The following is a 43,518-nucleotide window of genomic DNA, read 5'->3' as shown; positions in this document are numbered from 1 at the left end:
GGTAGTTCAGTTGGTTAGAATACATGCCTGTCACGCATGGGGTCGCGGGTTCGAGTCCCGTCCGGACCGCAAAAAGCCTTGGAGATTTTTTCTTCAAGGCTTTTTTGTTTATGGTCTGTCTTCCAGTTAGCTTTACTTGTTCATGAAAATTATATTGTAATTGATTGAGTATTTTTGTTTGTATAATCCAATGGCTAATAGATGGAAAGTAATTCAAAAAAATATAGAGAAGGCTTTGAAAATTTTTAAAGGTAATTGCTGTTATTGTTGGGATTTATTTGATTTACTCCTTTACAACAACTCTGCTGACATCTTTTGATTTATGCCCATATTACTGTTTGAGTTGGTCAAGGTTGTTTATTATTCCCCTTAAGGATTTCTTTCAAATTGTTTTTTTCATTGTTGTAGCTACCGTAGGTGCATTTACTTATTTGAGTGCGAGTGAGACTTTGTTCACTCCAATTAGAACTGAAATATTCAAGTTGCAGGTTTACGAATTTGAAAAAATATTATTTTTTTTAAAAACAAGACTATTGTTGATTCAATTGTAGATTATGATTATTCGAACATGATTATTACTAACTATTATTTAGCCATGGTTGACTACTATGATAAAAAAGGTTTAGATGTAGGTAATCACGAGAAAAAAGTAAATGAGCTATTAACAAAAGCTGCAGGAATTCTAATTTATAATAGTGATAATGATTTATTTATAACCAGAAAATTTGAAGAAAAAATAGTCGATTTGAGTGAATATAGAAAAGTTTACAGAGGGGAGATTACTCAAGACTTCGAAGAAATGGAATGGAAAGATTATAGTGTAAATAAAATAATTTACACAGATAGATTTAGTGAAAAGCTTACAGAGTTAGAAGAATTAATTTTTTCACCAATCATTCCAAATGACTTGATTATGAAGCTTGGTGAATTTGAAAAAGAATTAACCAATAATGTTTTAATAATTCAAAACGAACTAAATAAGATAGTTAAATCTGAGAACTTTGAAAAGTTAGACTTTAATAAGCAATTATCTCATCATAGATACGATATTCTAAATAAATGCTTAGGTCAAAAGGAAGTGTTCGATCGTAAAATAATTAATGTTTTAGAATACATTAAGAGTTACTTGAGATCAGATAGCATTATGAGTAATAGTTGAAAGTTTGTTTGTGTATCGGGAGGTGCGCAAAAAAAACGAAAATAAAGTTTTATTAAAAAGGCAGGTCCGTTAACCGGGCTCACAACTGGAGCCCCACGGTGCCTGCCTAGTGAGAGTCTGGATGAATCAGTTAAATTTGAGAAAGGTCAAACGCATACTCATAACTGATTATCTTTTTTTCATCCTTATTTGCTTTCCATGCTTTTTCTAAATGGCTGATTTCAATAATATCATTTGTAGAAGTGTCTTTAAATGTTTCAGCTACTTTTTCTAAAACTGAAAGTTCTGCATCTGTAAATATTTCTTTGTTGAATTTTCTATCATTTCTGTTAATGAACTGCTCGCCATTACCATTTGGAAAAGCAATGTAACTTATGTCGATTATATTGTTATTTTCTAAATACTCAAATATGCTCTGAAAATTATTGGGTACAGGCCCCATATCTATTGCTCTGTATCTTACTCCACTAATTGAATAGCAACTTTGCTTATGCATTAAAAAGTCTGAATAAAACAATAGTTTATTCAGCTTAGTCTTGAATGGTTTAAGTTTCTCAGAGAAGTAAACTACCATTTCTGAAAACTTTTCAAAATCCGGGTTTCTGTAACCTGAATATATATCTGCTAAATGATCGCCAAGCAAATATTCTTTTAGGTTAAGCTTGAAAATATTTCGTTTTCTGTCCTCCTCTAATAATTGTGCTTTTTTAATGTATTTTTCTTTAGTTTTTTCATCTAATGTGCCACACAATTCTACCATTTCTATAAATGACTTTGGAGTATCTGCCATTTGAATTAACTTGGCGTTAGCTGTACTTGGCATTTCGTCTGCCTCATATTGACGGTAACTGTTTACTCCAAAACCTAATATTTCCGACATCTTAGCTGCTGATAATCCATACTTCTTTCGAATTCTGCTTATTTCATCAGGAAATGGAATATTGAACATGTCTCTATACTGGTTGTATAATTGATTCATGTTCACTTCATCTAATGATGTTGTGGTAAATTGTTCATTGCTGTCTTCGCATTTGTAATAATGAAAAATAACATCAAATGTTTCCTTTCTGAAATTCATTGATCTTTTTTCTTTGATCAACTTCATTTCTTTTCCTGTAATTGGGCTTTTCATAGTGTTTTATTTTAAAGGATAATTCATTTTGTGTTCTGCTATATGGAAAGAGATGCAGATAACTGGGCTGTTAAATGTCCCCATTGTAATTTTAATATAAACCTCCTTTTTCTTTACTTTTTTCCCGAAAATCCACATATCTGCACCGCCATACATTTTCTCTTCAAGTGGGCCTTGACTATAATCTTTGGTTTCTAGTTCTCCCAGAATGTTTTTTCTCTCTATGGGACGGAGTTCTAGTTCTACAAGGGTATTGGTATTTTTGCCTCTATCGTCACGAAAAAGTACATCCCAAATCCCCATTTTAGTCTTGAAGTCATTTAAAAAAATTTCTACTTCTGCTTTGGTACTCATGTAGTGATTTGTTAGTGCAAAAGTATGCTTGTTTTACTTTAAATGCAACTATAAAGTTGCTAAAGTAATTTTTGATTAAGATAAACACAACTTTAAAGTTGTTTGTAAGCCTAACTTTGAAAAGCTGGACATAGTTCATTTATGTTTTTCTAATCTTTATAAAAATCAGTAAATCAGTGTTATAAAAACTCCTCTATAGGTTGCGTAAAAGCTTCTGCCATTATGGAGCTTATGGGGCTTTGTTGTTTTTTGTGTCTCTTAAAGCATTTAAAATCTACCATTCCCACTTAGGTGTTTCTTTGATCCGCTTGGGTACCAATAGGCTAAACAGCGTATTTTCCAAACCTGAAAAAATGTAAGTAGTTGATTTTTAGCGTTGTATTTGTTATTCTAAAATTAATAGGTATAGCCTTTGTGAAAATCCGAAACCGTAGCCCCCTATAGCCGTAAACCCGACAGTGAAATTTATTGATTGAACTTGAGGAGACAGAAATACTATGAGGAAGCTTACAATTACAACAAAATTTACCAATCGCGATTCTATTGCACTTGAAAAATACCTGAGTGAACTTTCCAAAGAAACAGTTATTGAGCGTGATGAAGAAGAAGCGCTTGTTAAGCGAATAAGCGAAGGCGATTTGCTGGCAATGGAAACGCTTATAAAAGCCAATTTAAGATTTGTGGTTTCAGTAGCTAAACAATATGAAGGTTTTGGGTTAAGGTTGGAAGACCTGATAAGCGAAGGCAATATTGGCTTGATGAAAGCAGCAAAAAGATTTGATGGTACCAGGGGGATTAAATTTATCTCTTATGCCGTTTTTTGGATCAGGCAGTCCATTATGAAATCCATCAACGAGAATGCCCGGATTATCCGTTTGCCGCACAACCAGTTGACCCAGATCAACAAGATCAATAAGGCAATTTCCAAATTGGAACAGAATACTGAATATCAGGCAGATCCTGAAGATATAGCTCAGGAAATTGGAGTGAAAAGCTCAGATGTGCGTGACAGCCTTGCTTATGCAGGGAAAACACAATCAGCTGACAGCCCGGTAGGTGATCAGGAGGGAACTACCTTTATGGAGTTGATAAAAAATGAGAATTCTATTGTTCCGGATAGTGAAATGCTTATGAATTCAAAGAATGAGGAAATTCAAATGCTCTTAAGGCATTTGAGTCCAAGAGAAATAAAAATACTTACGCTTTCCTATGGATTAGGAGGAAGAGATGCTATGGACTTGAAAGATATTGCGGAAGAGATTGGTGTGGGAAGAGAAAGGGTAAGACAACTGAAGGTGAAAAGTTTGGCAAAGCTCAGGCGTATTTGTAAGCGCGAAAATGTCAGTGCTTTGTTTGCGGAAATGTAGTGTTTGGTTTTGTGCAGTGGGTTTGGTGATTTTCGCAGCCTTTGTCACTTTCAGTTAAAAAGGAGTCTGGTTTTGATCAGACTCCTTTTTTTATTTCACTTGCTTTGAAATAATTAATGTGATCTAAATTATTTACTTTGGTGTATATTTGTAGATGTAATTCATTTATATTTGTAAAATGAAGAAAAAATACCTCGATTTAATAGAGCAAACCTTTGATTTTCCGCAGGAAGAATTTGAAGTGAAAAATGGTGAATTGTCATTTCACGATATCCCTTTAATGGAATTGATCAAGCAATACGGAACGCCCTTAAAGATTACTTATCTGCCGCAAATCAGCGCCCAGATTCAAAAAGCAAAAAGACTTTTCAATGTGGCCATTGCCAAGGCCGATTACAAGGGCAAATACCATTATGCCTATTGTACCAAAAGCTCTCATTTCTCTTTTGTGCTGGAAGAAGTATTGAAAAATGATACGCACCTGGAAACCAGTTCAGCTTTTGACCTAAATATTATAGAAAGCTTGCTGGAGCAAAAACTCATTACCAAGCAGCATTACATCATTTGCAATGGTTTTAAAATGCCGCAATATCTCAGCAATATTGCGCAGTTTATCAATAATGGCTTTGAGAACCTCATTCCCATTTTAGACAATAAAAGTGAATTGTCAATTCTTGAAAAACAATTGTCAAAACCCTGTCCCATTGGTATTCGCATTGCTTCTGAGGAAGATCCTAAATTTGAATTCTACACCAGTCGATTGGGCATTGGCTACAAGGATATTGTGCCTTATTACAAAGAGCAAATCCAAAACAACAAGAAGTTTAAGCTTAAAATGCTGCACTTTTTCATCAATACAGGAATAGCCGACAATGCCTATTACTGGAATGAGTTGGCCAAATGCGTGCGCGTGTATTGCGAGTTGAAGAAAATTTGCCCTGATCTAACGGCACTGGATATTGGTGGTGGTTTTCCCATTAAGAACTCCCTCACTTTTGCCTATGATTACGAATATATGGCCGAGGAAATCATTGCGCAGATCAAGCAAATGTGTAATGAGCAAAACGTACAGGAGCCAGATATTTTTACCGAATTTGGTTCTTTTACCGTAGGAGAAAGCGGGGCTACGCTTTATTCCATTGTAGATCAGAAAAAACAAAACGACAGGGAGCAGTGGAACATGATCGACAGTTCTTTTATGACTACACTGCCCGATGCTTGGGCCATTGGGAAAAGGTTTGTTCTGCTTCCCGTAAACAACTGGGGGGAAGAATATCAGCGTGTATTTTTGGGCGGCCTGACCTGCGATAGCGATGATTACTACAATTCTGAGCAACATGCCAATGCCATTTATTTGCCCAAATTTGATCCTGAAAGAAAACAGTACATCGGCTTTTTCAATACAGGAGCCTATCAAGAATCGCTGGCCGGGTTTGGGGGCATTCAGCATTGTTTGATTCCCGCACCCAAGCATGTTGTAATTGACTTGGATGAGAATGGAGAGTATCGCACCAAGTTATTTGCCAAAGAACAGAGCTATAAATCCATGTTGAAGATTTTGGGCTATTAATTGAATATTGCCTATTTTAATTTCAAATGAATCCTTAAGAAAACAGAAACAAAGATGTCAAAACCTATTACCGAATTTATAGAAAAACACTATTTGCATTTTAATGCAGCCGCACTGGTGGATGCTGCAAAAGGCTATGAAAAACACCTGAACAATGGCGGGAAAATGTTGGTCTCATTGGCAGGTGCAATGAGTACGGCCGAGCTGGGCAAGTCGCTGGCAGAGATGATTCGTCAGGATAAAATCCAGATTATTTCCTGTACCGGTGCCAATTTGGAAGAGGATGTAATGAACCTGGTGGCGCATTCACACTACAAGCGCGTTCCTGATTATCGGGATTTGACGCCCAAACAAGAGCGAGAATTATTGGACAAAGGTTTGAACCGGGTAACCGATACTTGTATTCCCGAGGAAGAAGCTTTTAGAAGAATTGAGCATAAGATTGTGAAAAAATGGCAAAAGGCTGAGGCGGAAGGAAAACGCTTTTTTCCGCATGAATTTTTGTACCAGCTTTTGTTGGATGGGGATTTGGAAGAGTATTATGAAATTGACCCAAAAAACAGTTGGATGCTGGCTGCTGCCAAAAAGAACTTGCCAATAATTGTCCCTGGCTGGGAAGATTCCACGCTGGGCAATATTTTCGCAGCCCATTGTATGTTGGGCGATGTAAAGCCATCCACTATGAAATCGGGAATAGAATACATGATGTGGTTGGCCGATTGGTACACGGATAATTCTCAAGAGCCCGGAATCGGGTTTTTCCAGATAGGCGGGGGCATTGCAGGTGATTTTCCGATTTGTGTAGTCCCGATGATGTATCAGGATTTGGAAAGAACCGACACACCTTTTTGGAGTTATTTCTGTCAAATATCTGATTCTACCACCAGCTACGGTTCATACTCCGGGGCGGTACCAAATGAAAAAATCACTTGGGGAAAATTGGATGAAAACACACCCAAATACATTGTAGAATCAGATGCCACCATCGTTGCACCTTTGATTTTTGCATACTTGCTTGGTTGGTAAGGAAAATGTCAAATGTGGGATGTGGAATGTCAAATGTGGGATGTGGAATGTCAAATGTGAGATGTGAAATTTCAACTTTTTTTACATTTGACATCATCCATTTTCCATCATCCATTTGACATAATAAATGTTTGGCTGAGACTTGGGTAAGGAATTTGGTTTATAGATTGATGTATATTAAATTCGATATTTAACTAAAGCCTTGCTCATGAGAGAACAAATTTCCAAACGCTTTCTGGATTTTTGTGTTTGCATTTATCGGCAAGAAAAAATTTTGTGTAAATCATTCAGTGGAAAGCACGTTTACCAACAATTGTTTAGGGCGGGAACTTCAGCAGCGGCAAATTATGAAGAAGCGACATCAGCAGAAAGCAAAAAGGATTTTGTCCATAAAATGCAAGTTGTGTTAAAAGAAATACGAGAAGCCCATTTTTGGATACGTTTTGCAATAAAAGCCAAGATGCTTCCAGCAGAAAATGCTGATACTAAATACCTGTTTTCTGAGAGCAAAGAGCTGCTCAATATCATTGGGAAAGCAGTTTCGACAACTAAGAAAAACATGTCGTAGTATGTCAAATGTGAGATGTGTGATGTGGAATGGAAAATGTTAGATATGAGGGGGAAATTTCAACTTTTTTTACATTTGACATCATCCATTTTCCATCAACCATTTGACATAATAATCCATTTGCCATGATACATTTTCCATCACCCATTTGACATATTATGTGTTTAATCGCTTTAGCATACAAAGTCCATGAAAAATACCCCGTTCTTTTTGCGGCCAATCGCGATGAGTTCTACAAAAGGGAAACGCAGCAGATGCACTGGTGGGAAGATGGGATTTTAGCTGGAAGGGACTTGGAAGCAGGTGGTACTTGGTTTGCCTGCGATAAAAAAGGGCGGTGGGGAGCTGTAACGAATTACCGCAACCTGAAGCTGCACACAAATGATGCCCTGTCGCGGGGTAGATTGATTCCCGATTATCTGAATGGAACAGCGGATGCTGCAACATTTTTGGAAAACCTCAAACCACAATGCGAAAAATACAATCCGTTCAATCTCTTGCTTTTTGACCAAAATGGCTTGTATTACTTCAATAATATCGAAAAGCAAATACAAGAGCTAAAGCCCGGAATTCACACATTGAGCAATGCATTTCTCAATTCCGACTGGCCAAAGAGCAAAAAGGCGGCCATAAAATTTGAATCTCTTATTCAACAGGAAAAAACTGAGCCCGATTCTGTATTTAAAATGCTGCGCGATGAGCAACTGGCTGATAAAAGTGAACTGCCAGATACCGGTGTCGGAATGGAATGGGAGCAAGTACTTTCTTCAATGTTTATCAAAAGTCCCGACTATGGTACACGCTGCAGTACTTTTATGCGCATGGATAATGATCAGAATACAGAAGTTTGGGAACAGACCTATGTGCCCGATACGGATGAGGCACTTAAATATTTTAGTTTTTAGATAGGAAATAGCATTTTCAATTAGTATTCTTATTTTTAGGGCAAACAACAAAATATGAACACAATAGTACTGACTACCGATTTTTCTGAATTTGCACACAATGCCGGGAAATATGCATTGCACCTGGCTCAAAAAATAAAAGCAAATATTAGCCTGTTCCATGCTTATCATGTTCCGGTGATTGATCCTATGACACCGGCTGAGTATTTGAAAGAGTTGTCAGACAGTGTAAAAAAAGACGCTGAGGAAAAGCTTGCTGAGGAAAAGAACAAATTGAAATCCTATGCTAAAAAGATCGGTTATGAAACAGTAGAGATAAATACGGATTCTTCCTTTGGATTTGCGGTAGGTGAAATAATTGCTCATGTCAAAAAGCAAAACCCACGCTTGCTTGTAATGGGCACGCGGCATATGGGCGGACTTGAGAAAGCCATTTTCGGTAGCGTAAACCAGCCTATTTTGGAAAGGGCAGAAGTGCCTGTTTTATTGGTTCCTGGTGATGCGCAGTTTGAAGAAGAAGCACCTAAAATTTTGTACGCTACGGATTTTAAGGAAAAAGATACCGATGCTATCTCTACATTACTGGAATTTGCCGTTTTGCTTGGTAGTGAAGTCCACTGTGTGCACTTCGATCTGGATGGTTTTGTAAATATTGACCGGGCAGATATGGAGGAAATCGAAGCGCGATTCGAAGCCGAGAGAAAAGCCGGGCATATTGATTTTGAAATAGTCAGTGCAGATAACCTGGAAGAAGGCATGGACCAATACATCAAAGACCGGCAGATAGACCTGTTGGCTATGCTGACCAAAAAACGCAGCCTTTTCGAAAAGATATTGGAAAGCAGCAAAACCAAGGCTATGGCCAGCCGAACGGATATCCCCTTGATCGCTTTTCAGAGCGAGTAGTGGATTGAGTGTCTAAAGTAAGTTAAAGTTTGGAGTGCGCTAGAATGCCTACCCGCCTGTCCCAGTCGGGCAAGAAGTTTTTTGTTTTGTGCAGAGAACATTTTTTCCTTTTGAAATTCTTAATCTCAAAACCCTGTCAGGGTTTTTTTAGCCCTGACAGGGTTGGGGCAGTAAATGCGCATCAAATCAATTCAGACAATGACTTGGGCGTGTACAGGCTATCCGCTCTATCTTTTGGTCTATGGGCAAAGTGTTGCAAATGGACTTTGGAAAGAGCTTCCGCTGGTCGCTTTCCCAAAGCCCGCAACACTAATGCCCCTAGCCCAAAAGGATGCCGCTACTATCCCTCACGCAAGTTACGTTTTCAGTAGATGATTGTGTTGATGGAAAATATTTGGGTTGTCTTTTTGGTGATTTATGAAAAAGAGTAACTTTAAAATATAAAATCAACTAAAGGTTTACACATGCCAATGTTAGTTGTGTATGTTTATTAAGGGTAATCCTATTAACAAGTTGTACGCAATTTTGAGGAAAGATACTGCATAATATATACTAGAAATGGAAAACATAATATCAAGACTTAACAGTCAAAATATTGATTACGTTGAATTACCTGAAACGGACTTTGAGAAAATAAGAAATTTGTGGATTGAGAAATTTACAAAAGGATATAAAGCTCCGCATATTGATAGATATTTATGGCACATTTTCAGTTATAATTATGGATTGGCAATTGAAGGTGAAATAGCGGAGATTAAATATAAAAAACAGTACCCATGCGACTTATTGATATTTAATGAAAGATTTAATTTCTGCTTAAAAATAGAAAAGTCAGCAATCCCCGATATTCAAATAGATGATTTTATGGATGATATTTATATTGTTCATGCTAATTATCGTTGGACATATGTGATACCTCATGAGATAGATTCTATGGGGCCATATTTCAAAAAAATCATTGATTGATAATTAAGAAAGGATTAAATATCACCCCATGGTGCGTATTTTCAGCTGAACAAGTGTATAGATGCTTGCCAACACTAAATCTTGTCAGCAATACAATAACAATTAGAAGAATAACTTAATGACGAAAAATAATACCATAGTTTCAGAAATTAGCGCAATACAAGTAAAACTTTTATTTCTTCATTTTAAATCTGTGCGTATTAATGAAGATATTCAAAGGATTAATTCAATACCCTTTTCTAATCCAAAAAAACCGGAAGCAATCATAAAAAAGGGAGAGATTGCATATTGTTTAGTGGATATAATATCTTTGTTTGAAAGTTACAATTCATTGGTGAGCAATATTTATAGTTACAAGAACATATCTAAATATATAGAATCAAATTTAAAATCTAGATTAGGAAAAATTCAAAAAACAACAGCGAAATGGAAACATGTACGAAATAAAATTGGAGGTCATGTTGATATTGAACCAATTCAAGAATTTTGTGAAAACTATAATTATAAAGGCGTATTTATAAGTAATAATTTAGAAGCCGATTTTAAAGGAATATTGATATTACAAATGATTGAATCTGCTATTAATAGCACTTTGAATAAATCAAAACTTTTTGAAAATGAAGTGGTTTTAACAGAACAGCTAGATTTGGGAAGACTTATTGGCAAAATAAAACAAGATTGGGAACCTTGTTTAGATATGTTTGATGATGTTTTCAAATTACTATATAAAATTGGAAAAGGAGATAAATTAAAAGCAATAACTAATCAAGACATTGGAATAATAAAGTTTTAACTGCTAGCTTCCTAAGTTCGCCTCCGCTGTCGCAATTGTAAGCTGGCATTGTGCCTTGGCTTAGTCATCATACCTGCGCGCATTTGCAGTCCAGCTTGTGTATAGCGAATGCGTGCCAGGCCTGCCTCGATTCAAACCTTTCGTTTTTCATAGATGGAGATTCCAGATAAATTTTCTAAGGAAAATTTTCTGGAATGACGGCCATATTTGGGCTGTTTTCCCCTGAACCAAAGTCATACTATGACTATAATCAATAGACTCCTTAGTCATAGTATGACTTTGCTGAAAAATTACAAACCAGCGAAAACCATAAAAACCAGCGTTATCCGTGTTCTATTAGCCTAAATCCTTAATTTTGTGCCTCTATAAAAATTTGAGCATACATGGAAATCCCCAAAACATACAGCCCCAAAGACATTGAAGGAAAATGGTACAAATATTGGCAAGAGCGAGATTTTTTCTCCTCAAAGCCCGATGAGCGCGAGCCTTACACCATCGTGATTCCACCGCCCAATGTTACAGGAGTGCTGCACATGGGCCACATGCTCAACAATACCATTCAGGATGTACTGATCCGCAAGGCGCGTCTTCAAGGGAAAAATGCCTGTTGGGTGCCGGGAACAGATCACGCATCTATTGCTACAGAAGCAAAAGTGGTGGCCAAGCTCAAAGCCGAAGGCATCAACAAATGGGACATCAGCCGGGAGGAATTTCTCAAACACGCCTGGAAATGGACCGACAAACATGGTGGCATCATTCTGCAGCAATTGAAAAGATTGGGCGCTTCCTGCGACTGGAATCGCACAACATTTACCATGGATGAAACCCGCTACGAAAGCGTCATCAAGGTTTTTGTGGACCTTTACAACAAAGGAAAAATTTACAGAGGCTACCGCATGGTCAATTGGGATCCCGAGGCCAAAACCACCGTTTCGGATGAAGAGGTCATCCACAAGGATGTCAGCCAAAAGCTCTACTATTTGCAATACAAAGTGGTGGATTCAAAAGAAACCGTAACCATTGCCACCACCCGTCCCGAAACCATTTTGGGCGATACGGCAGTATGTATCAATCCGAATGACGAACGCTTTCAGCACCTGAAAGGCAAAAAGGTAATCGTGCCTATTGCCAATCGTGAAATCCCCATTATTGAGGACGATTATGTGGACATGGAATTCGGTACCGGCTGCCTGAAAGTTACGCCCGCCCACGATGTGAATGACAAGGAAATTGGCGATCGTCACCAATTGGAGATCATTGATATTTTGCATGAAGATGGTACGCTGAACCATCACGGATTGCACTATGCCGGACAGGATCGTTTTGTGGCTCGAAAAAATATCACAAAGGAACTAGGGGAAATCGGAGCGCTGAGCAAGGAAGAAGATTATCAAACCACAGTGGGAACCAGTGAGCGCACGGGTGCTGTGATTGAGCCGCGCCTTTCCGAGCAATGGTTTTTGGCCATGAAGGAAATCTCAGAACCCGCTCTGAAAGCCGTAATGGACGATGCGGTTCAGTTGATTCCGGGCAAATTCAAGAACACCTATCGCCATTGGATGGAAAATGTGCGCGATTGGAATATTTCGCGTCAATTGTATTGGGGACACCAAATTCCGGCCTGGTATTTTGGCGAGGGAAAAGAAGACTTTGTAGTGGCCGAAAATGAGCAGGATGCCCTAAAATTGGCACAGGAAAAAGCTGGCAATGCGACCCTGAAACTGGAAGATTTAAAACAAGATCCCGATGTTTTGGATACCTGGTTTTCCAGTTGGATTTGGCCATTGAGCGTTTTTGATGGCATTCGCAATCCCGATAATGAAGAGATCAATTATTACTACCCCACGCAAACATTGGTTACTGCGCCCGAAATCCTCTTTTTCTGGGTGGCGCGCATGATCATTGCCGGCTTTGAATACAAAAATGAAAAGCCATTCAGCGATGTGTATCTCACTGGAATTGTGCGCGATAAGCAAGGGCGTAAAATGTCAAAATCACTGGGCAATTCGCCAGACCCCATTGAGCTGATCGAAAAGCACGGAGCAGATGGCGTAAGAGTGGGCATGTTGCTGTGTTCCCCTGCCGGAAACGATTTGCCTTTTGACGAATCGCTATGTGAGCAGGGCAGGAATTTCTCCAATAAAATATGGAATGCACTGCGCTTGATCAAAGGTTTTGAAATCGATGATGCTATCGTAACACCTCAGACTTCTGAGATAGCCATGCAGTGGTTTGAGGAGCGACTGGCAGAGGTCTTGGTTCAGTTGGAAGATCAGTTCAGCCGCTTTAAATTGAGCGAGGCTTTAATGACTCTGTACAAATTGATATGGGATGATTTCTGTTCCTGGTATTTGGAAATGATCAAGCCCGATTATCAAAAGCCCATTGACCGAAAAACCTATGAGCAAAGCATTGTTTTCTTTGAACAATTGATGCAGTTGATCCATCCATTTATGCCATTTGTAAGCGAGGAAATTTGGCATTTGCTAAAAGAAGATAGGGCAGAAGAGGATTGCATTACCGTGAGTTCGTGGCCCGCAGTAAAAGCAAAAAACCCTGCAATATTGAGCGAGGCGGAAACGGCCAAGCAGGTGATTTCAAAAGTGCGTGAAATTCGCAATAAAAATGGTTTGAAGAAACGCGAATTGTTGGATGTATATGCGCAGGCAGAATCTGCTGAAGCCTATGATAATTTCAAACTGCTGATCGAAAGATTGGCCTTTATCAATCCCATCGAATGGGTAGAAGAAGAGAAAAGCGGTTTACAGGCTTTTGTTTTGAAATCCGACAAATTTTATGTGGATTCGGGACAGGAAGTTGATGCAGAAGCAGAACGTGAAAAAATTGAATCGGAGATAAAATACACGCGTGGTTTCTTGAAATCCGTAAAAGGCAAATTGAGCAATGCGCGCTTTGTAAACAATGCCCCCGATGCAGTAGTGGAAAAGGAAAAACAAAAACTGGCCGATGGCGAGGCAAAGTTGAAGGCCCTAGAGGAGAGTTTGGGCAATTTGTAATATTTGCTTAAGTGAAGCAAGCTTTTATTTCCGAAAGCTTAACTTTTCAAGTTCTTTAGCAATCTTTTTTGGGTCTTGGCGATTGTCTGTAAGAGTAATTATCTCAATATCGAGATTTTGAATTCTGTAATAGAAAGAAGTCTGTTTGCTTATTACATTTTTGAAAATTCCTTCAAGCTCAGTTTTCGGACAAGATTTAGGATTTGATTCTATTTTTTGAACATTTTTAGTAAATGTTGCCAAAAACTTTGCTTTGGAATTTATCCCAAATTCTTCTTCAATATAATTTAGAATTTTGACCAGTTTGAATTCAGCAACCGGAGATAAGTATGCTTTGTATTTACTCATGAAACTTTTTTCAAAAAGTCTTCATATGAAATTCTATCTCCTTGATCAAGCATTTTCAAAGCCAATTCAATCTCTTTTTTTTCATAGGGTGTAAGAGATACTCGCTCTTGTTTCGATTCTTTTTTCAAAAGATTGCTGATTTTTTTAATTATATCAGGGTTTTCAAGATTAAGAATCAACTTAGCCAGTTCTATTTTTGAAGATTGGATGTCCATAACTTGAAGATACAAAAAAAGAAATTTCACCGAAATAGGATGCTTGTTATCAAAGAAAAAAAAGAAACTGTCTGATGGATGGCGAGGCAAAGCTGAAGGCCCTAGAGGAGAGTTTGGGGAATTTGTAAAGCTTTGTTCGAATAGAACTTATTTCTTTTGGCTGAAATTTAATGGCTAAAGAAAAAATGTAGGGGCGCACGGCCGTGCGCCCCTACATTTTTTCCTGACCTTCACAGAAAGGAAATTTACAGATACTTTCCTTAATTTATTTTTCTACTTTCCTCATTTTTTACCACCTCAAAACCCTCATTATTAAAAGATTACGGTAATTTTTGTTAAAAATTACTTTTCGGGGGTTTTTCTGTTTTTTTATGCAACTTTTTCGCCTAAAATGAGTCTTTATTAATGAACACTATTTGATAAACTCATTTTAACTATTCGATGAACGAATTTTTTGTTGACATCCATATCCACCCAAATCTAAAGGCGTTTGGAAGCGATCATCCTAAGCCTACCGCAAATCTTTGGGAAAAAATAGAACACAAATACTCAGACAATCGTCTGATGCGATATATCCGCAGGGGTTCAGATATGCTCTACAAATATTCCCAGTCCAATTTTGATGCCTTGATGAAGGGAAACGTAAGGGTGGTGATGCTCTCCATTACCCCATTGGAAAAGGGCTTTCTGAAATTTAGAAATCTCCCTGGATTGGTTTTGAACAAGAAAAATCAATTAGATATCATGGAGCATGTAAGCGGCACGAGTCGCAATTATGTCAAGCATCAGCTCAGCAAAAAATACGATTATTACGATTCCTTTAAAAGGGAGCACAAATATATAGTAGATCAGCAAGGCAAAAGCCCCTGTGGCAAATATGCATTTGAAATTGCCAAAAATTACAAGCACCTACAGAAAATTGTAAAAGATCCCAACAAAATTGCAGTGATCCTTTCAATGGAGGGCGGCTATTCCTTTGGCGTGGGTACGGAAGAATCGGAAGCTAAATCTACCGAAGAACTGAAAAAACTATTGAGCAAGCGGGTAAAGGAAGTAAAGTCCTGGGAATATCCACCTTTTTCCATCAATGTTTGTCACCATTTTTGGAATCAATTGTGCGGGCATTCCAAGAGTCTCAAAGGCACTTCTGATCTCTTGGTCAATCAGAGCAAAGGAGTAAACAAAGGCATGACCGAGTTGGGGCGGCATTTTTTCAGGGAACTGCTTTCCAGGCACAATGGGCCGCGCATCAATATCGATACCAAGCACATGAGCGTTTCATCGCGCAGGGAATATTTTGGTTTTGTGCGCAATTACAATTACCTAAACCCCGATGATAAAATCCCACTGATATGTAGCCATACGGGAGTGAATGGGTACAAAGAGTTGGAAAATTCTGTCTGGAAAAACGATACGCCTCGAAAAGCAAAGAATTCCTATTTTCAAAATTGGAGCATCAATGTGAGCGATGAAGAAGCGCGCATTGTGCACGAATCGGATGGAATTATCGGGATGATATTGGACAAGACCGTATTGGGCGGTGGCGAATTCCACAAAAAATTACAAACAGCCAAAACAGAAGAACGCAAGCAGAAATTGATGCTGAAATTGCTTTGGCGCAGCATTTTCCAAATAGTATCGGCCTGTGATGCCAAAACTGCATGGGATATTATTGCCATTGGTTCCGATTACGATGGAGCCATTTCGCATTTAGACCCTTATTATAGTTCAGAGTGTTTTCCTCAGCTTAAAGAAGATTTGATAAGTTATTTGGAAGAGACTAAATTACATGAAGAACTTTGGCATGGGTACTCGCCCAAGCAATTGGTAGAGAAAATAATGACTAAAAATGCCCTTCGCTTTTACGAGAAATATTTTGTGTAAATAATGAAAATGAACCTGATCCTATGAAAACTGAAGAAAACCAGCAAAAATTATTATTTCCCAAAAACGGAAAAAACCCGGATGAAATCTACAAACTGCTGGACGATGCTGGCGATGCAGATGCCAATTGGCGCAATGGAAAGACCTTTAGCCTGGTATTTTACGGTGGCGATGAACTGAGCAAGGTTTCCCAAAAGGCATTTATGAAATACTATTATGAAAATGGGCTGAACCCCACGGTATTTCCTAGCTTGATGCGTTTTGAAAACGAGGTGGTTGCCATGTCGGCCGATTTGATGAATGGTGATTCGGATGTGGTGGGAAACATGACTTCAGGGGGGACCGAGAGTATTCTGTGTGCCGTGAAAGCTGCCAAGTATTATGCATTGAACAAGAATCCTGATATAAAGCCCGAAATAGTGGTGGCGCAAAGTATTCACCCGGCATTTGACAAAGCAGCGCATTATTTCGGAATTAAAATAAACCACATACCCGTGCGCAAAGACAAGCGCGCTGATGTGAAAGCAATGGAAGCGGCCATCAATAAAAACACCATATTAATTGTAGGTTCCGCCCCTTCTTATCCGCATGGCGTGATCGACCCGATAGAGGAATTGGCTGCCATAGCAAAAAAACACAATATTTTGATGCATGTAGATGCCTGTGTGGGCGGTTATATGTTGCCTTGGGTGGAGCGTTTGGGCTATGCCATCCCAAAATTCGATTTTCGTGTAGATGGCGTTACTTCAATGTCCATGGATTTGCACAAATACGGCTATACGGCCAAGGGCGCTTCCTGTGTTTTGTATAGAAATTCCGAAATCAGGAAAAACCAATATTTCGTTTATTCCGGTTGGAATGGCGGAATCTATGCCTCGCCTTCTATAGCCGGCACACGACCGGGAGGTACCATTGCTGCTGCATGGGCGGTGGTCAACTATTTGGGAGAAGATGGCTATATGCGCATTGCAAAAGAAGTGATGGAATCTGCCGAAAAAATAAAGAAAGCGGTAGATGCTATGGATGGAATTTATGTGATCAGTAATCCTGAAATGAGCTTGCTGGCCATCGGTTCTAATGATATTGATATGATAGAATTGGGAGACGAGCTGCAATTTAAAGGTTGGTATATCGATAAGCAGCAAAACCCAAGCAGCTTGCACTTGACCTTGTCCCAAGGAAATTTGGCCATTGTAGATGAATTTTTGGCAGATTTAAAAGAGGCATTGGCAAAAGCGAAAAAATTCAGTTTGAATAAAATTGCGACCAAGGCCGCTTCCGGATTTGCAAAAGGCGCAGCAAAAGTTTTGTCGGAAGATGCCATGAGCAAATTGACAACTATGCTGCAAAAAGCGGGCGGAAAAGGGCTGCCAAAGCGTTCTGCTCCCATGTATGGCTTGATGGGTTCGCTGCCAAACAAAGGCGATGTGGACGATTTAATCTTGAATATGTTGGATGGTCTGAATAAATTGGATTGATCGCGCAACATTTTTTTGATCGCTGCGTATTAAATAGGGACGACAATAATTTTTCATGATGAACAAGCCCTGGTTTCCTAAATCAGGGCTTTTTTTGTAACCCCTATTGTATTGGGCAGCGGAAAAATCGTGAAGGAATAAGCTGATAATGTATTGATTGTGGTTAAAAAATGCTAAAATTCAATTCTAGTAAAAGTTTTTGCAACAATTTTCAGCTTAAAGCGTATTTAATACTGACGACAACAATTTTTCATGATGATCAAGCCTCGACTTTAATAGAGTCGGGGCTTGTTTTTTTGTATCTTTCTTGCATTACTTAGCGCTCAAAGTTATATTCTCCTTAAATTTCAGGGGATTTAAATTAGTCCAATAAAGTCAATTTTCAAATGAACAAAAAAATAGAGGTGCTCTACGAAGACAATCATCTAATTGCGGTAAACAAACCTGCCGGATTATTGTCGCAGCCCAATGATGGAGATACTTCAGAATCCATAGCCGATCAGGTTAAGGAATATATCAGAAAGAAATACAAAAAACCTGGAGATGTTTTTCTGGGAACCATCCACCGGCTTGACAGGCCTGTTTCAGGTGTTTTGCTTTTTGCCAGAACCAGCAAAGGTCTGGCGCGCATGAATGAACTTTTTAAAAAACGGGAGGTAGATAAAACCTACTGGGCTATTGTAAAGGGAATTCCAGGAGAAACAGAAGGACAGCTCACGCATTTTTTATTGCGCAATGAAAAAAATAAAAGGACCCATGCGTTCAATAAGCAGAAAAACAATGCATTGGAATCGGTATTGGATTATAAACTGCTTAAAGTTATTTCCAAAAAAAGTTGGTTGGAAGTAAAGCCACATACCGGACGCTCACATCAAATCAGGGCGCAACTGAGTGCCATCGGAAATCCTGTTGTAGGAGATTTAAAATACGATTACAACAAAGCCAATCCCGACAAATCGATCTGTTTGCATGCCAGGAAACTTGAGTTTGTACACCCCATTAAAAAAGAAAAGATATCTATTACAGCACCCACCCCAAAATTGCCCATTTGGTTGGAGCTAAAAAAGGATTATTGAACACCATTAACAATTTTGAAGGCCTGCTCGTAAGTTCCAAAATGTACCTGTTTGAGTACTACAAAATTCGGGTTGCTTTCGAGCACATCGGTACATTCCAAAAGCCGCTCTAAAAGAAAGGAACTGGAGTTTACCTGCTCATAATTGGAGGGTATTTCATTCTGCGCAACAACAATATCAAGGTAATGATGCATCATGTAGAAGGTTTTTAGCTCCGCCCCCGATTCAACCGAGCAAGTAATGTCAGCAGGAGTACTGTGGTTTTGCTGACTTTGCAATATGTAATTTCCCAAAGAATGATTCCATTTTTGACCTTCGGTTTCCTGCGTATTAAATACGATCAAGCGCTCATTGTTATAAACCATTCTGCCCAAAACCGGCCATTTATTTCCTTCAGTATGGGTATATAAATATTCTGTGAGTTGTGTTTTTTCCAATGCATCTATCAATAAATCCACAGGGGCATCTCCATCAATAAAAAGCACCAAAACCTCATTGCTGTTTTCTTGCATAAAACTTTTGATTTCTTTTAAAACTGAGATCAGCTGCCATTTTTCTGTGGCTGTAGGGTAATCTTTTAAAACCAGGCTTAGATATGCTTCGTCATTATTGAACTGCGGATTGTCTTGTTCATAAACATTCAGCATTAAGCCCCTGACACCAGCTTGTAATTGTGCTGTAACAGAAATTTGTTGAGCGGCATTGCTTGGGCCTCCACATTGGCTGCAATTGTATGAATTATAACTTACAGGCAGCACAATGCTGCTAAATGTTTTTTCGCAAAGCTTAGGGTATCCGTTGCAAGCCTCATCTGCTCCAAGCGGATTGCTTTGGGCAAACTCATTGTTCTGCTCGTCCAAATTATTGCGTTCGCCTTTAAAATCGTCCTTTTTACAGGCTGTGAAAGTGATTGAAAAAAGCAAAGCACTAAAAAAGGCTTTTGTAAAAATATTTTCGATGTGCATGGTTTTGATTGAACACTAATAAGATAGCGATCATTCAATTATAGTTGCACAGTGTCAAAATATTCTTGTACCAGGTTGATCTATAATCGGTTGGAAAAAATAAAACGGCAAAAATGCAATGGTTTATCCAATAAATTTATCGTAAGTGTTCAAATGTTTTGCGCATCTCATATCCATTTTTGTTCATAAAAATGTGCTTTACTACACTTTTTCGTTCCTAAAAATGTTAAACTGTACACTTTTTCGTTCTTAAAAGTGTATTATTGTTGTTGAGAAAATGTTTAAAGGTATATGAAAAGAACAGTCTTAAAGAAATTAGAAAAGTGGAAAGTTTCGAAAAACAGAAAACCACTGATTCTGCAGGGGGCAAGACAAGTTGGTAAAACTTGGCTTATAAAGGAATTTGGTAATGCTGAATTTGATCAGGTTGTATATCTTAATTTTGAAAGCAGTGAGAGAATAAAAGATGTTTTTACTACTGATTTTAATATAGAACGAATTATTGCGGTTTTTGAAATTGAAACCAATGTGAAAATCGATCCCGATAACAGCTTAATAATATTGGATGAGGTGCAAGAGGCCGAAAAGGGATTGACTGCTTTGAAATATTTTTATGAGCAAGCCCCTCAATACTACATCATAGCAGCAGGTTCCTTACTTGGTGTTTCCTTGCAGAATAAGAATTCATTTCCGGTCGGAAAGGTGGATTTTTTAGAAATGTATCCAATGAGTTTCTTTGAATTTTTGGAGAATAACGATGAAGCTCAACTGCTCAAGGAATTGAAAAATAAAAATTGGTCTGTTTTACAAAGCTTTCACAATAAGCTGGTAGAACTCTTGAGGTTGTATTATTTCATTGGAGGCATGCCCGAGGCCGTACAGAGCTATATAAATGACAAGGATTTAGATGAAGTGCGGAGTATTCAAAAAAAAATAATTTTAGGTTATGAAAATGATTTTGCAAAGCATGCTCCTTATGAAATTGTGCCAAGAATCCGTTTGGTTTGGCAGTCGTTAATTGGACAACTTGCTAAAGAAAACAAGAAATTCATTTATGGGCAGATAAAAAAAGGCTCCAGGGTCAAGGATTTTGAATCAGCCATAAATTGGTTGGTCAACGCAGGGGTAGTTTTAAAAGTTAGTCGGGTAAATCAGCCAGCCATGCCCCTTAATGCCTATGCTGATTTTGATGCCTTTAAGTTATTTTTGGTAGATATTGGTTTGCTGAATGCCATGGCAAATTTGAATTCAAAAATATTGCTGGAAAAAAACAGGATTCTAAAAGAGTACAAAGGAGCATTAACCGAACAGTATGTCTGCCAGCAATTAATAACAGCTCACGAATTGTATTATTGGGTTGCTTCCAATGCTAAAGCCGAAATAGATTTTTTGGTCCAGCATGAAAATGAAATCATCCCAATAGAGGTAAAGGCCGAAGAAAACCTAAAATCAAAAAGCCTGAAATCGTATGTACAAAAATATACACCAGGCTCAGTTGTAAGAACATCTATGAATAAATACAGGCAGGAAGATTGGCTGACAAATTTACCTTTATATGCTATCGAAACAATAAACGACTTGTAAAATTAAATCCAATTACTCCTGCACCAAACTCGCCAGAAGTGTATTGAGGAAAGTTTGAATCAATGAAAAAGCTATGGCCCACCATATCGAATCTACTGTGAATTCATCGAGCATCCAATGTGCCAGCATAATCACAAAGCCATTGATAAAAAGTAGAAATATACCCAATGTAAAAACCGTAAGTGGAATGGTAAATACAACCAAGACAGGTTTCAAAAAAGTATTGAGCAATGCCAGGATCAGTGCAACGATTATAGCTGCTAAAAAACCGGTGACGTGGATGCCGGGCAGCAATAAGGCAGACAAATAGACGGCCACTGCTGAAATTAATAGTTTGATGATAAATGCCATGTGCTTTTGGTGTTTTGGGTTTGGAAATAATACATCTGAATGTACAAAATTTTAATGTCAAGTATCTATATTCATTTTCAAATCAATTAATCTTCATCCGGTATTTCCCACATATCGCCCCACAAGCTTTGTCCGCCATCCAGGTACACGGTTTGCCCGGTCATGAATTCTGAAAAAGGAGAAGCCATAAATAATGCCAGGTAAGCCACTTCCTGAATTTCGCCCAGGCGTTTCAAAGGGATTTTAGAACTAATGCCTTTCAGAAAATCAGGGGGATATTGTTCCAGGCCAGTGGATTGGATAATGCCAGGAGCAATGGCATTTACGCGGATTTTGTAGCGTGCCCATTCCACAGCCAGTGTTTTGCTGAGGTTATCTACCCCTGCACGAGCAGCACCGGTATGCGCCATGCCGGGAAATCCCCTGAAAATATTGGCGATAATATTGACGATTTTCCCTGATTTATTTGGAATAAAAAAGGCATTGGCAAATTGTTGGCTCATAAAAAAAGTACCGTTCAAATTGGTATTGATCACTGCATTCCATCCATTGGGGCTGATGCTTTCGGCAGGGGAGGGAAATTGCCCACCCGCATTGTTGATCAAAATATCTACCTGCCAATTTTTTTCTTTTATTTTATCGATTACGCCCTCTATAGCTTCTGGCTGGCGAATATCCAATTGAAAAGCGTGGCATTCTCCATAGGTTGAAAGTTCATCGCGGGTTTTATTCACTCTTTCTTGTTTCCTGGAGGCAATGATTACGCGTGCTCCGGAAATCAGGAATTGATGGGCTATGGATTTTCCAATGCCACTGCCGCCACCACTTACAAATACGGTTTTGCCCTTAAAAGTATCTTTTGAAAATATAGGGTTCATAGAAAAGTATGATAATGTTATTTATTTTAGTGGAAAAATAATGGAATTTTAGGGAATTCTGAAAATACAGCGCATTGTGTACAATAATAATCTGATTTAGGAATTCTATTTTATATGTATTGAATTAGCTTTTAAGCTTAGTAATAATCTATGTTTCAGAAACTTGGTAAATCATTGTGGTTTTTTGTTGGCGTATTGATGCTCTTAGGCTCCTGTGCAAAAGAGGAAAAGAAGGAAGTTTATGAGGATTTGATCCTTAAGGGAAACCCTGTTCCTTCATACAGTGGTGTGACGGGCTTGCAGATCAAAAACTATATCAATAAAACAAAAATTGACCTGTTAGGTGAACAGCCCACAGAAGCGGAATTTTCGCAATGGATGGATTTTCTGATAGAAGAAGAATTGTCCGACAGCAGCAGGGCGGTAATGGCCGCAAATTTTATGGGCGATATGCGTTACTACGATCGTTTTTTTGAATGGAACAGTGCCAATATGCTGGAAGCAATAAATTACGCTATTATTGACACCCAGATTTCTGAATTAGAATACGTCATTTATTTACAATATGCAAACGGAGATACCCTGGAAGCCCAATTGCTTGAAAAAGAGAACATCAAACTGCAACTTTTGCGCGATGCAGCAGCAGAACTTAGAAATGAAAATATTGATGTATCAGAATTTTATACACGCATGGTCAACAATGATTTTTATGACGAGATCAATATGGGTACAGAAAATTTTGTGATCGCCACATTTGAAAACCTTGCCGGGAGACTTCCTACACAATATGAATTGCAAAACGGAAAAGCTATGGTTGATGGTGACCTTGCAATACTGTTTTTAGAAAATGGCAATACCAAAGATGATTTCATGGAAATTTTTATGCATAGTGAAGCATTTTATCAGGGTATTGTGCAATTGCAATTTGATTTTTTATTGGCGAGAAATGCAAATGCCTCAGAATTAGAAACACTATTGCCGATATTGAAGGATCAGGGCGATATCCGTCCGGTACAAACTTTTATTTTAAGCACTGATGAATATGCAGGATTTGAATAAAATATTCAGAAATAGCCTTTTGTTCTTGTTTTTGGCACTTTTACTTTTGCCTTCCTGCAAGAAAAAAGTAATAGAAAATGTCAATTACGAAAACACTGTTTTTGAACTCGATACATTGAATCTGTATGAAAGCAGTGCAAATAAAAACAAGCAAAAGAGCAGTCCCCAATACATTTCAATTCTCTATCGCGATCTTTTTTCTACCGGTATTTCAGGAAACAATCTGAATGAACTTTCAGTGCTTTTTACTGCACAGGGCGACAAACAAATGGCTACTGAGCTGTTGCTGAGCAGCTACATGAATATGCCCAGTGTATTGATTCCCACCGAGCAGTTGATGCGCCAGGATGTGGAGGCTTTTGTAGAAGAAACCTATATCCGCTTTTTATTGAGAAAGCCTACAGCTTATGAAAAAGAATACATGGTCAGCCTGATTGAAGATGATTCGGAAATGACCCCTGAATTGATTTATATGGGATTTGTATTGTCCAATGAGTATCAATTTTATTAAGATATGATTAAGAGAAGAAATTTCATAAAAAAAGCATCAATTGCTACCGCAGGAACGCTAATGTTACCCTATATTTTGCCCAGCGGAAGATTGTTTGCTGCTACCGGAAATCGTCTGGCCAATCATGTGGTGTTTGTGCTTTTTGGCGGAGGAATTCGCAATCAGGAATCGGTAGAGCAGGCTTATCTTGCACACCAGGGATTGCCTACACAGGGCAATGTGATGGAAAATATGCTCAACGGGGCAGCGCCTTCTTCCAACCAGGTTTATACCAGGTGGAATCCTGTGTTGAATACTACACTTTCGCAACAGGGAACTTTATTTCCGGAGTTACGCTACAAATCAGGTCCAACGGGACACTACAATGGACATACCGTAGCCATGACGGGCAACTATACCGAAACCGGCCTGAACCTGAATGTCAATCCACAGTATCCCACACTTTTTGAATATTACAGAAAGCATTCAGATCCTGCAAAAAGCGCTTTGAATGCCTGGTGGCTGTCAGAGGGTTTGGGGCCTTATCCATCTTTGAATTATAGCCGGCATCCGGAATATGGCGCGCAATACGGAGCCAATTACCTGCATGCAGGCACTACCTTCAGCGGGGTCGGGACCAATTTTGCCAATGCAAAATCCTACCAGCCCGATGATGTAGAGCGCATTTATAAAGTGAAATCTTTTTTGGATAAAAACTTTGATAAAAATGCTGCCGGAATTCAGGGTGTTAGCAATAGCTTGGAAGACCGCGAAAAAATCAAAAACTTTATCAATGGTATTTTCGACCAAAGCATTCAGGTTGATTATCCAACGCCTGGCAATTTAAGCAATGGGCTCACAGGTGACCTGATCAATATTATGGCTTCCTGGTTGGTACTGCGGGAATTTGCATCTGAATTGACAGTGATCAATACATTCAATCTGGATATTTGCCACAGCAATTTTTCACAATACCTTAATTTCTTGCACAAAGCAGATTATGGTGTGGGTTGGTTGTGGGATAAAATCCAGTCGCATCCCAAAATGGCCAATGATACCATTATGATTTGTATGCCTGAACATGGCAGAAATCTCGACTCGAACAGTATTTATGATGACAATGGTTTGCGTGCATATGATCATACAAGCGATGAGAACTCCAGAAGACTTTTTGCATTGATAGCCGGTCCTCCCGGAGTGGTCAAACAGAATAATATTGTTGGCAGTACTGCAAATCCAGTTGGAGAAAGCGTAGATATTGTGCCTACTATTGCGCATATTCTCGGTTTTGACAATGCTGTTCCGGGCGGTTTGCTCCAGGGAAGGGTTTTAAATGAAGCATTCTTATGATAAAAAACAGCTTAAAATATGCGATGGCATTTCTACTGCTTTGTGTTTTGACACAATGCGGCAAAGAAGAAGTGGAGCGTATAGAACCCGATGTTGAGGTAAATAATCCCTATGATGCGGTTGATCCCAACTCCGATTTACCGGAAGAGTTGGACTTGGACTCTGCTTCAATTTTAGGATTGCACACTTATATTTTCTCTCTGAAATGTGCCATTCCTGCCTGTCATGATGGAAGTTTTGAACCCGATTTCAGAACCGTGAGCAGCAGTTATAACAGTTTGGTATTGCATCCTGTATTGAAAAATGATGCCCAACAAAGTTTTTCGGTTCGGGTAAACCCTGGCGATAGTACTTCTTCCTGGCTCTATGAGCGCATTACCACTGATGACCCTGTACTGGGGCGAATGCCGCTGTATGATGTGTTGGGGCAAAAAGAAATAAAAACCATTGCCAAATGGATTCAGCAGGGGGCAAAAAATATTGAGGGCAGTGTGCCACAATGGCCTGCCTACAAGACCAATGCTTTTGGTTATTTGGCCTATTTGCCCGATCAGGCAAATTACAGGGTAGATACCATCCGTTATAAGGAGGTGCAAGTTTATCCTTTTTATGTGCCACAGGGTGAAAATCTAAAATTTTATGCCGGCCTCTATAATTTAAGTCCTGAGGGGGATTTTGAAGCCCCGCTAAATCTTACAGAGGCAAAAATGCTTTTTTCTGTAAATGATCCTTATCTTTTTAACAATGCAAGCAGTCTCAATCTTAACTTTTCCTTCACCCCTTTTATGGGGCCCTATTTTTTAAATGAGACGCTTGAGCTGCCCTATTTTTATGACCTGACAATCAACACATCACAGTTTGACAAGGGAGATATTGTTTATTTCAGGATTCAGGCTAAAAATGCGCAACAGAACGGACTTTCTACCATTCCGAGCAAAAATGCCCCCGGGTATTATGCGCCACTTTATTCATTTATAGTTTATTGATGATGTACAGAATCTTTGTGTTTTTTTTGATCCTATTTGTTTTGCAATCCTGCGGGAAAGAGCCCGATGACAATGAAAATCCTAAAGGGGAAATACCCGAAACACCCTATATTGAACTACAGGATTTTAATCCCAAAAGCATTCAGCAGTTTGACTCAGTGGTTTTTACTATTTTTTACCAGGATGGCGATGGCGACCTGGGTTTTCAGTCTGGCGACTCATTGTCTTTGTGGATTACTGATGAGCGTTTTCCGCTGGAACAGGGATTTCATATCCCGCCCCTTTCACCGGTAGATACAGCCATCAGCATTCAGGGTACATTTCAGGTGACCTTGAAAAATGTGATTTTGGAGAATCAATCAGTCTCGGAAGAAAAGGCCACCTTTGCCATAAAAATAAAAGACAGGGCGGGCAACTGGAGCAATGAAGTTAAAAGCGGTGAATTGACGATAAAAAAATAAGCCATGTATTTCTCATTTTTATTGATCAGTATTGTTGTTTTTTTTCAAGCGGAAAACCTTTTTGCCCAGGATGAAAAAGCAGATCAAATGAAAGCAATCGATTATTATTCAGAATTGCCGGCAGCACCTGAAAAATACACGCCCGAAAATGTTGCTGCCAGAATGATTGACGCATTGGGTTTTCGTTATTATTGGGCTACGGAAGGATTGCGGAGTGAAGATATGGATTACCGCCCAACGCCCGAAGCCCGCTCAACTTCCGAAACACTTGAGCATATTTACGAGCTTGTTGTAGTGATTAAAAACACAGCAGAAAAAACACCTACAGACCGGGCTGTTGAATCGCCTGAAATGACTTTTGATGAAATGCGAAACCGGACGCTTCAAAATTTAAAATTGGCAAGTGACCTTTTGAAAGCCAGCCAGGCAGGTAGCCTGGAAGATTTTTCCGTTCAATTCAAAAAAGGGGAGGAGATTACGGAAAAACCCTTTTGGAACCTCATTAATGGGATGCTCACTGATGCCATTGGCCATACCGGGCAGATAGTATCCTTTCGCAGGACTTCGGGCAATCCCGTATTAAAAAAGATCAGTTATTTTTCGGGGGTGGTGCGGGAGTGAGTAAGTTGGGTATGTTATATTTTTATATGTTATTGGAAAGAAACTCAAAACAATTAGCAGAATGGCTAAGGAAGAAGCTATAGCATTATTGAAAAAATATATTGAGGTCTTAAATAAAGAAGGTATTTCCGTTGTAAAAGCTTTTCTATACGGAAGTTATGCAGAAGATACTGCAAATATTGATAGTGACATAGATGTAATGCTTGTATCCAATTTGTACAATGAAAATGATGACAAGATCATAGGTAAAATCTGGAGTTTAACAAGAAAAGTTAATACGAAAATTGAACCGTTTTTAATTGGAGAAAAGTCATTTAATAAAGGTTATTTTTCCCCATTAATAAATGATGTCAAATCAAGAGGAACTCGTGTTTACCCAAATTGATCAAATGTTTTCATTTCACCAAAACCCGCTCAAAAAACCTTTCCCCATTATTTTCAATCAATACAAAATAAGTCCCGGCAGCAAGCTCTGAAAGATCCAATGTGGTATTGCCCGTAAATTGCTCTGCAAGCTGAAGATTTCCGATAATGTCATAAATTTCAATATTTGAAACGGTTTCAAATTTCGATTGGATTTTCAGAAAACCTGAACTGGGGTTCGGGAAAACTCGGATGCCGCTTTGAGCAGAATTAACAGAAGGAATAGAAGTGGTTTTGGGATTGCCAACACTGAAAAAGCGCCAGATTTCCGCACTGGCACTAAAATCCATCGATGTGGTAAATATCGGGTTGGAGGAACCCGGCCAACTGTGCTCGCCATTTTCTACTTTTATCAGTTCCACTGAACTGCCATTTTCTCCATTGGCATAGACAAATCTTTCGCTGGTAGTGCCGTCATTGGGATCAAGGTCGGGAATATTTGATTTTTCAGGTGTTTTGTCACAATTGTTGTGTCTTATCCAATAAGCGATTACAGAGTCAATAGGCAAAATACCCGGACGGCCCAGATATTGAACTACGCTATCTGCTGTTCCATGAATTTGCATCACCGGAATGGGAGCAGATGGATTGCAGGAATTTTCCATTGGGGTAGTCATAGAGCCGGTTACGGAAGCTACTGCTGAAAACTTTTCGCTTTCACAGGCCAGTTTCAGGCTCATAAATCCGCCATTGGACATGCCTGTAGAAAATATTTTATCGGGATCAATACTGTACTGCTCCATTAATGTATCGACCAAAGCCTCCAAAAACCCCAGGTCGTCAATTCCGGAAGTGCCTCCAAAGAGCCCGACTTCCCAAAACGGAGCACCTCCCTGATCTTTTGTTCCATTGGGATGGGCAATGATGAAATTGGCCGTATCGGCAATGGGGCGAAAATCACCAGAGCTCATTTGTAGCCCGGCATTACGAGTATAACCGTGTAAGTTTAAAACAAGCGGCACTGCCTCGCTGCTGTTATAAATTTGAGGCACATAAAGAATGTAATTTCTGTCCAGGTTATCGTGGCGAATGGTATCGTAAATGGTGTTTTGAGCAAAACCCGTAGAAACAACAAACATGAAAACCGGTAAAATCAATTTGGATAAATGCATGACTAATCTATTTTTTGGATGAATTTAAACAATTTTGCATTGTGAAAAACACATTATTAAATAAGTTCCTCCAAAAAACCATTCCGCCCAGGGTAGATTTAAAATTCAAGCGTTTAAAGCCTTTTATCAAAGGCTCAAAAGTTCTCGACATAGGCTGCGGCAATGGTGGTTTTTCCCTGAAACTGATGCAGGAAGGATTTGATGTAACCCCCCTGGACATACAGGACAAATCTGCTTTTGAGCAAATAAAACCCCTTGTTTTTGACGGTAAAAAATTGCCTTTTGCGGACAATACTTTCGATACGGCTTTATTAATCACGGTTTTGCACCACACCACTGCACAAAAAGAACTCATAAGTGAGGCATTGCGGGCAGCCCGGCAGGTTTTGATCATGGAAGATGTGTATGGCAATGCCCTTCAAAAACAAGTAACTTTTTGGATGGACAGCCTGGTGAATTGGGAATGGCAGGGACATCCGCATAGCAATAGATCACACGAGCAGTGGATGGCTTATTTCCAGGAATTTGATTGTAAGGTGGAGTTTGTACAGAGCAAAAGCACAGCATTGTTTTTCAGGCAGAATGTGTATTTGTTGAGTTGACCACGACCACTTAATCCTTCAAGGTTTTGAAAACCTTGAAGGATTAGCTCATTTGCATAGCGAATGCGTGCAAGCTTCTCGAAAAGAATTTTACGTGCCAATTTTGAAAGTTTTGCAGACATAGATTTGAGCTAATCGTTTCAGGTTCAGGTTTTCCCTGCCCTCGCTCCGCTTCTAGCGAGCGAGGATTTGAATTGCCCCCCACAGCTCGTGCAAGATTTGACGCGTATGGCACAGCGCATCAGCCATCTTGTGCGTTTTCAAACATCTAAGTCAACAAAAGTATCGCTGCCCACTTTCGTAGATGGAGATTCTCCCGACTCAAATAAATCGGGACAGAAAGAAAAAATTTGTGGAATGACGGGAGTGTTTTTTTACTGTTTTCCCTTGGAATAACCACTGTCATAAAATATATTGATATATTTACTTGATATAGATTAAACCCAATTGGACTTGAGTAAAGCAGAAGTCATATCACAAAAACAAATTGAAAACAGGATTTTTGTTTTCAGGAATCTTCAGGTTATGATCGACCGAGATCTTGCTGAATTATATCAGGTTGAAACAAAAGTACTGAATCAAGCCGTCAAACGGAATGCTGATCGTTTCCCTGAATCATTTAGGTTTAAGTTGAATAAAAATGAAAAAGAAGAACTGGTCACAATTTGTGACCGGTTTGAAACACTAAAACATTCTACTACAAATCCGTACGTATTTACCGAACAGGGCGTAGCGATGCTATCTGCTATTTTGCGCAGCAAAACAGCCATTCAAGTTAGTATTAAAGTGATAAATGCATTTGTAGAAATGCGAAGAGTGATTGCATCTAATATTGGCCTTTGGAATCGTTTAGATAATCTTGAGCAAAAACAGCTTAAATCCCAACTCCAAACCGATCAAAAATTTGAGCAAGTGTTCAAAGCCCTGGAAAAGAAAGATGATATCCCCACTCAAGGCGTATTTTTTGACGGACAAGTATTTGATGCCTATGAATTGGCCTCTAAAATTATTCGTTCGGCCAAAGAAAACATTGTGCTAATTGATAATTACATAAACGAAAGCACCATTACCCATTTAGCGAAAAAGAAAAAGGGTGTTAAAGTTTTGTTACTCTGCAAAACCCCTTCGACAGGCTCAGGGCAGGCAAGTAAACAATTGACACTAGATATTAAAAAAGCCAACGAACAATACAGCCATTTTGAAGCGAAGACTTTCAATAAAAGCCACGATCGTTTTTTGATTATTGATGGAAAAGAAGTATATCACCTCGGTGCATCGCTCAAGGATTTGGGCAAGAAGTGGTTTGCCTTTTCTAAAATGGAGAAAGCATCTGTGCAAAGTATTATAAACTCAATTTCGGAACTGATATGAAAAACATAGATAAAAAAAGCCTCGAAAAAGCCTACCGATTGTTTGAAACAGGCGATATTGATAAAATAGAAGTGGGTACCACTAAAGGCTTGCAACAAATACACCGGTACCTCTTTGACGACTTATATGATTTTGCCGGAAAAATACGCACCCAAAACATCTCAAAAGGTGGTTTCCGTTTTGCTACGGCTTTATATCTGAAGGAAGCTTTGATAAAAGTGGAGCAAATGCCCGAAAACACCTTTGAAGATATTATTGCCAAATATGTAGAAATGAATATTGCCCACCCATTTTTGGAAGGCAACGGCAGAACAATGCGTATATGGTTAGATATGATTTTGAAAAAAAGATTGAAAAAAGTGGTGAACTGGCAGTATGTGGACAAAACACTCTACTTGCAGGCTATGGAGCGCAGCCCTATAAATGATTTGGAATTGCGCACATTACTCGCTGCCCACTTAACGGACAAAACAGACGACCATAACGTTATATTCAAGGGCATAGAACAATCCTATTATTACGAAGGCTACGAAAAAGATGATGATGGTGAAAGTTAAACCCGGATTGTGCATTGGGACTTTGTTATGAAGTTCCACTTGCGCGCAAGCGCATGATTTTTGCTGTGGTATTGTATGCATTAGTGGACGACTTTAAGTTGTCCGACCACTTTTAAACAGTTTTTACTTAGAAGGTTTTCACTGCTCTCGCTCCGCTTTCCCGACCTTTGATACGGGAAGCGAGAATTTGAATTGCGTACCGCAAAATATTTCAATATACAGCCGGAGGCTGGCCAATTATCCTAAGCTATTTTGACACGGTGCTAAAGCAAATTGTTTCAATTTTCAGGCAACCTTGAATTCATTTTGGTTTAGTTCAACACTGAATTTCACATTTGCTTTTAATGCACCGAACACTTTTAAAATGGTTTCAATAGTTACGTTTTTAGTGTTCCGCTCCAACTTCGATATTTGGGATTTCTGAACACCAATTAATCTGCCCAATTGTTCTTGTGTTAAATGGCGCTCCTTTCTTACCGATTTAACCATACGCCCAAGCACCTCCATCTTTAGGTCAAATTCGTATTTCTCTCGTTCAGGTGTTCCTACTTTTCCTATGTCTCTATCTTTGAGTTCATCAATGGTCATCATTATCATCTTTTTCTATTGGATTTCATTTTTGCAAATTTTATAGGTCAAAATAATCAGCTCTAATTTGAATGGCTTTTTCAATCTCAGCTTTGTCATGATTAATACATATAAAACTATCAAAAAGTTGAATTAAAAGGAAACTTTCACAATTAAAAATCAAGCTCTACTTGAACGGATTTTCAGCAAGGCAAAGCACATGATTTTGCTGTGGTTAGTGCCACTACCCAGTTGAAATTCCATACTACTGTAGGCAAAATGCGTTTAGCCGATGCCCTCGCTCCGCTTCTAGCGAGCGAGAATTTGAATTGCGTCCCGCAAAATATTTCAACCTACAGCCGGAGGCTGACTAACTTAACACTCGCAGAGCCTTTCCCGTATTTCTAATCGGGAACGCAAGCGGTGGCTATGGACGGCTTGATTTAGAATATTTCAATATTCCATTATCTTTATCGTGTAATACTTTGAATTAACTTCCGTAAAGTTATTATAAATAAAATAGCAAATCTATGTTTGAAAATCCAACGGTAATAGCTGCAATTGTAGCAGGGATTGTTTCCTTAATAATCTCGGGTTTTTCTGGAATATATTCACTGGCAAAAAGCCGAAAAAAATTTGAAGAGCTTAGAAAAGAACTACTGGTCAAGGCAAGTGTTTCAAACTTTCTTGAAAAGAAAGAATCATTTTTGGATGAGTATAGAAAATTTGAACATAAATTATATATAATAAAATATGATAATCCGAACGATGGAACTAAAGCCGTTCAATTCATAATTGACTTTTACGCAGCGAACGCAAGAGATTTTTATTTAAGAAATAAAAGTATTTTAGAGACTCGTTATTTAAATGAGCAACTTGAAAGAATTACCACTACAATCAACTCGGGTAATTTAAATAATCCTGAAAACCAATCAGTAAAGAGGGAATTTGGACAAAATATTTTAAGCTTCTTGAGCGAATTAAATAATCAAATATTGAGAATAAACTAAGCACAACAGTAGTTAAGAAAACAAGAAACGGTCGATGGTTTCCGCAAGATTCGTTCTTCGTGGCTACCTTTGTCACAGGTAGACAAGAAAGAGCTTCGAAAAGCCCCACGTTTCTTAGCTGCGACATGTTGTGTGATATTTAAGACAAACGATACACCGAATGAAAGAAATTATTGAAAGCCTAAATCTACCAGCACAAATATTGGGCAAATTGGAAAAGTTTATGTCCAAATTATTGGGACCTTCGATAACTGAATTTGGTGAACTATTTGCTGATAATGTAAGATATAGAAGATTAAAAAATCAAGTAAAAATCTTTAACAAATCAAGAGAGTTACTTGATAAAAATGGTCTTGAGCCGAGAGAATTAAATCTTAAAACTTTAGTGCCTTTAATAGAAAAATCATCAGTCGAAGAAGATGAGAATTTGCAAGATAAATGGGCAAATCTTATAGCAAATATTGCAACAACACCTGAGAGTGGAATAGAACCAAGATTGATAAACACACTTTCTTCTTTATCATCATTGGAAGCCAAAATTTTAGATTTTATCCATGAAGATTTTTATATAAATCGGCAATTGAAATTAGCTAGATTATTAGATAGCAAAAATTTTAAATTTACTGAAGGCGATATAAATGTATCGGATATTCTGATAAGTTTTGATGCTGTAAAAGCAGAGTTTGAGTTAAGTGAAGAATTTACTAAAATATACGTTGACAATTTGGAGTCCCTTGGACTTCTTCGATATGAAGAACCTCAAATTGATATTGAAGACGGCTCAACTTCAGCTGATTTTGATAATGACAAAGTTGACCCAACTGTTGACTTGAATTTAGATTTATCCGCCAACTATATGAGTTCTGATGATTTTCATCTAACAGTATTTGGAAATTATTTTATTAAACAATGCAAACCTGAATAAAACCTGAGCCTTGCCCACATTTCCAGCAAAACAAAACAAAACAAAAGCTTCAACCATTAACAAACTAACCAATCCCCCCTCCAAACAATTATTCCCACCCACAGGCACTGCCTAAATTCTGAATTCCATACATTTGCTGCATCAATACTAATCAAGCTCGATGATAGTAATTCTGCTCGTCATTTTACTTACTGCACTTTGCATTCCGCTATTGCACCGCATATTGGGCAACAAGACGGCTTATCTGCTTGCGCTCTTGCCACTGTCGGCTTTTGGCTGGTTTATGGCACAGTATTTTGGCGGGGTGTTGGACGAGCCACTGCGCAGCTCCCTGGAATGGAACAGCTACTTTAACCTGCGCCTGGATTTTTACTTAGATGGGCTTAGCCTTTTGTTTGCCCTGCTCATTACCGGCATTGGCACATTGATCTATTTCTATGCGGCTTATTATATGAAAGTTACGGAGCATTACAGTCGCTTTTTCATATTCCTTACGGTTTTTATGGCCTCTATGCTGGGCTTGGTCTTGGCCGATAATCTGCTGAGCATAATTGTTTTTTGGGAAATGACCAGCATCACATCCTTTATGCTGATTGGCTACAACCACGAAAAGGAAAGTGCCCGTTATGCAGCATTGCAGGGTTTGCTGGTAACTGCGGCAGGAGGTCTGGCACTGTTGGCTGGCTTGGTTTTGCTGGGCGTGGTTACTGGCGAATACAATATTTCGGAATTGGCGCAGTATCAGGATTCAATTGTCAAGCACAAATTGTATTTGCCCATACTGCTTTGCGTATTGACAGGGGCATTTACCAAATCGGCACAGGTGCCCTTTCATTTTTGGCTGCCTAATGCTATGGCCGCGCCCACGCCCGTTAGTGCTTATTTGCATTCTGCTACTATGGTAAAGGCAGGCGTGTATTTTGTAGCGCGCTTTTTCCCCGTTTTGGGCGACACTTTTGAATGGTCGCTGATTTTGACCACTTTCGGAACATTGACCATGCTCACAGGTGCCATCATGGCTTTCCGCTCCGATGATCTGAAGAAAATCCTGGCTTATTCCACCATCAGTGCATTGGGCATAATGGTGCTTTCTTTTGGCATTGGCACAAAGGCCGCCATTTATGCCGGAATGGCTTATATTTTGGCACATGCCCTATACAAATCCGCCTTGTTTATGCTGGCCGGAATTGTTGACAAACAAAGTGGCACAAGGCTTATTAGCGAATTACCTGTTGATTTATACAAAAAACTGCCTATTGTATTTGCACTCATTTTATTGGCAGCATTGTCCTTGGGCGGAATTTTGCCCTTTTTTGGATTTATAGCCAAGGAAATGTTATTGGAAATGACGCTGTCGGCTCCGGCTCAGTCATTGCTAATTACCATTGCATTATTGCTCACCGGGGCACTGTTTGTAGCGCTATTGTTGATGCTTACGCACAAAACTTTTTTCAAAAAGCAGGGTGCTTCCAGTGAAAATATTAGCAAGGCTTCCTTTTTGCTTTATGCTGCGCCAATGCTGGTTGCGGCCTTGGGCTTGTTTTTCGGATTGTTTCCCAATCTTTTGTCCCATTTGATTTCGGGAGCAGCGCAGAGCCTGGATGGAAATTTGCCAGAAAAACACCTGGCATTGTGGCATGGAATCAATACGGCTTTTCTCCTCAGCTTGCTCTCCATATTATTGGGAGGGGGGCTTTATTTTTTGCAATTAAAATTTAATACCAATAAAAAAATTGCATTCCTAAATGCCATTGCACCTTCTAGAATTTATGACCATGCCGTTTCGGGAATGCTCAGTTTTGCAGATTGGCAGACCAAGACGATTCAAAATGGCCGTTTGCGCTATTATGTAGTGTTCACACTGCTTTCTGTCCTGCTTTTGACAGGTTTTACCTTTTTCTACAAAGCGGGAATTAGGATCAATTATGCTGCAATAGACATTTATGTCTTTGAGGTGGTGCTAGGCGTAATCATTCTGTTGGCACTATTTCTTACCGTTAAGGTCAAATCCAAAATTGGGTCTTTGCTTTCTTTGGGCATTGTTGGCATTGTAATTTCCATTGTGTTTTTAGAGGCAGGCGCGCCTGATTTGGCCATCACCTTTTTCTTGATAGATGCGCTCACCATCACTTTGTTTGTCTTGATTTTGCACACCTTGCCAGTAAATGTCATTCAAAAATCGAGTTTTATAAAAATCAGGGACATGTTCATTTCATTGGGAGTGGGTGCATTGGTTACCTTTATTTTGCTGGCCATCACTTATAATCCATTGGATTCTAAATTGAAGGATTTTTATGCCGAAAACAGTTATACATTGGCAAAAGGAAAAAATATTGTAAATGTGATTCTGGTAGATTTCAGGTCCATAGATACTTTTGGTGAAATAACGGTATTGGCCATTGCGGCATTGGGTGTATTTGCCATTGTGAATTTTTCCAAAAAACCAAAAAAACAAAGCGCGTGAACTCATTTATTCTTACGGCAACTGCAAGATGGATTGTTCCGGTAATGTGCCTGTTCTCGATTTATTTGTTGTTTCGGGGACACAATTTACCGGGCGGTGGATTCGTGGGCGGATTGACTGCCGGAGCGGCCATTGTGCTGTATGCCTTTGCCCGGGGAGTCGATTATGTCAATAATAGATTGCACCTGAATCCCTTTGCTATCACTGCATCGGGATTGTTGATTGCTTTTGCCAGTGGAATGATTGCAGTTTTTAAAGGTGAAATATTTTTGAAAGGTATTTGGCTGGATTGGGAAATTCCCTTCATCCCCAAGCTCGGTACGCCTTTTCTATTTGATATTGGGGTTTATGTAGTGGTATTGGGCATCGTGCTCTTGATTATTTTTCCAAATATTGAAAACGATTGAAAGATGGAATTTCTATTGTCCATATTGGTGGGATTGTTATTTGCAGCGGCTGTGTATATGCTCTTGCATCGAGATTTTGTGAAATTGATTATTGGCATTGTGCTCATGGGCAATGCTACGGCCATGTTCATTTTTGTGGCAGGGCGCGTGGTAAGGGACAAAGCGGCTTTTATCAATGAAAACGGTTTATTGCCCAATACCGAATTTGCAGATCCCGTTCCTCAGGCATTGATTTTAACGGCCTTGGTGATTGGTTTCGGCATTCAGGCATTTGCGCTCGTGCTTTTCAAAAAAGTATATGACATGCCGGATATTGACCAAATAGATGACTTGAAAAGATAATCGATGCACATTCAAGCTGCCCTTTTATTGCCCATACTCCTTCCGTTTTTAACGGCAGTGCTCTGTTTGTTTTTGCGCAAAAATACAAGGGCGCAGCATGTGGTTTCCCTTATTGGTAGCTTGTCATTAGTAGCTGCTGCTGTTTTTCTAATAGATCAAACGGAAACGCACGAAATAATCGTCTTGAATATTGCGGGCTGGGAATTGCCCTATGGCATCGCCCTGGTTTCTGATATGTTGGCCGCACTGATGGTGGGCATTTCTGCTTTTGTGGGTTTGATGGCAAATATTTATTCCTTTCAAAATATAGATGAAAGGCGCAAGGAATTTGGGTTTTTTACCTTTTTCCATTTTTTGCTAATGGGAGTGAACGGAGCATTTATTGCCGGGGATATTTTCAATTTGTATGTGTGGTTTGAGGTCATGTTGATCGCCTCCTTTGTATTGTTGGCGTTGGGAAATGGCAAGCAACAATTGATCGGGAGCGTAAAATATATGCTGCTCAGTTTCATTGCCTCTTCATTTTTGTTGATAGGCGTGGCCATGGTGTATGGGCTCACGGGCAGTTTGAATATGGCGGACGTGGCATTGTATTTTAGGGAAAACAGCAGCGATCCTCTGATTACCGTTGCGGCCATGCTGTTTTTGCTGCCATTTGCCATTAAGTCGGCCATGTTCCCCGTGTATTTCTGGTTGCCCGCTTCATACCCCACTCCGCCCATTGCTGTTTCTGCAATTTTTGCCGGATTGCTCACCAAAGTTGGTGTTTATACTTTACTGCGTTTTTTCACGCTTATTTTTGTGCAGGACATTGATTATACCCATACTATTTTGCTGGTAGCTGCATTGCTAACCATGCTGAGCGGTGTTTTGGGCGCGGTTTCTATGGGGAGTATGCGCAAGATTCTGTCTTTTCATATCATCAGCCAAATTGGCTACATGGTTTTGGGCATTGCGCTGTTTACGCCCTTTGCCATTGCGGGCACGGTGTTTTACATCATCCACCACATCATAGTGAAAACCAATTTATTTTTGATTGCGGGTGTGGTTGAAAAAATCAAGGGCAGTTCTGTTTTGGACGAAATTGGTGGGCTTTACAGACATTTTCCACTGCTCTCTTTATTGTTTTTGATTCCTGCATTTTCCCTTGCCGGCTTGCCGCCCTTGTCTGGATTTTGGGCTAAATTTATTTTAATAAAAGCGGGTTTTGAAACAGAGGCTTATTTTGCCGTTGCCATTGCTTTGATAACCGGGATTTTAACGCTTTATTCCATGACGAAAATCTGGAACAATGCCTTTTGGAAAAAAGATCCGGGTGAAACAGCGGTAGATCGGGTTGGGGGAGAAGCGGCTTTGTTCAAGACCTATTGGCCGATGTTGCTGCCCATTGTAATTATGGCTGCTGCAACTTTGTTTATTGGATTTCACTCTGCACCATTGATGAAATATGCCATGATTGCAGCAGAACAATTGATGAATCAAAGTTTATATATTGAAATGGTATTATCGAAATAAAAATGGAACACTGATGACGCTGATTGTTATGATAATCGCAGAAAAAATCACAATGCATTATAAGTATCTGCGTAATCCCTGCCTTTGCCGACAGGCAGGTGCGTTCCAAATAAAATGAGATGAAAATATTTTTTGCACATATAGCCATTACGATTCTACTCAGTTTGCTGCTTCACGAACAGATTGCAGGGCAGTATTCTGGTATTGTGGAGTTTTGCTTTTACCTGGGAATATTGTTTTTGCTTTGGCTGAGCAGTGTGCTATACAGCCGCAAATATTTCAGGCAGTTTTTCAATTCCATTTTGTTGTTTTTCTATTTTACAAAAGAATTGATCTTGTCCAATTTGGAAATTATCTATTATGTCATTACACCCGGATTACAGTTTGAATCGGCTGTTTTGGCACTGCCGCTGGATTTGAAAAGCGATTTGGAAATTGCGCTGCTGGCGAATTTGATAACATTAACTCCGGGCACGCTTACGCTGGACATCAGTCCCGATAAAAAGTTTTTGTATTTCCACACCATCAATGTACCAAAAGGGGATATTGAAGCTGCTAAGTGGGAAATCAAGAATGGATTTGAAAAACGAATATTGGCAATTACGAGATGACTTATTTTCAAATACTTTTACTGGTAGCCCTTTTGGCTTTGATCGTAGCGTTTTTCATTACGATGGTGCGCTTCATCATTGGTCCTTCTTTTATTGACAGGGTGGTTACTTTTGATTTGATGACGGCCAATTTGATCGGGGTCATTGGCATCTACGCCATGATTACGGACAGTCCCATGTTTTTGGATATAGCGGTGGTACTGGCATTGATCGGTTTTTTTGCCATAGTTGCTTTTTCATATTATATCAGATACAGGAGGAAAGATGATTAGCGAAATAATTTGTTTGGTATTGGTTTACCTAGGTGTTTTTTTGATGTTTATGGCATCGCTGGGTCTGTTTCGTTTGCCGGATATTTACACGCGCATGTCGGCTGTTACCAAGGCCGTTACCTTTAAGATCGGATTGATTATGCTGGGTTGTTGTATTTATTTCAATACCCTTCCAGTGGTCATCAATGCCGTTTTGGTAGTTTTCTTTTTGTTGCTCACTACGCCCGTTTCTTCCCATTTGATTGGCAGGGAAGCATATCTTCTGAAAATGCCGCTTTGGAAAAAGACCATTAAGGATGAGTACAAGGAAGAGGTGGAGAAGGAGGAAAAGGCGGAGGAAGAAAAGCGGAGTAAGTCTAAGTAATGATTTTTTTGGTTTGTAGCCATTCACACTATGACTCCGAGCCATAGTATGAATTCATTTAACAGCTTGAGGCTGACCAAATTAATACTTGTGGGGTGCTAGCGGGGGCTAAGATAGTGTCTTATAAAACCAACCAGTTTCTTCCCTTCGCTTTGCTACGGTATAAATGATAGTTTCAATTAAATTATTTTTGATTTTGAAATAAATCAACATAATCTTTGAATAAATACACTTTCCCTCTTTGCGCTCCGGTAATTTCCTTTATTATTTTACTTTTCTCAAGTTCGGCAATCACTTTATAGGCACTAACATTTGTTTTGTCTATTATTTCTGTCGCTTTGGCTACATCAATAATTGGGTGTGAGTAGAGGTATTGAATTATTTTAAATCCGTCAGATGCCCTGCTTCCAAATGATTTCAATTGGTTTTCAATATTTTTCTGCAATTGCAGAATACCATTAAATGTATCGATGCCCTGCTTGGCAGTTTCAATAATACCGGTTAAAAAGAATTTTAGCCATTGGTTTATGTCATTACTTTTACGAACGTGCATTAGATTGTCATAATACAATTGACGGTGTCGCTCAAAAAAATCGGAAAGATATAATATAGGTTGTTTTAGTATTCCTTTGCTGACAAGGTAAAGCGTGTTAATCAATCGGCCAATACGCCCATTTCCATCCAAAAAAGGGTGAATGGTTTCAAACTGATAATGCATAATAGCAATCTTAATCAAATCAGGCAATTGTGTGTTTAAATTGTGAGCAAACTTCTCCAGATCGCTCATCAGGTCGTGAATTTGTGAATGGGGGGGAGGTATAAATATGGCATCGTTCAAGGTAGCTCCTCCAATCCAGTTTTGACTGCTCCTGAACTCACCTGGCATTTTATGGACTCCACGCACACCCTGCATCAATACTTTGTGTGTTTGACGGATTAAGCGACTTGAAAAGGGCAGTCGATGCAGTAACAATATGGCTTCGTTCATTGCAGCTATGTAATTTTGCACCTCCTGCCAGTCATCCCTGTATTCCTGTTGGATGTTTTTTTCTTTCATAAAAGCCTCTTCCATTTTCGTCTGTGTACCTTCAATGCGAGAGGATTGTGTCGCTTCTTTGGCTATGTGCATACTTATGTACAGATCAATATTTACATACTCGGAATACATGTCCAACCTCCCCAATTGTCGATCAGCTTGGCTCAATAGCTGAATTACTTCCATATCGCTAAGTTCCCACTTTCGATTGATTTTCTCTGGAATAAAAGCTTTGTAATATCCCTGATTGATGTAAGTACCAGATATAAAGTTTTTCATGATTTGCTTAACTAATTTTTGTCTAAGTTAAGAAAAATTCAAAAAACTTAACTAAGGATATTCGCTAATTAAGATTTTGGCCAAAATCTTAATTAATGGATTGCGCTATTAAAGTTTTAATAAAGTTGATGCATGCCCTGCTTCAAAATTTTTACCAACAAAGGCACAAGCGGGTTTTGCTCATTGCCTGCTCCTCATTGCGCCAGCATTGGGGATAGTGGCAATTTCCTTAAACCAACCAGATTCTTCATTCCACTTTGTTACGGTCTGATGACAGTTTCAATTTAACTTTTCATAAAAAAAAGTAACCCCCTACTATTCTTACAGATTCACAACATTCCATTATCTTTGAAAAACACCAAATTCACCACAAAATGTACCTTTTTTTCGATACCGAAACCACTGGGTTGCCCAGAAGCTGGAAAGCACCTGTTAGCGATTTGAACAACTGGCCACGGCTCGTGCAATTGGCTTTTCTGTTGTATGACGATGCGGGCAATAAAATCGAGGGCGGTGACTATATCATCAGACCCGATGGGTTTACAATACCCAATGATGCGGCACGGGTACATGGAATTACAACCGAAAGAGCGTTGGATGAAGGCGTTGAAATTCAAGGTGTTTTGGAAGAATTTCATGACTTTATTGATGAGTCAAAATTTTTGGTGGCGCACAATATCAGCTTTGACGAGAAAATTATGGGCTCGGAATTTTTGAGGCACCAAATGGAGGACATCACTGCCAAAAAACCAAAAATCTGCACCATGCACAAAAGCACAGACTTTTGCCGCATTCCCGGTCGTTATGGGTTCAAATGGCCCAAACTTTCAGAATTGCACTACAAACTTTTTGGAAGTGATTTTGAGGAAGCCCACAATGCCGCTGCCGATATCAATGCCACTGCAAAATGTTTCTGGGAATTGAAAAGGCTTGGAAAAATATAATCATTTGTTAGATTTGTATTTCGCTAAAAATTAATTAGTATGAAAGACTCAGTAGCAAACCAAAAATCATGGACACAGTGGTTTGAAATTCCGGTCTTGGATTTTGAACGTGCCAAAAATTTCTATGAAACAGTTTTTGATACCGAAATTCACGCTATGGATCTGGGCGAACTCAAAATGGGTGTTTTTCCGCACAAGGATGTAGGCTGTGCGCTTTGCCAACATCCTGATTTTTACAAACCGGGGCAAAATGGGCCGTTGGTGTACATGAGTGCCGAACCCGATTTACAGGTCTTTCAGGATCGAGTTGAAGCTGCCGGGGGTTCGGTTCAGGTACCTAAAAAGCAAATTTCTCCAGAACACGGCTACATGTGTGTGTTCACCGATTCCGAAGGCAATAGGCTGGCTTTGCATTCGATGAGCTAAAACTCATTTCATATAATTTATTATACTAACCCCATGTTGTTCATGTATCATGGGTATTCTGTGTGTTTTTGAGTTTACATACTTTTAAAGAGGCAACGAGATGCCTGATTTTGAAGTGGTTCCTCGCTGTTGTGCCTACTGCAAGGAGAAGGAATTTTCTAATGTACACCCCTGTCTTAAAAAATAATAATCTACAATATTTTGTTTGATGGTGTGGAATTTTATATTTTAGGTATAAATCTAATTACTCCACACTTCAAACAACACTTATATGAAAGCCAGGTATTTTTCAATTTCAAATTATGTGGATTCAAGTGCGAAATTATCCGTAATTGATCTGTCAAGGTTCTTAAAGAAAGTTTTTTTACTGGTACTTATAATAAATTTGATAATATCAGGGCAAACAAAAGCAGCTACATTAGTAGTGAGCAATACCAATAGTACCGGAGCAGGTTCTTTTATAGGGCAGGTAGCTTGTGATAACACATGGCAAACGGGTTCATACTCCTCTTGTTCAGTAAAGTGTGGCGGAGGCGTTCAAGCCCGTCAGGTACAGTGTGTTGATTGCGATGGAAATGTGGTGTCTGATGCGGAGTGCAATGACCCTAAACCAGCCGAAACACAGGCTTGTAATACTGAACCTTGCTGTGAAAATTCTTGGCTGACAGGTGCCTTTTCTGAATGTTCCGAACAATGTGGCGGAGGCGTTCAAACCCGTCAGGTACAATGTGTTGATTGCGATGGAAATGTGGTGTCTGATGCGGAGTGCAATGACCCTAAAC

Annotated in this window: 47 protein-coding genes; 37 read left to right on the top strand and 10 right to left on the bottom strand. The window is 39.1% G+C overall.

Going from position 1 to position 43,518, the window contains the following annotated elements:
- Positions 1-595 precede the first annotated feature (595 nt).
- Positions 596-1,159, top strand: a complete 564-nt coding sequence (locus WD048_01155) for a hypothetical protein (protein MEX0810791.1) — start codon at positions 596-598, stop codon at positions 1,157-1,159.
- Positions 1,160-1,289: 130 nt separating this feature from the next.
- On the opposite strand, the gene WD048_01150 is transcribed toward WD048_01155, so the two are convergent.
- The gene (locus tag WD048_01150) at positions 1,290-2,291 is read right to left on the bottom strand and encodes a type II TA system antitoxin MqsA family protein (GenBank protein ID MEX0810790.1); all 1,002 of its coding nucleotides are present in this window, start codon (positions 2,289-2,291) and stop codon (positions 1,290-1,292) included.
- Between the two features lie 6 nt (positions 2,292-2,297).
- Positions 2,298-2,645, bottom strand: coding sequence for a hypothetical protein (locus WD048_01145; protein ID MEX0810789.1), 348 nt, complete (start codon positions 2,643-2,645; stop codon positions 2,298-2,300).
- Between the two features lie 497 nt (positions 2,646-3,142).
- Here WD048_01145 and WD048_01140 point away from each other — a divergent pair, with 497 nt between their 5' ends.
- The 9 genes from WD048_01140 to WD048_01100 all read left to right on the top strand — a co-directional run bounded on the left by WD048_01140 (position 3,143) and on the right by WD048_01100 (position 13,763).
- Positions 3,143-4,012 carry an RNA polymerase sigma factor RpoD/SigA gene (locus tag WD048_01140; protein ID MEX0810788.1) on the top strand — a complete coding sequence of 290 codons (870 nt, stop codon included), beginning with the start codon at positions 3,143-3,145 and terminating at the stop codon, positions 4,010-4,012.
- A 178-nt stretch (positions 4,013-4,190) separates the two neighbouring features.
- Complete coding sequence (locus WD048_01135) at positions 4,191-5,582, top strand: arginine decarboxylase (protein ID MEX0810787.1); 1,392 nt, start codon at positions 4,191-4,193, stop codon at positions 5,580-5,582.
- A gap of 54 nt (positions 5,583-5,636) precedes the next feature.
- Positions 5,637-6,608 (top strand): deoxyhypusine synthase family protein, encoded by a 972-nt coding sequence (locus tag WD048_01130; GenBank protein MEX0810786.1) that lies wholly within the window; start codon positions 5,637-5,639, stop codon positions 6,606-6,608.
- Positions 6,609-6,816: 208 nt separating this feature from the next.
- Positions 6,817-7,176, top strand: coding sequence for a four helix bundle protein (locus tag WD048_01125; protein MEX0810785.1), 360 nt, complete (start codon positions 6,817-6,819; stop codon positions 7,174-7,176).
- Between the two features lie 158 nt (positions 7,177-7,334).
- The gene (locus tag WD048_01120) at positions 7,335-8,081 is read left to right on the top strand and encodes an NRDE family protein (GenBank protein ID MEX0810784.1); all 747 of its coding nucleotides are present in this window, start codon (positions 7,335-7,337) and stop codon (positions 8,079-8,081) included.
- A gap of 54 nt (positions 8,082-8,135) precedes the next feature.
- The gene (locus WD048_01115; GenBank protein ID MEX0810783.1) at positions 8,136-8,987 is read left to right on the top strand and encodes a universal stress protein; all 852 of its coding nucleotides are present in this window, start codon (positions 8,136-8,138) and stop codon (positions 8,985-8,987) included.
- A gap of 558 nt (positions 8,988-9,545) precedes the next feature.
- Positions 9,546-9,953: a DUF4275 family protein gene (locus tag WD048_01110; protein ID MEX0810782.1), complete on the top strand. Its 408-nt coding sequence runs from the start codon at positions 9,546-9,548 to the stop codon at positions 9,951-9,953.
- A gap of 118 nt (positions 9,954-10,071) precedes the next feature.
- Positions 10,072-10,746: a hypothetical protein gene (locus tag WD048_01105; protein MEX0810781.1), complete on the top strand. Its 675-nt coding sequence runs from the start codon at positions 10,072-10,074 to the stop codon at positions 10,744-10,746.
- Positions 10,747-11,129: 383 nt separating this feature from the next.
- Entirely contained in the window at positions 11,130-13,763 is a 2,634-nt protein-coding gene (locus WD048_01100) for a valine--tRNA ligase (GenBank protein MEX0810780.1), read from the top strand.
- Positions 13,764-13,787: 24 nt separating this feature from the next.
- Here WD048_01100 and WD048_01095 read toward each other — a convergent pair whose 3' ends face one another.
- The gene (locus WD048_01095) at positions 13,788-14,111 is read right to left on the bottom strand and encodes a hypothetical protein (GenBank protein ID MEX0810779.1); all 324 of its coding nucleotides are present in this window, start codon (positions 14,109-14,111) and stop codon (positions 13,788-13,790) included.
- Positions 14,108-14,326 (bottom strand): hypothetical protein, encoded by a 219-nt coding sequence (locus WD048_01090; GenBank protein MEX0810778.1) that lies wholly within the window; start codon positions 14,324-14,326, stop codon positions 14,108-14,110. The genes WD048_01095 and WD048_01090 overlap by 4 nt, the downstream gene beginning before the upstream one ends.
- A gap of 441 nt (positions 14,327-14,767) precedes the next feature.
- Here WD048_01090 and WD048_01085 point away from each other — a divergent pair, with 441 nt between their 5' ends.
- The 3 genes from WD048_01085 (at position 14,768) to WD048_01075 (ending at position 18,764) form a co-directional block, all read left to right on the top strand.
- Positions 14,768-16,210: a membrane dipeptidase gene (locus WD048_01085; GenBank protein ID MEX0810777.1), complete on the top strand. Its 1,443-nt coding sequence runs from the start codon at positions 14,768-14,770 to the stop codon at positions 16,208-16,210.
- Positions 16,211-16,233: 23 nt separating this feature from the next.
- Entirely contained in the window at positions 16,234-17,688 is a 1,455-nt protein-coding gene (locus WD048_01080; protein MEX0810776.1) for an aspartate aminotransferase family protein, read from the top strand.
- Positions 17,689-18,074: 386 nt separating this feature from the next.
- Positions 18,075-18,764, top strand: a complete 690-nt coding sequence (locus WD048_01075) for an RluA family pseudouridine synthase (protein ID MEX0810775.1) — start codon at positions 18,075-18,077, stop codon at positions 18,762-18,764.
- Here the strand turns inward: WD048_01075 and WD048_01070 are convergent.
- Complete coding sequence (locus tag WD048_01070; protein MEX0810774.1) at positions 18,758-19,729, bottom strand: hypothetical protein; 972 nt, start codon at positions 19,727-19,729, stop codon at positions 18,758-18,760. The two genes, WD048_01075 and WD048_01070, sit on opposite strands and share 7 nt — an antisense overlap.
- A 291-nt stretch (positions 19,730-20,020) precedes the next feature.
- On the opposite strand from WD048_01070, the gene WD048_01065 reads away from it, so the two are divergent.
- Positions 20,021-21,313: an ATP-binding protein gene (locus WD048_01065; protein MEX0810773.1), complete on the top strand. Its 1,293-nt coding sequence runs from the start codon at positions 20,021-20,023 to the stop codon at positions 21,311-21,313.
- Between the two features lie 12 nt (positions 21,314-21,325).
- On the opposite strand, the gene WD048_01060 is transcribed toward WD048_01065, so the two are convergent.
- Both WD048_01060 and WD048_01055 read right to left on the bottom strand, forming a co-directional pair.
- On the bottom strand, positions 21,326-21,664 hold the full coding sequence (locus tag WD048_01060) for a phage holin family protein (GenBank protein MEX0810772.1): 339 nt from the start codon (positions 21,662-21,664) through the stop codon (positions 21,326-21,328).
- Positions 21,665-21,750: 86 nt separating this feature from the next.
- Positions 21,751-22,542, bottom strand: coding sequence for an SDR family oxidoreductase (locus WD048_01055; GenBank protein MEX0810771.1), 792 nt, complete (start codon positions 22,540-22,542; stop codon positions 21,751-21,753).
- A 150-nt stretch (positions 22,543-22,692) separates the two neighbouring features.
- Here WD048_01055 and WD048_01050 point away from each other — a divergent pair, with 150 nt between their 5' ends.
- From WD048_01050 to WD048_01020, 7 genes are all read left to right on the top strand, one after another.
- Positions 22,693-23,601, top strand: a complete 909-nt coding sequence (locus tag WD048_01050; protein MEX0810770.1) for a hypothetical protein — start codon at positions 22,693-22,695, stop codon at positions 23,599-23,601.
- On the top strand, positions 23,585-24,112 hold the full coding sequence (locus WD048_01045) for a hypothetical protein (protein MEX0810769.1): 528 nt from the start codon (positions 23,585-23,587) through the stop codon (positions 24,110-24,112). The genes WD048_01050 and WD048_01045 overlap by 17 nt, the downstream gene beginning before the upstream one ends.
- Positions 24,113-24,115: 3 nt before the next feature.
- On the top strand, positions 24,116-25,441 hold the full coding sequence (locus WD048_01040) for a hypothetical protein (GenBank protein ID MEX0810768.1): 1,326 nt from the start codon (positions 24,116-24,118) through the stop codon (positions 25,439-25,441).
- A 23-nt stretch (positions 25,442-25,464) separates the two neighbouring features.
- Positions 25,465-26,427, top strand: coding sequence for a hypothetical protein (locus WD048_01035; GenBank protein MEX0810767.1), 963 nt, complete (start codon positions 25,465-25,467; stop codon positions 26,425-26,427).
- Positions 26,427-26,888 carry a hypothetical protein gene (locus WD048_01030; protein MEX0810766.1) on the top strand — a complete coding sequence of 154 codons (462 nt, stop codon included), beginning with the start codon at positions 26,427-26,429 and terminating at the stop codon, positions 26,886-26,888. Before WD048_01035 ends, WD048_01030 begins: the two co-directional genes overlap by 1 nt.
- 3 nt (positions 26,889-26,891) lie before the next feature.
- Positions 26,892-27,509 carry a hypothetical protein gene (locus tag WD048_01025; protein MEX0810765.1) on the top strand — a complete coding sequence of 206 codons (618 nt, stop codon included), beginning with the start codon at positions 26,892-26,894 and terminating at the stop codon, positions 27,507-27,509.
- Positions 27,510-27,570: 61 nt separating this feature from the next.
- Positions 27,571-27,894, top strand: a complete 324-nt coding sequence (locus WD048_01020; GenBank protein MEX0810764.1) for a nucleotidyltransferase domain-containing protein — start codon at positions 27,571-27,573, stop codon at positions 27,892-27,894.
- A 10-nt stretch (positions 27,895-27,904) separates the two neighbouring features.
- On the opposite strand, the gene WD048_01015 is transcribed toward WD048_01020, so the two are convergent.
- Positions 27,905-29,044, bottom strand: a complete 1,140-nt coding sequence (locus WD048_01015; GenBank protein MEX0810763.1) for a T9SS type A sorting domain-containing protein — start codon at positions 29,042-29,044, stop codon at positions 27,905-27,907.
- A gap of 41 nt (positions 29,045-29,085) precedes the next feature.
- Between WD048_01015 and WD048_01010 the strand changes: the two genes are divergently transcribed.
- From WD048_01010 to WD048_00995, 4 genes are all read left to right on the top strand, one after another.
- Positions 29,086-29,646, top strand: coding sequence for a class I SAM-dependent methyltransferase (locus tag WD048_01010; GenBank protein ID MEX0810762.1), 561 nt, complete (start codon positions 29,086-29,088; stop codon positions 29,644-29,646).
- A gap of 228 nt (positions 29,647-29,874) precedes the next feature.
- On the top strand, positions 29,875-30,042 hold the full coding sequence (locus WD048_01005; protein ID MEX0810761.1) for a hypothetical protein: 168 nt from the start codon (positions 29,875-29,877) through the stop codon (positions 30,040-30,042).
- 57 nt (positions 30,043-30,099) lie between these two features.
- Positions 30,100-31,017 (top strand): ORF6N domain-containing protein, encoded by a 918-nt coding sequence (locus WD048_01000; protein MEX0810760.1) that lies wholly within the window; start codon positions 30,100-30,102, stop codon positions 31,015-31,017.
- Complete coding sequence (locus tag WD048_00995; GenBank protein MEX0810759.1) at positions 31,014-31,574, top strand: Fic/DOC family protein; 561 nt, start codon at positions 31,014-31,016, stop codon at positions 31,572-31,574. Before WD048_01000 ends, WD048_00995 begins: the two co-directional genes overlap by 4 nt.
- A 285-nt stretch (positions 31,575-31,859) precedes the next feature.
- Here WD048_00995 and WD048_00990 read toward each other — a convergent pair whose 3' ends face one another.
- Entirely contained in the window at positions 31,860-32,165 is a 306-nt protein-coding gene (locus WD048_00990; GenBank protein ID MEX0810758.1) for a helix-turn-helix transcriptional regulator, read from the bottom strand.
- A 506-nt stretch (positions 32,166-32,671) separates the two neighbouring features.
- On the opposite strand from WD048_00990, the gene WD048_00985 reads away from it, so the two are divergent.
- From WD048_00985 to mnhG, 9 genes are all read left to right on the top strand, one after another.
- Positions 32,672-33,151, top strand: coding sequence for a hypothetical protein (locus tag WD048_00985; protein MEX0810757.1), 480 nt, complete (start codon positions 32,672-32,674; stop codon positions 33,149-33,151).
- A gap of 160 nt (positions 33,152-33,311) precedes the next feature.
- Positions 33,312-34,076, top strand: a complete 765-nt coding sequence (locus WD048_00980; GenBank protein ID MEX0810756.1) for an Abi-alpha family protein — start codon at positions 33,312-33,314, stop codon at positions 34,074-34,076.
- A 160-nt stretch (positions 34,077-34,236) separates the two neighbouring features.
- Positions 34,237-36,540 carry a hydrogen gas-evolving membrane-bound hydrogenase subunit E gene (mbhE, locus tag WD048_00975; protein ID MEX0810755.1) on the top strand — a complete coding sequence of 768 codons (2,304 nt, stop codon included), beginning with the start codon at positions 34,237-34,239 and terminating at the stop codon, positions 36,538-36,540.
- Positions 36,537-36,947 carry a Na+/H+ antiporter subunit B gene (locus tag WD048_00970; GenBank protein ID MEX0810754.1) on the top strand — a complete coding sequence of 137 codons (411 nt, stop codon included), beginning with the start codon at positions 36,537-36,539 and terminating at the stop codon, positions 36,945-36,947. Before mbhE ends, WD048_00970 begins: the two co-directional genes overlap by 4 nt.
- Positions 36,948-36,950: 3 nt before the next feature.
- Positions 36,951-37,289, top strand: a complete 339-nt coding sequence (locus tag WD048_00965; GenBank protein ID MEX0810753.1) for an NADH-quinone oxidoreductase subunit K — start codon at positions 36,951-36,953, stop codon at positions 37,287-37,289.
- Positions 37,290-37,292: 3 nt separating this feature from the next.
- The gene (locus tag WD048_00960; protein ID MEX0810752.1) at positions 37,293-38,804 is read left to right on the top strand and encodes a proton-conducting transporter membrane subunit; all 1,512 of its coding nucleotides are present in this window, start codon (positions 37,293-37,295) and stop codon (positions 38,802-38,804) included.
- A 119-nt stretch (positions 38,805-38,923) separates the two neighbouring features.
- Complete coding sequence (locus tag WD048_00955; GenBank protein ID MEX0810751.1) at positions 38,924-39,415, top strand: Na+/H+ antiporter subunit E; 492 nt, start codon at positions 38,924-38,926, stop codon at positions 39,413-39,415.
- A complete protein-coding gene (locus tag WD048_00950) occupies positions 39,412-39,687 on the top strand; it encodes a monovalent cation/H+ antiporter complex subunit F (GenBank protein MEX0810750.1) in 276 nt (91 codons plus the stop codon). The genes WD048_00955 and WD048_00950 overlap by 4 nt, the downstream gene beginning before the upstream one ends.
- A complete protein-coding gene (gene mnhG, locus WD048_00945) occupies positions 39,680-40,051 on the top strand; it encodes a monovalent cation/H(+) antiporter subunit G (GenBank protein MEX0810749.1) in 372 nt (123 codons plus the stop codon). The genes WD048_00950 and mnhG overlap by 8 nt, the downstream gene beginning before the upstream one ends.
- Positions 40,052-40,235: 184 nt before the next feature.
- Here the strand turns inward: mnhG and WD048_00940 are convergent, their stop codons facing one another.
- Positions 40,236-41,366: a Fic family protein gene (locus WD048_00940; protein ID MEX0810748.1), complete on the bottom strand. Its 1,131-nt coding sequence runs from the start codon at positions 41,364-41,366 to the stop codon at positions 40,236-40,238.
- A gap of 374 nt (positions 41,367-41,740) precedes the next feature.
- Here WD048_00940 and WD048_00935 point away from each other — a divergent pair, with 374 nt between their 5' ends.
- From WD048_00935 to WD048_00925, 3 genes are all read left to right on the top strand, one after another.
- Positions 41,741-42,310 carry a 3'-5' exonuclease gene (locus WD048_00935; GenBank protein MEX0810747.1) on the top strand — a complete coding sequence of 190 codons (570 nt, stop codon included), beginning with the start codon at positions 41,741-41,743 and terminating at the stop codon, positions 42,308-42,310.
- A gap of 39 nt (positions 42,311-42,349) precedes the next feature.
- Positions 42,350-42,736, top strand: a complete 387-nt coding sequence (locus WD048_00930; GenBank protein MEX0810746.1) for a VOC family protein — start codon at positions 42,350-42,352, stop codon at positions 42,734-42,736.
- Between the two features lie 271 nt (positions 42,737-43,007).
- The coding region (locus WD048_00925; GenBank protein ID MEX0810745.1) for a thrombospondin type-1 domain-containing protein at positions 43,008-43,518 on the top strand (511 nt) is incomplete at its 3' end.

The organism is Chitinophagales bacterium (assembly GCA_040877935.1).
Taxonomy (GTDB): Bacteria; Bacteroidota; Bacteroidia; order Chitinophagales; family CAIOSU01; genus JBBDNB01.
This window is presented reverse-complemented; position numbering and strand designations above follow the sequence as displayed.

Excerpts from the sequence above, each read along its gene's own strand:
- WD048_01020 (MEX0810764.1), top strand. The coding sequence starts at position 27,571 with ATGGCTAAGGAAGAAGCTATAGCATTATTGAAAAAATATATTGAGGTC.
- WD048_00965 (MEX0810753.1), top strand. The coding sequence starts at position 36,951 with ATGGAATTTCTATTGTCCATATTGGTGGGATTGTTATTTGCAGCGGCT.
- WD048_01090 (MEX0810778.1), bottom strand. The coding sequence starts at position 14,326 with ATGGACATCCAATCTTCAAAAATAGAACTGGCTAAGTTGATTCTTAAT.
- WD048_01130 (MEX0810786.1), top strand. The coding sequence starts at position 5,637 with ATGTCAAAACCTATTACCGAATTTATAGAAAAACACTATTTGCATTTT.
- WD048_01140 (MEX0810788.1), top strand. The coding sequence starts at position 3,143 with ATGAGGAAGCTTACAATTACAACAAAATTTACCAATCGCGATTCTATT.
- WD048_01110 (MEX0810782.1), top strand. The coding sequence starts at position 9,546 with ATGGAAAACATAATATCAAGACTTAACAGTCAAAATATTGATTACGTT.
- WD048_01080 (MEX0810776.1), top strand. The coding sequence starts at position 16,234 with ATGAAAACTGAAGAAAACCAGCAAAAATTATTATTTCCCAAAAACGGA.
- WD048_00955 (MEX0810751.1), top strand. The coding sequence starts at position 38,924 with ATGAAAATATTTTTTGCACATATAGCCATTACGATTCTACTCAGTTTG.
- mbhE (MEX0810755.1), top strand. The coding sequence starts at position 34,237 with ATGATAGTAATTCTGCTCGTCATTTTACTTACTGCACTTTGCATTCCG.
- WD048_01120 (MEX0810784.1), top strand. The coding sequence starts at position 7,335 with ATGTGTTTAATCGCTTTAGCATACAAAGTCCATGAAAAATACCCCGTT.
- WD048_01150 (MEX0810790.1), bottom strand. The coding sequence starts at position 2,291 with ATGAAAAGCCCAATTACAGGAAAAGAAATGAAGTTGATCAAAGAAAAA.
- WD048_01155 (MEX0810791.1), top strand. The coding sequence starts at position 596 with ATGGTTGACTACTATGATAAAAAAGGTTTAGATGTAGGTAATCACGAG.
- WD048_00995 (MEX0810759.1), top strand. The coding sequence starts at position 31,014 with ATGAAAAACATAGATAAAAAAAGCCTCGAAAAAGCCTACCGATTGTTT.
- WD048_01100 (MEX0810780.1), top strand. The coding sequence starts at position 11,130 with ATGGAAATCCCCAAAACATACAGCCCCAAAGACATTGAAGGAAAATGG.
- WD048_01105 (MEX0810781.1), top strand. The coding sequence starts at position 10,072 with ATGACGAAAAATAATACCATAGTTTCAGAAATTAGCGCAATACAAGTA.
- WD048_00930 (MEX0810746.1), top strand. The coding sequence starts at position 42,350 with ATGAAAGACTCAGTAGCAAACCAAAAATCATGGACACAGTGGTTTGAA.
- WD048_01055 (MEX0810771.1), bottom strand. The coding sequence starts at position 22,542 with ATGAACCCTATATTTTCAAAAGATACTTTTAAGGGCAAAACCGTATTT.
- mnhG (MEX0810749.1), top strand. The coding sequence starts at position 39,680 with ATGATTAGCGAAATAATTTGTTTGGTATTGGTTTACCTAGGTGTTTTT.
- WD048_01030 (MEX0810766.1), top strand. The coding sequence starts at position 26,427 with ATGATGTACAGAATCTTTGTGTTTTTTTTGATCCTATTTGTTTTGCAA.
- WD048_00940 (MEX0810748.1), bottom strand. The coding sequence starts at position 41,366 with ATGAAAAACTTTATATCTGGTACTTACATCAATCAGGGATATTACAAA.
- WD048_01035 (MEX0810767.1), top strand. The coding sequence starts at position 25,465 with ATGGCATTTCTACTGCTTTGTGTTTTGACACAATGCGGCAAAGAAGAA.
- WD048_01115 (MEX0810783.1), top strand. The coding sequence starts at position 8,136 with ATGAACACAATAGTACTGACTACCGATTTTTCTGAATTTGCACACAAT.
- WD048_00960 (MEX0810752.1), top strand. The coding sequence starts at position 37,293 with ATGCACATTCAAGCTGCCCTTTTATTGCCCATACTCCTTCCGTTTTTA.
- WD048_00950 (MEX0810750.1), top strand. The coding sequence starts at position 39,412 with ATGACTTATTTTCAAATACTTTTACTGGTAGCCCTTTTGGCTTTGATC.
- WD048_01095 (MEX0810779.1), bottom strand. The coding sequence starts at position 14,111 with ATGAGTAAATACAAAGCATACTTATCTCCGGTTGCTGAATTCAAACTG.
- WD048_01025 (MEX0810765.1), top strand. The coding sequence starts at position 26,892 with ATGTATTTCTCATTTTTATTGATCAGTATTGTTGTTTTTTTTCAAGCG.
- WD048_00990 (MEX0810758.1), bottom strand. The coding sequence starts at position 32,165 with ATGATGACCATTGATGAACTCAAAGATAGAGACATAGGAAAAGTAGGA.
- WD048_00985 (MEX0810757.1), top strand. The coding sequence starts at position 32,672 with ATGTTTGAAAATCCAACGGTAATAGCTGCAATTGTAGCAGGGATTGTT.
- WD048_01145 (MEX0810789.1), bottom strand. The coding sequence starts at position 2,645 with ATGAGTACCAAAGCAGAAGTAGAAATTTTTTTAAATGACTTCAAGACT.
- WD048_01075 (MEX0810775.1), top strand. The coding sequence starts at position 18,075 with ATGAACAAAAAAATAGAGGTGCTCTACGAAGACAATCATCTAATTGCG.
- WD048_01135 (MEX0810787.1), top strand. The coding sequence starts at position 4,191 with ATGAAGAAAAAATACCTCGATTTAATAGAGCAAACCTTTGATTTTCCG.
- WD048_01125 (MEX0810785.1), top strand. The coding sequence starts at position 6,817 with ATGAGAGAACAAATTTCCAAACGCTTTCTGGATTTTTGTGTTTGCATT.
- WD048_01060 (MEX0810772.1), bottom strand. The coding sequence starts at position 21,664 with ATGGCATTTATCATCAAACTATTAATTTCAGCAGTGGCCGTCTATTTG.
- WD048_01065 (MEX0810773.1), top strand. The coding sequence starts at position 20,021 with ATGAAAAGAACAGTCTTAAAGAAATTAGAAAAGTGGAAAGTTTCGAAA.
- WD048_01070 (MEX0810774.1), bottom strand. The coding sequence starts at position 19,729 with ATGCACATCGAAAATATTTTTACAAAAGCCTTTTTTAGTGCTTTGCTT.
- WD048_01015 (MEX0810763.1), bottom strand. The coding sequence starts at position 29,044 with ATGCATTTATCCAAATTGATTTTACCGGTTTTCATGTTTGTTGTTTCT.
- WD048_01005 (MEX0810761.1), top strand. The coding sequence starts at position 29,875 with ATGGCACAGCGCATCAGCCATCTTGTGCGTTTTCAAACATCTAAGTCA.
- WD048_01050 (MEX0810770.1), top strand. The coding sequence starts at position 22,693 with ATGTTTCAGAAACTTGGTAAATCATTGTGGTTTTTTGTTGGCGTATTG.
- WD048_00980 (MEX0810756.1), top strand. The coding sequence starts at position 33,312 with ATGAAAGAAATTATTGAAAGCCTAAATCTACCAGCACAAATATTGGGC.
- WD048_01045 (MEX0810769.1), top strand. The coding sequence starts at position 23,585 with ATGCAGGATTTGAATAAAATATTCAGAAATAGCCTTTTGTTCTTGTTT.
- WD048_00935 (MEX0810747.1), top strand. The coding sequence starts at position 41,741 with ATGTACCTTTTTTTCGATACCGAAACCACTGGGTTGCCCAGAAGCTGG.
- WD048_01040 (MEX0810768.1), top strand. The coding sequence starts at position 24,116 with ATGATTAAGAGAAGAAATTTCATAAAAAAAGCATCAATTGCTACCGCA.
- WD048_01085 (MEX0810777.1), top strand. The coding sequence starts at position 14,768 with ATGAACGAATTTTTTGTTGACATCCATATCCACCCAAATCTAAAGGCG.